The 42,739-nt window shown below is 55.4% G+C and carries 41 protein-coding genes and 2 pseudogenes (1 of these 43 running past the window's edge); 27 read left to right on the top strand and 16 right to left on the bottom strand.

The window, feature by feature from the left end:
• The 3 genes in view from KQ940_RS09615 to KQ940_RS09625 are tightly spaced (each overlapping or abutting the next) and all read left to right on the top strand, a layout consistent with a single transcriptional unit that may run on beyond the window.
• Positions 1-415, top strand: partial view of a sensor histidine kinase gene (locus KQ940_RS09615; RefSeq protein WP_217413313.1) — the 3' portion only. It extends 1,058 nt beyond the left edge of the window; only the last 415 of its 1,473 coding nucleotides appear in the window; its start codon lies off the left edge, out of view; the stop codon is at positions 413-415.
• Positions 408-908 carry a hypothetical protein gene (locus tag KQ940_RS09620; protein ID WP_217413314.1) on the top strand — a complete coding sequence of 167 codons (501 nt, stop codon included), beginning with the start codon at positions 408-410 and terminating at the stop codon, positions 906-908. Before KQ940_RS09615 ends, KQ940_RS09620 begins: the two co-directional genes overlap by 8 nt.
• Positions 905-2,272, top strand: a complete 1,368-nt coding sequence (locus tag KQ940_RS09625; protein ID WP_217413317.1) for a sigma 54-interacting transcriptional regulator — start codon at positions 905-907, stop codon at positions 2,270-2,272. The genes KQ940_RS09620 and KQ940_RS09625 overlap by 4 nt, the downstream gene beginning before the upstream one ends.
• 46 nt (positions 2,273-2,318) lie before the next feature.
• On the opposite strand, the gene KQ940_RS09630 is transcribed toward KQ940_RS09625, so the two are convergent.
• From KQ940_RS09630 to KQ940_RS09655, 6 genes are all read right to left on the bottom strand, one after another.
• Complete coding sequence (locus KQ940_RS09630; RefSeq protein ID WP_217413318.1) at positions 2,319-2,867, bottom strand: PRC-barrel domain-containing protein; 549 nt, start codon at positions 2,865-2,867, stop codon at positions 2,319-2,321.
• A gap of 231 nt (positions 2,868-3,098) precedes the next feature.
• The gene (locus KQ940_RS09635; protein WP_217413319.1) at positions 3,099-3,596 is read right to left on the bottom strand and encodes a retropepsin-like aspartic protease family protein; all 498 of its coding nucleotides are present in this window, start codon (positions 3,594-3,596) and stop codon (positions 3,099-3,101) included.
• Positions 3,597-3,852: 256 nt separating this feature from the next.
• Positions 3,853-4,728, bottom strand: coding sequence for an urea transporter (locus tag KQ940_RS09640; protein ID WP_217413320.1), 876 nt, complete (start codon positions 4,726-4,728; stop codon positions 3,853-3,855).
• A gap of 154 nt (positions 4,729-4,882) precedes the next feature.
• Complete coding sequence (locus tag KQ940_RS09645) at positions 4,883-5,599, bottom strand: DUF5020 family protein (protein WP_217413322.1); 717 nt, start codon at positions 5,597-5,599, stop codon at positions 4,883-4,885.
• 125 nt (positions 5,600-5,724) lie between these two features.
• A complete protein-coding gene (locus KQ940_RS09650; protein WP_343222641.1) occupies positions 5,725-7,071 on the bottom strand; it encodes an 8-oxoguanine deaminase in 1,347 nt (448 codons plus the stop codon).
• Between the two features lie 31 nt (positions 7,072-7,102).
• Complete coding sequence (locus KQ940_RS09655; protein ID WP_217413323.1) at positions 7,103-8,551, bottom strand: nucleobase:cation symporter-2 family protein; 1,449 nt, start codon at positions 8,549-8,551, stop codon at positions 7,103-7,105.
• Positions 8,552-9,160: 609 nt separating this feature from the next.
• Between KQ940_RS09655 and xdhA the strand changes: the two genes are divergently transcribed.
• The 6 genes and pseudogenes from xdhA to KQ940_RS09680 all read left to right on the top strand — a co-directional run bounded on the left by xdhA (position 9,161) and on the right by KQ940_RS09680 (position 17,268).
• Positions 9,161-10,600 (top strand): xanthine dehydrogenase small subunit, encoded by a 1,440-nt coding sequence (xdhA, locus tag KQ940_RS09660; protein ID WP_217413326.1) that lies wholly within the window; start codon positions 9,161-9,163, stop codon positions 10,598-10,600.
• The gene (gene xdhB / locus KQ940_RS09665; protein WP_217413328.1) at positions 10,593-12,986 is read left to right on the top strand and encodes a xanthine dehydrogenase molybdopterin binding subunit; all 2,394 of its coding nucleotides are present in this window, start codon (positions 10,593-10,595) and stop codon (positions 12,984-12,986) included. Before xdhA ends, xdhB begins: the two co-directional genes overlap by 8 nt.
• 51 nt (positions 12,987-13,037) lie before the next feature.
• Positions 13,038-13,865: a xanthine dehydrogenase accessory protein XdhC gene (gene xdhC, locus KQ940_RS09670; protein WP_217413329.1), complete on the top strand. Its 828-nt coding sequence runs from the start codon at positions 13,038-13,040 to the stop codon at positions 13,863-13,865.
• Positions 13,866-13,939: 74 nt separating this feature from the next.
• Complete coding sequence (gene guaD, locus KQ940_RS09675) at positions 13,940-15,262, top strand: guanine deaminase (protein ID WP_217413330.1); 1,323 nt, start codon at positions 13,940-13,942, stop codon at positions 15,260-15,262.
• Between the two features lie 46 nt (positions 15,263-15,308).
• Positions 15,309-15,461: pseudogene (locus KQ940_RS23200) on the top strand (IS256 family transposase); the annotation flags it as partial.
• 112 nt (positions 15,462-15,573) lie between these two features.
• The gene (locus KQ940_RS09680) at positions 15,574-17,268 is read left to right on the top strand and encodes a hypothetical protein (RefSeq protein ID WP_217413331.1); all 1,695 of its coding nucleotides are present in this window, start codon (positions 15,574-15,576) and stop codon (positions 17,266-17,268) included.
• 150 nt (positions 17,269-17,418) lie between these two features.
• On the opposite strand, the gene KQ940_RS09685 is transcribed toward KQ940_RS09680, so the two are convergent.
• Positions 17,419-18,156 carry a GntR family transcriptional regulator gene (locus tag KQ940_RS09685; RefSeq protein ID WP_217413332.1) on the bottom strand — a complete coding sequence of 246 codons (738 nt, stop codon included), beginning with the start codon at positions 18,154-18,156 and terminating at the stop codon, positions 17,419-17,421.
• Between the two features lie 535 nt (positions 18,157-18,691).
• Here KQ940_RS09685 and KQ940_RS09690 point away from each other — a divergent pair.
• The 4 genes from KQ940_RS09690 (at position 18,692) to KQ940_RS09705 (ending at position 22,568) form a co-directional block, all read left to right on the top strand.
• Positions 18,692-20,125: an NCS2 family permease gene (locus KQ940_RS09690; RefSeq protein WP_217413333.1), complete on the top strand. Its 1,434-nt coding sequence runs from the start codon at positions 18,692-18,694 to the stop codon at positions 20,123-20,125.
• 58 nt (positions 20,126-20,183) lie between these two features.
• A complete protein-coding gene (locus KQ940_RS09695) occupies positions 20,184-20,816 on the top strand; it encodes a LysE family translocator (RefSeq protein WP_217413334.1) in 633 nt (210 codons plus the stop codon).
• Between the two features lie 115 nt (positions 20,817-20,931).
• Entirely contained in the window at positions 20,932-22,272 is a 1,341-nt protein-coding gene (locus KQ940_RS09700) for a type II toxin-antitoxin system HipA family toxin (RefSeq protein WP_217413335.1), read from the top strand.
• On the top strand, positions 22,269-22,568 hold the full coding sequence (locus KQ940_RS09705) for a helix-turn-helix transcriptional regulator (protein ID WP_217413336.1): 300 nt from the start codon (positions 22,269-22,271) through the stop codon (positions 22,566-22,568). The genes KQ940_RS09700 and KQ940_RS09705 overlap by 4 nt, the downstream gene beginning before the upstream one ends.
• Before the next feature lie 65 nt (positions 22,569-22,633).
• Here KQ940_RS09705 and KQ940_RS09710 read toward each other — a convergent pair whose 3' ends face one another.
• From KQ940_RS09710 to dctP, 4 genes are all read right to left on the bottom strand, one after another.
• The gene (locus KQ940_RS09710) at positions 22,634-23,392 is read right to left on the bottom strand and encodes a gamma-glutamyl-gamma-aminobutyrate hydrolase family protein (protein WP_217413337.1); all 759 of its coding nucleotides are present in this window, start codon (positions 23,390-23,392) and stop codon (positions 22,634-22,636) included.
• Between the two features lie 74 nt (positions 23,393-23,466).
• Positions 23,467-24,786, bottom strand: a complete 1,320-nt coding sequence (locus KQ940_RS09715; protein ID WP_217413338.1) for a TRAP transporter large permease — start codon at positions 24,784-24,786, stop codon at positions 23,467-23,469.
• The gene (locus KQ940_RS09720; RefSeq protein WP_217413339.1) at positions 24,783-25,352 is read right to left on the bottom strand and encodes a TRAP transporter small permease; all 570 of its coding nucleotides are present in this window, start codon (positions 25,350-25,352) and stop codon (positions 24,783-24,785) included. Before KQ940_RS09720 ends, KQ940_RS09715 begins: the two co-directional genes overlap by 4 nt.
• A gap of 82 nt (positions 25,353-25,434) precedes the next feature.
• Positions 25,435-26,451, bottom strand: coding sequence for a TRAP transporter substrate-binding protein DctP (gene dctP, locus KQ940_RS09725; protein ID WP_217413341.1), 1,017 nt, complete (start codon positions 26,449-26,451; stop codon positions 25,435-25,437).
• Between the two features lie 263 nt (positions 26,452-26,714).
• Here dctP and KQ940_RS09730 point away from each other — a divergent pair, with 263 nt between their 5' ends.
• Positions 26,715-27,524, top strand: coding sequence for a helix-turn-helix domain-containing protein (locus KQ940_RS09730; RefSeq protein ID WP_217413342.1), 810 nt, complete (start codon positions 26,715-26,717; stop codon positions 27,522-27,524).
• A 147-nt stretch (positions 27,525-27,671) separates the two neighbouring features.
• Here KQ940_RS09730 and uraH read toward each other — a convergent pair whose 3' ends face one another.
• The gene (uraH, locus tag KQ940_RS09735) at positions 27,672-28,028 is read right to left on the bottom strand and encodes a hydroxyisourate hydrolase (protein WP_217413343.1); all 357 of its coding nucleotides are present in this window, start codon (positions 28,026-28,028) and stop codon (positions 27,672-27,674) included.
• 348 nt (positions 28,029-28,376) lie between these two features.
• On the opposite strand from uraH, the gene puuE reads away from it, so the two are divergent.
• The 5 genes from puuE (at position 28,377) to KQ940_RS09760 (ending at position 32,702) form a co-directional block, all read left to right on the top strand.
• Positions 28,377-29,300: an allantoinase PuuE gene (gene puuE, locus KQ940_RS09740; protein ID WP_217413344.1), complete on the top strand. Its 924-nt coding sequence runs from the start codon at positions 28,377-28,379 to the stop codon at positions 29,298-29,300.
• Positions 29,297-29,830, top strand: coding sequence for a 2-oxo-4-hydroxy-4-carboxy-5-ureidoimidazoline decarboxylase (uraD, locus tag KQ940_RS09745; RefSeq protein ID WP_217413345.1), 534 nt, complete (start codon positions 29,297-29,299; stop codon positions 29,828-29,830). Before puuE ends, uraD begins: the two co-directional genes overlap by 4 nt.
• Positions 29,831-29,903: 73 nt before the next feature.
• The gene (gene alc / locus KQ940_RS09750) at positions 29,904-30,893 is read left to right on the top strand and encodes an allantoicase (RefSeq protein WP_217413346.1); all 990 of its coding nucleotides are present in this window, start codon (positions 29,904-29,906) and stop codon (positions 30,891-30,893) included.
• A gap of 12 nt (positions 30,894-30,905) precedes the next feature.
• Positions 30,906-31,406 (top strand): ureidoglycolate lyase, encoded by a 501-nt coding sequence (locus KQ940_RS09755; RefSeq protein WP_217413347.1) that lies wholly within the window; start codon positions 30,906-30,908, stop codon positions 31,404-31,406.
• 117 nt (positions 31,407-31,523) lie between these two features.
• Entirely contained in the window at positions 31,524-32,702 is a 1,179-nt protein-coding gene (locus KQ940_RS09760; protein WP_217413348.1) for a urate hydroxylase PuuD, read from the top strand.
• Positions 32,703-32,796: 94 nt separating this feature from the next.
• Here the strand turns inward: KQ940_RS09760 and KQ940_RS09765 are convergent, their stop codons facing one another.
• Complete coding sequence (locus KQ940_RS09765; RefSeq protein WP_217413349.1) at positions 32,797-33,273, bottom strand: Lrp/AsnC family transcriptional regulator; 477 nt, start codon at positions 33,271-33,273, stop codon at positions 32,797-32,799.
• 150 nt (positions 33,274-33,423) lie between these two features.
• On the opposite strand from KQ940_RS09765, the gene KQ940_RS09770 reads away from it, so the two are divergent.
• From KQ940_RS09770 to KQ940_RS09800, 7 genes are all read left to right on the top strand, one after another.
• A complete protein-coding gene (locus KQ940_RS09770) occupies positions 33,424-34,464 on the top strand; it encodes a zinc-dependent alcohol dehydrogenase family protein (RefSeq protein ID WP_217413350.1) in 1,041 nt (346 codons plus the stop codon).
• A 185-nt stretch (positions 34,465-34,649) separates the two neighbouring features.
• Positions 34,650-35,279 carry a TetR/AcrR family transcriptional regulator gene (locus KQ940_RS09775; RefSeq protein ID WP_217413351.1) on the top strand — a complete coding sequence of 210 codons (630 nt, stop codon included), beginning with the start codon at positions 34,650-34,652 and terminating at the stop codon, positions 35,277-35,279.
• 528 nt (positions 35,280-35,807) lie between these two features.
• The gene (locus tag KQ940_RS09780; protein ID WP_217413352.1) at positions 35,808-36,236 is read left to right on the top strand and encodes a hypothetical protein; all 429 of its coding nucleotides are present in this window, start codon (positions 35,808-35,810) and stop codon (positions 36,234-36,236) included.
• Between the two features lie 107 nt (positions 36,237-36,343).
• Positions 36,344-37,663: an AAA family ATPase gene (locus tag KQ940_RS09785; RefSeq protein WP_217413353.1), complete on the top strand. Its 1,320-nt coding sequence runs from the start codon at positions 36,344-36,346 to the stop codon at positions 37,661-37,663.
• On the top strand, positions 37,663-38,604 hold the full coding sequence (locus tag KQ940_RS09790) for a DUF4435 domain-containing protein (protein ID WP_217413354.1): 942 nt from the start codon (positions 37,663-37,665) through the stop codon (positions 38,602-38,604). The genes KQ940_RS09785 and KQ940_RS09790 overlap by 1 nt, the downstream gene beginning before the upstream one ends.
• A gap of 242 nt (positions 38,605-38,846) precedes the next feature.
• A complete protein-coding gene (locus KQ940_RS09795; RefSeq protein WP_217413355.1) occupies positions 38,847-39,362 on the top strand; it encodes a hypothetical protein in 516 nt (171 codons plus the stop codon).
• Between the two features lie 65 nt (positions 39,363-39,427).
• A complete protein-coding gene (locus KQ940_RS09800) occupies positions 39,428-40,345 on the top strand; it encodes a hypothetical protein (protein ID WP_217413356.1) in 918 nt (305 codons plus the stop codon).
• Between the two features lie 110 nt (positions 40,346-40,455).
• Here KQ940_RS09800 and KQ940_RS09805 read toward each other — a convergent pair whose 3' ends face one another.
• Complete coding sequence (locus KQ940_RS09805; protein WP_343222642.1) at positions 40,456-40,902, bottom strand: GlcG/HbpS family heme-binding protein; 447 nt, start codon at positions 40,900-40,902, stop codon at positions 40,456-40,458.
• A 249-nt stretch (positions 40,903-41,151) separates the two neighbouring features.
• Between KQ940_RS09805 and KQ940_RS09810 the strand changes: the two genes are divergently transcribed.
• Entirely contained in the window at positions 41,152-41,883 is a 732-nt protein-coding gene (locus tag KQ940_RS09810; RefSeq protein ID WP_217413357.1) for a hypothetical protein, read from the top strand.
• 94 nt (positions 41,884-41,977) lie between these two features.
• Here the strand turns inward: KQ940_RS09810 and KQ940_RS09815 are convergent, their stop codons facing one another.
• Positions 41,978-42,364, bottom strand: coding sequence for a GlcG/HbpS family heme-binding protein (locus KQ940_RS09815; RefSeq protein ID WP_217413365.1), 387 nt, complete (start codon positions 42,362-42,364; stop codon positions 41,978-41,980).
• Positions 42,365-42,434: 70 nt separating this feature from the next.
• Positions 42,435-42,739 (bottom strand): annotated as a pseudogene (locus tag KQ940_RS09820) (hypothetical protein); the annotation flags it as partial.

Raw genomic sequence — 42,739 nt, forward strand, 5'->3', positions numbered from 1 at the left:
GCACCTGGAGGTCCCACCGCTACGCATCTACGCCGACCGGGGCAGACTCTCAATCGCGCTGGAAAACCTGATCGGCAATGCGATCAAATTCAGTCCGCAAGCCGGCACCATCGAACTGCATGCGGCACGTCAGGGCCAGCGGATCGAGATCCTGGTCTGCGATCAGGGCCCGGGCGTCGCGCCAGAGCATGTCGACCAGCTGTTCCAACCCTTTTTCAAGGGAACCCCGCAGCCCCGCGGGGCTCTCAAGAGCAGTGGACTGGGGCTGGCCATCGCCAAGGCCCACATCGAACTGCAAGGAGGAGAATTGACCCTGCAACCGGAGATCACCAGCGGCGCCTGTTTCCAGATCAGCCTGCCGCTTGCAAAGGAGATTGCAATGGATAGTGCAAAGGAGAGTATCGACCGTGGCTAACCGATATACGCTGCTTCTTGTGCTGCTGTTCGGCCTGGCCGGCTGTACCCAGTCGGACCTAAAGCCTGGTACAGCTGATGCAACTGGAACACCCGGACAGATGCTGTCGTTAACCGAAATGCTCAACTGTGTCGCGGCTAACGATACCCTGAATCCGGCCCAGGTGAAGCGGCGCCAGACGGAACTGGAGCAGACACTGTCCAGCAATCCCATCGCCGGCCGGTTCAGACTTGCCTGTCTGTTCGGCCGCAGCAGCGCCAGCGATGCCGAACTGATACGGGCACGCCAGCTGCTCGAGGCGTTACAGCGTGAACCGACGCTGGAGCCCGAGCAGTTGAAACTGCTGACACTCCTCCAACGCAACCTGTTGCTGACCCAGCGTCTGCGCCAGCAACTGCGGGAAACACGCGAGTATCGCGACAAGATCGAACAGCTCAAGGGGTTGGAGGAGGAGCTGGAACCCTCGACAGTAGAGCAGGAGACGACACCGTGAGCTCACCCAGGCGTACCCTGCTGCTGGTCGACGACGATGCGAGCCTGCTGCAGCTGCTCTCCATCCGCCTGCGTGCGGCCGGTTATCAGGTGGAGACCGCCGCCAGCGCGGAGCAGGCGCTCGCCCGCATCGCCGTTACCCGTCCCGCCGCCATTCTTACCGACCTGCGCATGGGCGGAATGGACGGCATGGAGCTGTTTGAGCAGATCCATCAACAGGACCCCGCGCTACCGGTGATTCTGCTCACCGCCCACGGCACCATCCCCGATGCGGTCAAGGCGACCCAGCGCGGACTGTTCGGTTACCTGACCAAACCGTTTGATGACCAGGAGCTGATGGAGCTGCTGGATCGCGCGTTGAACACCCCAGGCAGAGATGAAACCGCACTGGCCGACAATGCCGATGCGCCCTGGCGGGCCGGGATCATTACCGCTAACCCAACCATGGAGGCGCTGCTGGCCGAAGCTCAGCTGGTGGCCGCCAGCGAAGCCAGCGTGTTGATTCAAGGCCCCTCGGGCACCGGCAAGGAGGTGCTGGCACGCGCGGTTCACCTGGCCAGTCCGCGTCATGACAAGCCTCTGGTAGCGATCAACTGCGCCGCCATTCCCGAGCAGCTGCTGGAGTCGGAGCTTTTCGGCCATGCCAAGGGGGCCTTTACCGGTGCCACCAGCGCCCACAAGGGGCTGTTCCAGACCGGCTCGGGCGGTACCGTATTCCTCGATGAGATCGGCGACATGCCGCTGGCGCTGCAGGCCAAGCTGCTGCGTGTACTGCAGGATCGCGAGATCCGCCCGGTGGGCGCCAGCCAGTCGATTCCGGTCGATGTGCGTATCGTGTCGGCGACCCATCGTAATCTGGAGAACGCGATTGCCGCCGGCGAGTTTCGCGAAGATCTCTATTACCGACTCAATGTGGTGACGCTGACACTGCCGCCGTTACGCCAGCGCCCGGAAGATATCGCGCTGCTGGCACGCCACTTCCTGACCCTGTTGCGCGAAAAACACCCGCATCGTGCCCAGGACTTCACCCCCGAGGCGCTGGAGCGTCTGATCGGATATGACTGGCCCGGCAACGTGCGCCAGCTACTGAATGTGGTCGAGCAGTGTTGCGTGCTCTGCACCACTCCTCTGGTGCCGGCAACGCTGGTGGCGCGGGCCCTGCACGAAAAACCCACCGGCATCCGCACCTATGTCGAAGCCAAGCAGCAGTTCGAGCGGGACTATCTGGTACAGCTGTTGAAGATTACCAATGGACAGGTGGCGGAGGCGGCACGACTGGCGGGACGTAATCGCACCGAGTTCTACCGTTTATTGCAGAGAAACCATTTGACGCCCGGTATGTTCAAGCGAGCGGACGATGCGTGAATAACGCGGGCCGCCAGCGCCAAGCGCTGCGGCCCGACTGAACCTTTTACTGCGGTGCCGCTTCAAATGCGGAAAACTCGCTGACCGGATGATCCATCGGTACGACCGGTACATAACGATCCGCTACATATTCGCGACGCATCTCCAGCTCAGCGCCGGTGATCGCCATCTGCAGCTGATCATCGGCCATACGCAACTCATCCAGCTCTACGGCGTATTTGGAGGCGCCAATACCGAGAAAACCGCCACGCGAGATCACCGCATACACCCGGCCGCTGACCCGGCCACCGACAACCTCATCTATCGCACCCAACACCTCACCATCAACACCGATCACCTCCCGGTCGACCAGCTCTTGCGGGCTCTTGTTGTACATCATGAGGACTTCGGGCGTTGCGAAGGTGGTCTGCGGTGCGCTCTGTTGCGTTTTGGTCGCAGGCATCGGCGCCGGAGAGGCCTCCTCCACCACGACCGTCTCACTCTGGCTACCTTCCGCCTTCAATGACGGTGCTGCATCCTCTGCGGCCCAAACCTGAGTCGAAAACAGCGCGCTCACCGCAGTTGCCAACATAAACTGACGATATTCCATTTTCATGTGAACCTCCCGATTACGATTAGTTAAATCCATCCGGGGAAACCTGTTTCCGGATGGGTAACCAAGTGATCGCAAGTTCCAAGCCAACTCCGTCATCCGGGGCAAAACAATAAAATAACCTGTTGATGTTAAAAGTAAAAAAATCAAACCAAGACCAAGATTGGCGACCTATCCGCTAGCAACGCCCCGCTACCACCCCCGATCCTGTCGTCTACCGGCGACCGGGCCGGTTCAGGGCTCCAGTTCGGCGGCGAGCAGGTCGGTTTGCGGACAGCGGTTCAGCACCAGCTGCGGCGGATCAAACGAAAATGTGAATGTGCCTACCTGCTTCAACGCACTGAGCCCGAGAATCTGCCGGGTTTTGCCGGGAAAGACTGCCGCCTCGATATCGTTCAGCCGACAGTCGCCTATCTTCAGGCTCGACAGTCGATAGACAGGCACGCGGATCTCCGACCCGTCAGCCAGAACGCCAACCAGATCGCGCCGATAGACAGCCTGTTCAGCCGCCTGTAAACCGGCGAGGGTCTCTTCGTTGATGGTCGTGTAACCTGATCCGGTATCAACCATAAAGTCCATGTTCTGCAAACTCCCGAGGGAGGCCTGCACATAGAAGGTAGTGGCACTACCCTCCTGCATCGGTACACGCATCTCAGTGTCGGCCGCAACCGTGGGGAGGCTAAGGGGCAGGGCGCAAAGCCCGCTAAGGGCTGCAGTTATACGAAAATTCATGACAGGCAACTCGTCTGACAACAGGGTTAAGGCAGCGGTGCCGACTCTGCACTGCCGCTCGCTAATACGCCCTCCCCTGGCCTTTGCACCTTAAACCCCGTTCGTTGCACACCCCGAGGTTATCTCTGTGTCCCTAAACATTGAGCCGCGCGCTGTTCAAAAAACAGTCACGACCCTCCTGCTGTTATGAAGTCTAGTTACTGAATACGCCCTTAACATTGTTCATTCGAATAATCGGAGCAACCACGCACAGCCTTCAGTTACTGCGCGGGACCTGGTCTCCAACCACGATATCGAGCCTGCCCAGCAGCAGCGCCAACCAGCTGACGATGACGAACGGTGCAGTCAGTACCGGCACACCGCTTTGCTTCAGCCATCCGGTGACCGGGACACTGAGCAGAATAGCCGCGATAAGGGGCAGAGCACCCAGATTGGGTCTGACCGAGAGCGCGATGGCAACCAGTACCGCGTTATAGGCATAGGCACCGGTAAAGATGACATCTGGCGTTGCGCCCAATAGAAAGGCGCAGCCGCTGCTGAGCACCACGGCAACCGCTCCCCAATAGAGCGCAGGACGGGACTCGAGCGCCAGTCCGGCCAGTATCAGCAGGCACGCGATCGGGTTATCCAGCAACAACACCTGGCCGAATCCGAGCAGCAGGTTGTCCAACCCGGTGTGCGTAACCGCTGCCCCGGGCGCGGGTTCGACTTCGGCAACCGCCGTGACCAGCCAGATCGAGAGAATAAACGGCGCGGTATAGGCGGGGCAGCCAATCCACGCTGAGAACCGAGGTTCCAGGAACAGACGCATCAGCCCCGCACTCAGCAGCGCCGCGATCGGCAGGATGATCATCAGCAGCGCGCTGGCCGAAGGCCAGAACAGTGCGCAGGCCAACCCCACCAGCGCCCCGTTGTACCCGTACAGCCCCTGCTCGAGATGCGCTTTGTCGGCACCCGATACCCAGGCACCGAGACAGGCGGTCAGGCTGCCGGCCACGGCAGCCAGGCACATCGGCAGCGAATTCACCGCGATAGCGGCCAGAAAACATAATCCAGTCAGGCTGTTCGATTGCAGCATGATCTGGCTGAAGCCGATCAAAAAGGACCGGATAAACTGAAGTCCTGCGGTCACGTCTCACGCTCCCACGGCGTCCGGCAGGACACCTGATGACAAAAAACGGCACCATCCAACAGGGGGTGTCGAATGGTGCCGGAATCAAGCAACGCCCCCCGCAGGCTCGAAAGGGGGAAGCCTGCGGGGTGCGGTTTTTTTCAGCGCGCCCCGATTAGAAATGCCACTTCAGCAGCAGGGAGGGGTTGCGCTCATCGACGCCGTCGATACCGAACTTGTTGTTCCAGTGCGCGTACTCGATACCGACATACACCGGCGCCTTGCTACCGAACAGCTTGCCCGCATTCCACTTCAGCTGTGAGGTGAAGTTCATCTCGGCGGCGTGGTCGGACTCTTCGCTGGACCAGTCGAGGAAACCGTCATAGAGGAACTCGGCACTGCCGAGTTCGAACGGCAGGCCCCAGGTCAGGGTCAGCTGACGATCGTCCTCTTTCAGCTCGTTGTTGACGTGATACAGGTTGACGTTGAAGTAGCGGAATCCCGGTACATTCAGGCTGACCCCGACACCGGCCAGGTAGTTATCGAACCCTTCGCCGCTCTCCCAGGTACCGGCCAGCAGCACGTCCTTCACCGGTCCGAACGACAGCTCGCTGTTGGTCAGATAGCCCAGGCTCAGGCGTGGCGACAGCTCCATGTAGTTTTCGGTGTAGCCGTTGGACGATTTCAGACGGTCGAGGAAGAAGAAGTTGTCACCCCAGTTATGACCACTGGCGTGCTCGACGGTGACCACCTGGCGGTCACTGTCCCCCACTTCATAGTCACTGCCGTTCAGGTAACTGAGGCTGAACGAGCTCCAAAGCTGCTCGGCGGATACCGAGGTTGAAAGCAGTGCGCCGGTCAGAATGCAGGCTGCGGTTTTTGTAATTGTCATCGTGTTTATCATCCTTCGTTGTTATTTTGAGGTTTCATGTCGATCAAAACGGCTGATTCGAGATGAGTTCGGCCCTGCCGGCCCGAAAGCCGGCATTGCCAAATGCGTTGATCAGTGGGTTTTACTTAAGCGGCCAGTTTCCGGGCCAGGCTCTTCTGGCGTTCGATCAGCGCCTGAAGGTCGAAGCCCTCGATCGCGCCATCGGTTACCCGCCAGCGCCCGGCGACCATCACCCGGTCCGCCTTGTGGGCACCGCAGAGCACCAGTGCCGCCAGCGGATCGCCGGCACCGGCAAAGCGCAGTTCATCCAGACGGAACAGGGCGATATCCGCCTGCATGCCAACCCTCAGCGCGCCCAGGTCAGTGCGGCCCAGGCAGCGGGCCGAGCCTTCGGTGGCCCAGAACAGCACCTTCTGGTGGGTGATCTCGGCGGCATCGTAGCGCAGCCGGCCGAGCAGAAACGCCTGGCGCACCTCCTGGATCATATTGGAGCCGTCGTTGGAGGCGGAGCCGTCGACCCCCAGCCCTACCGGACTACCTGCACGCTCAAGATCCAGCGTCGGGCAAAGCCCGGAGGCGAGCAGCATGTTGGATGAGGGGCAGTGGCAGATACCGGTACCGGCCGCGCCCAGACGGCGGATCTCCTCCTCATTGAAGTGGATACCGTGGGCCAGCCAGACCCGGTCGCTCAGCCAGCCAACTTTCTCCAGGTAATCCAGCGGTCGCAGGCCGAACATCTTGATGCAGAAGTCGGTCTCGTCATGGGTCTCGGCCAGGTGGGTGTGCAGCCGCACATTGTGCTTTTCAGCCAGACGTGCGCTGGCCTGCATCAGGCTCTCACTGACCGAGAAGGGTGAACAGGGTGCCAGCGCCACCCGGCTCATGGCGCCCTCTTCCGCCTGGTGATAGCGCTGAATCAGGCGCTCGCTGTCGGCCATGATGGCGTCTTCATCCTGCACCGTACTCTGCGGCGGCAGGCCGCCATCCTCCTCGCCCAGACTCATGGAGCCACGCGTCAGGTGCACGCGCATCCCCATCTTCTGTGCCTGCGCCATCTGGATATCGATGGCGTTCTCCAGCCCCTGCGGAAACAGGTAGTGGTGATCGCTTGCCGTGGTGCAGCCCGACAGCAGCAGCTCGGCCAGCGCCACCTGGGTCGATACCTCGACCATCTCCTCCCCCAGCCGCGCCCACACCGGATACAGGCTTTTCAGCCAGCTGAACAGGGATTTGTTCAGCGCCGCCGGAAAGGCGCGGGTCAGGGTCTGATAGAAGTGGTGATGGCTGTTGATCAACCCGGGCAGCAGCACATGCTCGCGAGCATCGAACACCTGGTCGACCGGTGCGGCCGGGGTCTCGCCGGCGGCCAGCACCTCGGCAATCCGCGTACCTTCGACCACCAGGCCTCCGGCGCAGGTGCTGTCCAGGGTCGCCAGAGGCGATTTAATCCAGATACGTTGAGCGCTGTTCACTCTGCTACTCCAATTGATCGGTATTGATTACTTATTTTGCCACGCTGGAGACGGTTGCCGCGGTCATGGCGAGGTTTTCATCTGACGCCTCTCCGCTCTCGGCCGGCTCCTGCTCATACGCCTCGGCGGTATGGGGCGCGGCATCCAGATGATGCGGCAGCAACAGGTTCAGGAAGATCGCGGACAGGGCACCAATGGTCAGCGGTGAGCCGATGATGTTCTTGATATCATCCGGCATGGCAGACAGTACCTCGGGCACACCTGCAACACCCAACCCCATGCCGATCGAGATCGCGGTGATCAGCATGTTGCGGCGGTTAAGTCCGGCTTCGGCGATGATCTTGACCCCGGCCATCGCCACGGTACCGAACATGATCAGCGTAGCACCACCCAGCACCGGCTTCGGCATCTGCTGCAGCACGCCGCCGATAATCGGGAACAGTCCCAGCAGCGCCAGGATCGCGGCGATAAACAGCGCCACATGTCGGCTCGCCACACCGGTCAGCTGGATCACACCGTTGTTCTGGCTGAAGGTGGTCATCGGTAGGCTGTTCAGGGAAGAGGCGATCGCAGAGTTCACACCGTCGGCCAGCACGCCGGCCTTGATTCTGCGAATGTAGATGGGGCCATCCACCGGCTGCTTCGACACCATGCTGTTCGCGGTCAGGTCGCCTGTGGTTTCCAGCGCGGTGATGACATAGATGATCGCAATCGGCAGGAACGCGGCGAAATCAAAACTGAAGCCGTATTTGAACGGCACCGGAATCGCGATCAGCGACAGTTCACTCAAACCGCTGAAGTCCACCTTGCCGATCGACCAGGCGGCGACAAAGCCCAGGGTCAGGCCGATGATCACCGCACTCAGCCGCAGCATATGCACCTGGAAGCGGTTGAAGATCACGATGGTAATCAGCACCAGTCCTGCCAGTGCCAGGTTGACCGGCGCGCCCATATCCGGCGCCCCGAAACCACCGGCGATATCGGTCATGGCAACCTGGATCAGGGAAAGACCGATCAGGGTAATGATCGTACCGGTCACCACCGGCGTAATGATATGTCGCAGCTTCTCGATAAACCGGCTCAGGAAGATCTCGACAAATGCGGCCAGGAAGCAGACCCCGAAGATGGTTGAAAGGATCTCCTCCGGCCCGCCGCCGTTGCCCTTGACGATAAAACCAGCGGCCAGAATCGAGCTCAGGAACGCGAAACTGGTGCCCTGTACACAGAGCAAACCGGAACCGACCGGGCCAATACGCCGCGCCTGTATAAAGGTACCGATACCGGAGACGATCAGCGCCATGCTCACCAGGTAGGGCACTTCACTGCCCAGCCCCAATACGCCACCGACGATCAGCGTCGGTGTGATGATACCGATAAAGCTCGCCAGCACGTGCTGGAGCGCAGCGAAAACCGATACCGAAAACCTAGGTTTATCATCCAGTCCATAGACCAGATCGATCGAAGAGCTGTGCTTTGCCATTGTGAAAATACCCTAGTTATTTTTGTTGGTCTCTCCCCGCTCCTCTCCCGAGCGAGGTCGTCACAAGCTGTCCGGCAGATGTCTAGCCTGCGCAGGGTTAAAGCTAATTTATCGACCACTTATTGTCCACAAAATAACAAACATCCTGTATTCACTATATGAAATACTATGCACACCTTCGAACAAATATAGATAAAACAAAATAAATTCAATTTGTTAACCCTATATCCCTGAACAGCCACAGCCCAGATATCGACACGATTCGAGGGGATACGGAACCTCAAAGTGAACAGAAAGCAGGGGCAGGAACGAGGAAACCGGAAAACAATAAATGTATACAAAACATTATGAAAAAAAGTACACAAGACCAATTTGACCAATTGAACAGGATTTATATCTATATCCGCGGGATCGGTCGATGAAATTCACTAAAAATCTGCACGCTTAAGTGTTTTCTACCGGAAAATGGGGGATTGACACCTGACCCACAGGTCAAATTATAAGTTGACTTGAAAGTCAGCTTTTACTTTAATCAATCCATACTCAACGAGCACGAGCCCGCGACAAACACGGCTCCGTAATAAACATAAGCAAAGAAGGAGGCCCTCCTTGATCAGGTTCTTACTCAACAGAGAGCTGCGGGTCGAAGACCATCTGGACCCCAACATGACGGTGCTGAACTATCTGCGCACCCAGGCCCGCAAGACCGGTACCAAGGAGGGCTGCGCCTCTGGAGACTGCGGCGCCTGTACCGTGGTACTGGGTGAGCTGGATGGCGACCGCATCCGCTACCGCAGCGTCAACTCATGCCTGACCTTCGTCTCCGCACTGAACGGCAAGCAACTGATCACCGTTGAGGACCTGAAACAGGGCGACCGTCTGCACCCCGCCCAGCAGGCGATGGTGGACTGTCACGGCAGCCAGTGCGGCTTCTGCACACCGGGCATCGTGATGTCGATGTTTGCGCTAGGCAAGAATGTCGGCAAGCCGGAGAAGGAGCAGATTCACGAAGCGCTGGCCGGCAACCTGTGCCGCTGCACCGGCTACCGCCCCATCGTCGAAGCGGCGGAAAAGATGTACGACGATCTCACCCCTGACAGCTTCGATCGCGAGCAGGCCGAAACTCTCGCCCGCCTGCGCGAGATACAGCCCCGGGCCCAGGTCGAACTGAGCAACGGCAAAAGAAAAGCTTACAATCCGACCACGCTGGCCGAACTGGCCGCACTGAAAGAGCAGCATCCCGACGCCCGCCTGGTCGCCGGTGGTACCGACCTGGCGCTGGAGGTGACCCAGCTGCGCAAGGAGATCGGCACCCTGATCTATGTCGGCGATATCGCCGAGATGAAGCAGATTCAGGTGTTCGATGATCGCATCGAGCTCGGTGCCGCCGCATCGCTGACCGACTGCTACCAGGCTTTAAGCAACGACTATCCCGATTTCGGCGCCCTGCTCCACAGGTTCGCCTCCCTGCAGATCCGCAACCAGGGCACCCTGGGCGGCAATATCGGCAATGCCTCGCCGATTGGCGACTCTCCCCCAGCCCTGATCGCCCTCGGCGCGCAGTTGGTTCTGCGCCAAGGTGAACAGAGCCGCAGCCTTGATCTGCAGGATTACTTTATTGACTACAAGGTCACCGCCCAGCAGCCGGGCGAGTTCATCGAAAAGGTGATCGTGCCAAGAGCCGCCAACAACGGCGAGTTCCGCAGCTACAAGATCTCCAAGCGGATCGATGATGACATCTCCGCCGTACTCGGCTGCTTCAACCTGGTGATCCGCGATGGCCGGGTCCAGTCCGCCCGCGTCGCCTTCGGCGGTATGGCCGCGATTCCGAAGCGCGCCAGCCAGTGCGAACAGGCACTGGCCGGGGCCGAGTGGAACCACGACACCATCGAAAAGGCGAAGGCGGCGCTGGCACAGGATTTCAGCCCGATCTCCGATTTCCGCGCCTCCCGCGAGTACCGCCAGCTGACGGCAGTGAACCTGCTGACCCGGTACTTTGTCGAGCTTGAATCCCCAGAAGTTGAAACACGGGTGACCGCATATGTCTAACCATCATCAGAACAAGAAAAGCTACGCCGAGATGCTGGAACTGGTTAAACAGGACCTGACCACCGGCGTCGGCCGCAGCGTCAAACATGAAAGCGCGGCGAAGCAGGTAAGCGGTGAAGCGATCTATGTCGACGACCGCCTCGAGTTCCCAAACCAGTTGCACGTCTATGCCCGCATGTCGGATAAAGCCCATGCCCGCATCACCAGGCTGGATGTGAGCCCCTGCTACAACTTCCCGGGCGTGGCGATCGCCATCACCGCCAAGGATGTACCGGGCCAGCTGGATATCGGTGCCGTCCTTCCGGGCGACCCGCTGCTGGCCGACGGTCTGGTCGAGTACTACGGTCAGCCGGTACTGGCGGTTGCCGCCAATGACCTGGACACCGCGCGCCAGGCAGCGATGGACGCCATCGTCGAGTACGAAGAGCTGGAGCCGGTACTCTCCGTCGAACAGGCGCTGGAGCAGGAACACTTCGTCAGCGAGCCGCACACCCACAAGCGCGGTGATTCCGCCGCGGCGCTGGCGTCTGCCAAGTACAGGATTTCGGGCCGCGCCCATATTGGCGGTCAGGAGCACTTCTACCTCGAGACCCAAATCTCTTCGGTTGTGCCCACCGAAGATGGCGGCATGATCGTATTCACCTCCAGCCAGAACCCCACCGAGGTGCAGAAGCTGGTGGCCGAAGTGCTCGGCGTCTCCTTCAACAAGATACAGATCGATATGCGCCGCATGGGCGGCGGTTTCGGCGGCAAGGAGACCCAGGCCGCAGGCCCGGCCTGTATTGCCGCCGTGGTCGCACACCACACCCGTCGTCCGGCCAAGATGCGCCTGCCGCGTATGGAAGACATGATGATGACCGGCAAGCGTCACCCCTTCTTCAACCAGTACGAGGTCGGCTTTGACGACGAAGGCCGGATCACCGGTTGCGAGATGAAGCTGGCCGGCAACTGCGGCTACTCGCCGGACCTGTCCAACTCCATCGTCGACCGCGCCATGTTCCACAGCGACAACGGCTACTACCTGGGCGATGCCACTATCACTGGCTACCGCTGCAAGACCAACCTGGCCTCCAACACCGCCTACCGCGGTTTCGGCGGTCCCCAGGGGCTGATCATGCCGGAGATCATTCTGGACGATATCGCCCGCCGTCTGGGCAAGGACCCGCTGGAGGTGCGCAAGCTCAACCTCTACGGCGGCGAAGGCCGGGATACCACCCACTACTTCCAGAAGGTAGAGGACAATGCGCTGCCGGAGATGATCGATGACCTGGAGCGGAGCAGCGACTACCAGGCCCGCCGCCAGGCGATCCGCGAGTACAACGCCAAGAGTCCGATCCTGAAGAAGGGTCTGGCACTGACCCCGGTAAAGTTCGGTATCTCCTTTACCGCCACCTTCCTGAACCAGGCCGGTGCGCTGATCCATATCTACACCGATGGCAGCATCCACCTGAACCACGGCGGTACCGAGATGGGACAGGGCCTGAACACCAAGGTTGCCCAAGTGGTGGCCGAGGAGTTCCAGGTCGACTTCGATACCATCCAGATCACCGCCACCAATACCGACAAGGTGCCGAACACCTCGCCGACGGCGGCCTCCTCCGGTGCCGACCTGAACGGCAAGGCGGCGCAGAACGCGGCCCGCACCATCAAGCAGCGCCTGGTCGAGTTCTCCGCCCGTCACTTCAACGTGACCGAAGAGGATGTCACCTTCCGCAACAACCACGTGGTGATCCGCGATCAGGTGATGCCGTTCGCCGAGTTTATCCAGCTGGCGTACTTCAACCAGATCTCGCTGTCGAGCACCGGCTTCTACCGTACGCCGAAGATCTATTACGACCGCGACACCGCCCGTGGCCGCCCGTTCTACTACTACGCCTACGGCTGCGCCTGCAGCGAGGTGGTGGTCGACACCCTGACCGGCGAGTACAAGATCCTGCGCGCCGACATCCTGCACGACGTCGGCGCCTCGCTGAACCCGGCGATCGATATCGGTCAGGTCGAGGGGGCCTTCGTCCAGGGTGCCGGCTGGCTGACCTCGGAGGAGCTGGTCTGGAACGACAAGGGACGGCTGATGACCTCGGGCCCGGCCAGCTACAAGATCCCGGCGGTTACCGATATGCCGATCGATTTCCGGGTACGACTGGTGGAGAACCGCAAGAATGCTGAGGACACCGTGTACCACTCCAAGGCCGTCGGCGAACCCCCGTTCATGCTCGGTATCTCCGTGTTCTGCGCCATCAAGGACGCCATTGCCAGTGTCGCCGACTACCGGGTCAGCCCGGCCATCGATGCACCGGCCACCCCCGAGCGGGTGCTCTGGGCGATCCGCGATATGGAGCAGCAGCGCCAGCAGACCCACAGCGAAGCGGTCGCTGAAACCGTATAACCCGGCACCCACGACAACAAAAACCGCTAATACGAGCAGGGGAGCAGAACGATGAACAGCGAGTGGATCAAGGCCCTGAACCGGCTTGAAGCCGACGCCACCCCGGCGGTGTTGATCACCGTCGTGGATGAACGCGGCTCCACCCCCCGCAATGCCGGCGCCAAGATGGTGGTCAGCGAGGCAGAGCGCTTCGACACCATCGGCGGCGGCCACCTGGAGCACAAGTCGATCAAGATTGCCCGTGCCATGCTCGAGGAGAAGCAGACCCAGCCGCGCCTGGAGCGCTTCTCCCTCGGCGCCAGCCTGGGGCAGTGCTGCGGCGGCGCCACCACGCTGCTGTTCGAGCCGCTCAACACCGGCATCGTGCAGATCGCCCTGTTCGGTGCCGGCCATGTGGCCCGTGCCCTGGTGCCGATCCTGGCCACCCTGCCCTGCCGCATCCGCTGGATCGACTCCCGCGAGGATGAGTTTCCCGCTCACATCCCCGACGGGGTCGAGAAGGTGGTCAACGAGTTCCCGGTGGACGAGATCGCGACGCAAGCGGCGGACAGCTACTTCATCGTGATGACCCATAATCACCAGCTCGATCAGGAGCTGACCGAAGCGATACTTAAACGTAACGACTTCAACTATTTCGGACTGATCGGCTCACAGACCAAGCGTAAGAAGTTCGAGCACAGACTGAAGGCCAAGGGCTTTGACGAAGCGCTGTTGGAACGGATGACCTGCCCGATGGGCATACCGGAAGTAAAGGGTAAACTGCCCGCCGAGATCGCGGTCTCCGTGGCCGGCGAGGTGATCGCCCGGTATAACGCCGCGTTCGGCAACAAAGCCAACGCCCCAATGGACACACCTGCGGTGGATCGGCTGGCGATCTGACGCCCGGCCGATCCACCGCCCCAGTTACTCAATATTGCTACTCAATACCGCTACGTAATACCGGAATAACCGACATGACACACACCACCGCGCCCTCAACCGCAATCGCCTACCGCGCCGCCATCCTCGACAGCCTGGGCGACCCGGCAGAGCTGGGGATCGAGAACAGCTATCGCTACTTTGAAGACGGCATGATGGTGGTTGAGGAGGGACGCATCACCGCCCTCGGCCACGCCTCGGAGATCATCAAGGGGCTGAGCGCGGGCACCGAGATCCGCCATTACCAGGACGCCCTGATCACCCCGGGCTTTATCGACACCCATATCCACTATCCGCAGACCGGCATGATCGCCTCCTATGGCGATCAGCTGCTCGACTGGCTGGAAAACTACACCTTCCCCGCCGAGCAAAAATTCGCCGACCCGGCCCACGCCGAACAGGTCTCGGAGATCTTCCTCAACGAGCTGCTGAGCAACGGCACCACCACCGCGCTGGTGTTCGGTACCGTGCATCCGCAGTCGGTGGATGCCTTCTTCAGCAGCGCTGAAAAGCGCAACTTGCGGATGATCGCCGGCAAGGTGCTGATGGATCGCAACGCCCCGGAAGCGCTGACCGACACCCCGGAGAGCGGCTACCGCGACAGCAAGGCGCTGATCGAGCGCTGGCACGGCAAGGGCCGCCTGCACTACGCCGTCACCCCGCGCTTCGCGCCCACCAGTAGCCCGGAGCAGCTGGCCACGGCGGGACAGCTGCTGCGCGAGTACGACGGCCTGTACATGCACACCCACCTGTCGGAGAACCGCAACGAGATCGAATGGGTCAAGGCGCTGTTTCCGGAGCAGAACGGTTACCTGGATGTGTACGACCACCACCACCTGCTCGGTCAGCGCTCCGTGTTTGCCCACGGCGTGCACCTGTGCGACGAGGAGTGCCGACGCCTGGCCGAAACCGACTCTGCCATCGCCTTCTGCCCCACCTCCAACCTGTTCCTCGGCAGCGGCCTGTTCAACCTGCCGCAGGCGGAACAGCACAAGATCAAGGTCGGCCTCGGCACCGATGTCGGCGCAGGCACCAGCTTCTCGATGCTGCAGACGATCAACGAGGCGTACAAGGTGATGCAGCTGCAGGGTAAGAAACTGCACCCGTTCAAGTCGTTCTATCTGGCCACCCTGGGCGGTGCCCGCGCTCTGCAACTGGAGCAGCAGATCGGCACCCTTGAACCGGGCAGCGAAGCGGACTTCGTGGTGCTGGATTACAACGCCACCCCGCTGATGAGCTACCGCATGCAGCAGGCCAAGGATCTGGAGGAGCGTCTGTTCGTGCTGATGACCCTGGGCGATGACCGGTCGATCAAACAGACCTATGCCATGGGCGAGGCGGTGTACAGCCGCGATTGATCTATCGCAAGATCTCGGTTCCGCCAAGCTTGCAGACATCCTGATCGCCCGCCGATCGTGCCCGACCGATAAATCAGTGATGGAAGTACTCCATTAGGCCTTGAAGCAGATCTCCAAGAAATGAACTATGCCGATACGGGACTGGAAACAGGCGATGAGCCTGTTCATGATCCCGTTCGGCGACCGGATGTCGCGGTGATAAACAGCCACCTACACAGAAAAATCTACAGTCTCGAATGTGAGATGTATGGTAGTGTAGTGAAAATTAATCATAAAGCCGAACTGATTTAGTCAATAATTAAGGGAAAAATATGACTGGCTTCAGAATTTTCTTACACTGTTTTGTGGCGCTGCTGATAATTCAGACAAATACAGCCATAGGTGCGAATAGCGAGCAGGAAGTAACAGACAAAAAAGTACTTTCGATATTTAACAAGTTAGATAAAAACCTCAGCAAGCTTGAAGGATTTGTTGATACAGCCATTCCTGCCGTACCTCTTAAAAGCGCTCAGAGTAAGCAGTCAAAATCCATATTCAAAGGAGTTGAAAGTGACCTTAAAAAACTTTCCAAGTCCTACCCGGATATTGACGCATCGAATTATAGAAACCGATTTACCTCTCTAAAGTCCTTTCTTGAAAACAAGGAAAATGAGCCTACCAGCCCGGCGGCAAAAGATATCGAGAATATGATGATGCATGTTCTGTATCTTGAGATGGATCCTGACAAACGCAGTGAAAGTGCGTCTCGAAATTTCTACACTGAAACCTTTAAAGCTTCTACCAAGTTAGCTGAAGCCCAGGAAAAAGACCCTGATTATGACTTTTCCGTATTAATAGAAAGATTCGCTCCCCATGCTCAAAAATTTGTCGAAGATAGTGGTCGTTTGTTACCACATCTATCTGGTTACGCGGAGTACATGAGAGCAGATGAACTGCAAAGTAAGGCTGACGCCTATGTGCTCGCTGGAGCGGCATTAAGCTATAAAGCCGAATTGGACAAGATGGTTGTGGAGATAGATAAAAATCTTGCTCTATCAAAAGAAAAAGGGCCGAAATACTTTAAACCTTCGAAGGCTGAAGCACAGCTTGATTTTACCAAACAGGTTTTAGTTGCAGCAGCGCGTAACGAGCTTAAAGAATTTGATAAGATTGACACTCAATGTCAGACGGAAAATATTGGAAAAGTTGTCTTTGCAAACAAAAAGCTTGAAGACAACTGCGAGAGTAGCAGCTTCATCGAAAGCTATGAAGTCGGACAGCCTCTCTACTTGCGCGCAGCATTCGAAGATATCGCCAGTAACGCTTACGTCAAAATGCGAAATCACGAGCGCACACCGGGCGTTCATGGTGGAATTGAACAGAAGATTGTATTTTCTTTGGATGGAAAAGAAGTATTTACCTTTATTCCTTTTTTAGTCTCTGAAGAAATGGATCGTCCGGCAACATCTTCGGTATTAATGGATACTACTCGATTAGACCATAAAGAGTTTTTTAGACATTTTGACAAAGTTTTGCTGGAAATGGCTAGCACTGGAAAAGACAAGGCAAATTTCGGGATTGAGGTATATGCATACAATAGTACCAAGCAACCCGGTGTCCCCAATGATGGCCCTCTATTGGCCAAGGGGGAAATTTTAATTGATGCGAGTAGCGATGCTGCGAAAAAATTCATGAGAGAAGGGAAGTTGGCGATCAGCTCACCTGGTGAACTGGATGATTCTCTACATGACATGGCAGTGGCTGCATTAGAAAGAAACAAAGTAGAATATGATTTATTCCACATTACCAGTGACCAAATGACGATAGTTAAAAACGTATTAGATATTCCTTTGAAGCGAGTAGTAAGGGGTATTATTGTTAGTAAATCCGATGATAATCGTTGTACAGCATATCCCCAGTGGTTTGCTCAAGTTTTCGATGGAACTGGTTATACAAAAGGGGTTTCCTTAGACAAAAGAGAACATTCGAAAGGGGTCTCATGCTCTTCGGTTGAGCAATACCTTTAAGAAATTCAAACGGGGGCAAAAAGGTTTTCCTGTGAAGACCTTTTTGCCTTCCACCAGATCCGTAACTCGCTGAAGCACGTGGCCAACAAGAACCTGAAAGCCTCTATGGCCGACCTAAAGGGCGTTTACCGTCCAGTTTAACAGGGCCACTCAGCTCAGTTTACGACTGCGGACATTGGAGAAGATCGCCTTCAGGTCGTTGTCCGCGGCCTCTTCGTCCAGACTCAGCTTGTGCTCGATATGATCCAGGTGATGCATCATCAGCGCCACCGCCTTGTCCTTGTCCCGCTGTGCGATGGCGTCGATCAGCTCGAAGTGCTCGTCATAGGAGCAGTGTGACTTGGTCTCACCCTTCTCAAACTGGGCGATGATCAGTGAACAGAGCGACACCAGGCTGCGCTGGAAACTGAGTAACGGCGGATTCTTCGCCATCTCCGCCAGGCGCAGATGAAACTCGCCGGACAGGCGGATACCGGCACCGAGATCGCCACGATCGAAGCAGGCCCGCTCGTCACGTACCAACTGTTTCAGCTGCTCGATCTGGTCCGTTTCGGCGTTGTCGCACACCAGCTCGGTGACCGCTTTCTCCACCACCCGGCGGGCAAAGACGATCTGCCGCGCTTCATCGATGGTAGGGCTGGCCACCACGGCACCGCGGTTCGGCCGCAACACGACAACCTGTTCATAGCCGAGCCGGGACAGCGCACGCCGGATGATGGTACGGCTGACACCGAAGATCTCGCCCAGTGACTCCTCGTTCAGCTTGGTTCCGGGCGGTAGCCGCTGCTCCAGAATGGCGTCGAAGATATGCTCATAGACGATGTCATCCTGGGTTTTCTTCTCACCCTTTTTCGGATCGCTTTTCTTGATTTCGGTTAACCGACTCATAAGGCCTCATTAGCTGTGCTCTGGCGTGGTGACGACACCGGATAAGGATATTCACGCTATCAGGGCGGATAGATAAATCGTACACAATGACCTAATTTTTGTACACATTAATCCCTAACCAAGCACTTGCGTATGCTCCACCGACTGCGGGCATCCCCTCTTTCGCCTGGTCCGCCAATCAAGCCAGCTGCCATCGCTCGCCCGCGTTACGCATCAATCGCATTCATCGACTTTGCGTTTCGCTGTATGAAAAAACCTGACTCCCGGGTTGATTTTTATGTATACAATTCTATTATGGCTTTAAGCACAATCTTCATAGGGACAGTGCCCAGGGGAAGCCATGAACAGGTCGGTGTAATCCCATCCTGACTTGCTCACAGCTTCTCTGGTTTCCAAGGAATGAAACACAACATCCCCCGGCAGTCGAACGCGTTTGACGGCCAGCCATAAAAATAAATAGGGGCGACAGCGCCCCCATTGAGGAGATAAAGTTGTGGAAAGCATACAGCAACAAGAAGTAGCGCTGGACACGGCCATGTCAGACCAAGCTCCGTCAGATCGACGCGCATCAGGCCAACGCCGTTTTATCGACCGTTTCTTCAAACTGCAGGAACACAGGACCAACGTGCGGACCGAGGTGATCGCGGGCCTGACCACGTTCATCACCATGTCCTACATCATGTTCCTGAACCCGATCATCATGTCCAAAACCGGCATGCCGTTCGATGGCCTGTTCCTGGCCACCTGTATAGGTGCCGCGATTGCGACGATCTTTATGGGTATCTATGCCAACTGGCCGATCGGACTGGCGCCGGGCATGGGGCTCAACGCCTTCTTTACCTTCACGGTTGTCCTGGAGATGGACTACAGCTGGCAGGTCGCGCTGGGGGCCGTGTTCCTGTCCGGGGTACTGTTCGTCGCCATGAGCGTGACCCGGCTGCGTGAATGGATGCTCAACAGCATACCGCTCAGCCTGCGTCTGGCGATGACCGCCGGTGTCGGCCTGTTCCTCGGCTTTATCGGCCTGCGTTTTACCGGCATCGTCGTCCCTAACGCGGACAACGTGGTCGCCCTGGCCGATCTGACCCACTTCGGTTTCGGTCAGTTTGGCCCCGAAGCGCCGGCGCTGGGCCTGCTGAGCTTCCTGCTGATCAGTATCCTCAGCTACCGCCGCGTATTCGGCTCGGTAATTCTGGGCATCGGTATCACCACCGCTGTCGCCTTCCTGATGGCAGCGGTACTTCCCTATGACTTCTTCACCGTCAGCGTTGATTGGGCGCCCGCCTCCGGCTTCGTGTCCTGGCCCGAGGGTGGACTGGTTGCAGTGCCCAACTTTGCCGACCTGTCACCAGTGTTCATGCAGCTGGATATCGCCGGGGCCTTTGAAGTCGCGCTGATCCCCGTGATCATCACCTTCCTGTTCGTCAATATCTTCGACACCGCCGGCACCCTGATGGGCGTTGCCCAGCGCGCCAACCTGCAGGATGAGAACGGCAATATCGAAGGTCTGGACAAGTCACTCAAGGCGGACTCCATCTCCTCCGTGATCGGCACCGCCTTCGGTTGCCCGCCGGTGACCTCATATGTGGAATCCGCAGCCGGCGTATCGGCAGGTGGACGTACCGGCCTGACCGCCGTGGTGATCGGTGTGATGTTCCTGTTCGGCCTGTTCCTGCTGCCGCTGGCGCAGATGCTGCCCGGGTTTGCGGTGGACGGCGCGCTGATCTACGTCGCCATGCTGATGATGGGCTCGCTGGCCAAGATCGACTGGGAGGACATGACCGAGTTTACCCCGGCCATCCTGACCACTATCATGATGCCGCTGACCTTCTCCATCGCCAACGGCATTGCGGTCGGCTTTGTCTCCTACACCGCATTGAAGCTGTGTACCGGCAAGGCATCCTCGATCAGTGCCGGTGTCTGGGCCCTGACGGCGATCTTCGTGGCCAAGTTTATCTTCCTGCCCTAACAACGGCAGAAGCTGAATCGACAGACCGAGCCCCCTTATATACAAGGGGGCTCTTTGCGTGAGTGATACCACCATGACATTTGAAAGCTGGTCCCTGTTCTGCCTGGCCTCCCTGCTGGTGATCCTGATCCCCGGCCCGCTGTCGCTGCTGATGGTGGCCAACAGCCTGAACCACGGCATCCGGCGCAGCCTGCCCGCTTTCTTTGGCGGCACCCTCGCCTCGCTGAGCCTGCTGCTGGCCTCCGCCACCGGCCTGGGCGCGCTGCTGTCGGCCTCGGAAACCCTGTTCTCGCTGATCCGCTATGCCGGTGCGCTCTACCTGATCTGGCTGGGCTACAAGGCCTGGCGCGAGGCGGGACAGCATCAGACGGCAAGCGATGCACAGCCGATCAAGCCTGTCGCCTCGCGGATGTTCCTGCGCGCCTTTACCCTGGGGATCAGCAATCCGAAGGACATCCTGTTCTTCGTCGCCTTCCTGCCGCAGTTCATCGCACCGGACACCGCCCTGCTGCCGCAGTTGCTGGTGATGTGCCTGAGCTGGTGCCTGCTCGACCTGATCTGCAAACTGGCCTACGGCAGCGGCGCCCGTCTGCTGACCCCGGTGCTGAAAAACGGCCGTAACCTGCAGCACTTCAACCGCGCCAGCGCCGGCCTGTTCGTCGGCATTGGTGGTGCGGTGCTGATCAAATGATCCTTATGGGAATATATTTGCTCATTATGGGAGATAACTCCTTTTTTTGAGCAAAAATATTCTCAAAAAGAACGTTGCCGTGCTAATTTTGTGAAAAATATTTCACAAAATTGATATGTACCTAACCGTCGAGATATTCCACAGTGGGCAGTGGTTTCCAGCTGCCAGTCTTGAGCTGATCGATCCGAAACTCGGACGCCTGAGCCCCGTGCGTCTGGTCTACCAGCAGAACTATGCGTTGGATTGGATGTTCAGCGACGACGAACATGCCTGCAGCCTGAACCTGCCGGTCGAGCTGATGATGACGCATGACAGCAGACACTGGTTCGGTTTTCTCGACGATATAGCCCCCTCCGGCGCCGGACGGCGTTACTGGATAGATCATTTGGGACTGGGTAATCTGCCCCAAGCGGAACAGGACACGCTGCTACTGCAAAAAGGCAGTATCGCACCGGTCGGCAATCTGAGAATCAGAGAAGCCTTGCCACAGAAGCCCGAGCGACTGACCCAACATCGATTTTCGCCACAGGATGTGATCGAGCGGCAGATCGACTTTCTCGAGTATGCACAGGAGATGGGGGCGGTCAGTGGTGGTGCCACTGGCGCAGCAGGCGAAGCGCCAAAGCTGTTGATCCGTTGTTCAGATAAGGATGAGGTGTGGATCGATACCTGGCAGGATGAGGTCGACAATCTGGATCAGCACTATCTGGTCAAATTTCCCCGCGGAAAAGCTTCGGATAGGGATGCAGATATTCTAAGGGCCGAGTTCCATTTCTATCATGAGCTCACCGCACTCGGCATCGACACGATCGATACGTCAAAGATGCAACTGCATGAGGGGAGCCGCTACCCCTCCCTTTGGCTACCTCGTTTCGATGTCCGTTACGAGACCGGCCGGGTCGAGCATTTTGGTCTCGAATCCGTCTTCTCTTTGCTCGATAAAGCGCCGGGCAGCAATCTCAACCATTTCGATGTGCTGAGGTCCTTGGTCTCGAAGCTGAACAAGCAGTATCGGGTGACTGAACTGGGATCGACATTCGATCAGCAGCGCTTTGTTGCTCAGTGGCTGGAGCGCGATTTGTTGAACCTTATCTTTGGCAACTCGGACAATCACGGCCGCAATACGGCGCTCATAAAACGGCCAGAGGGGATATGGTTGGCACCGGTGTACGACTTTGCGCCGATGAAAGTGGACCCTGAAGAGGTGCTGCGTACCATGAAGTGGGGAAGCCCGTACGAACAAGCGGGCGATCTGGACTGGCAGGCAATTGTTGATCAGCTGTCGGATCTCGCTGACTCCAACCTTCTCATGCAGGTCTTGCGGGTCTTGGCCGCCAAGCTGGTGGGCTTGAAAGACAGACTGTTGGCGCGCGGTGTCTCCGAATCGTTGTTGGCGATACCGGCATTAGGAATGAACAGCATCGACAAACGTCTTCAGCTATGGGGGTTGCTATGAAGCCGCTGACCGGCCAGGAGCGAGAGGCGCTGCTGCGCAAGCTGCTGTTGCAGCTTTACAGTGGCGAGATCAGCGAAGGCGCTATGCTGCGACAATTGCGCAAGGAGGTACTGGGGCTGACGCAGGAGCGCTATGCTGCACTGGTCGGTATCAGCCGGCGCACCCTGTCAGAGATTGAACGTGACAAGGCGCAGCTGACTCTCAGTGTATACTCCGCCGTTTTCAAGCCGCTTGGACTGAAACCTGGTCTACTGCCCCGCAGCGATACCTTGCTGCAGTCCATGTTGAAAGAATGATCATGGAGCGCCCTCATATCACTGTCGGCGCCCCCGTCGCCCCCCCAGGCCCGATATTGGCTACCTTACGTCACAGCCGGATGCTCCCCGATAGCGACTCTCTTTTCATAATCAGCCGCCGCCTCGATCAGGCCTCGGAAGACCCGACTCTCACCTTCATTGATCTGGTACTCCGGATGCCACTGGAAGCCGAGGCAGAAGCTCTGGCCGGGGATTTCGATCGCTTCGATGACCCGGTCGGATGAGACTGCACTGACCAGAATCTCCGGTGGGATATCCTTCACCGACTGGTGGTGGACGCTGTTGACCTCGGCGCTGCCAGCACCAAAGAGTTGAGCAATTCGGGTACCTGGCGTAAAGCTGACGCTGTGGCTGGCGACATCGTGGGGTTCCGGCTGCATATGCTCCAGCGGCGTTTTAACGCCGGTCGGGATATCCTGAATCAGCTTGGCGCCATTGGCGACCGCGATCAGTTGCATGCCGCCGCAGATGCCGATCATCGGTATATCCCGCTGCAACGCCCCGAGCACCAAGCGGCGTTCGAACTCGGTTCGCCCCTCCTTGGTCACCAGCCCGCCCTTGATATCCGTCTCGCCGTAAAGCTCGGGCCTGATATCGTACATGCCACCGCTGATCACCAATCCGTCGACCAGATCGAGATACGCATCAACCTGATCGATAGCGTGGGGCAGACACACCGGCGTACCACCGGCATTTTGGATCGCCGTGCAGTAGTTTTCCCGCAACGCATACCAAGGCTCTCTGGCATAAGTGGGCTGATACTCGATATCCAGCGTAATACCAATATAAATTGAGCGATTCATGCCTAGTTCCTATAAGCAAAAATATTGAATGAACACGCCATTAGCGGCGTATTAACTTCGTGTTAGAGCAGTGATTAATTAGATACCGGCTGATAATCCAAGACGATTTCCGGCAACAGCAGCGACAGGTCGGGAACGAAAGTCGTGGCGATCAGCACCGGGAAATAACCGAAGAAAATAAAGGCCAGCGAATAGCCGATCATCCGGGGCAACGACGAATCACCGATCAAACCCGCAAAATAGAGAATCGGGGCGGTCGGCGGCGTAATAAGCCCCATACCGAGATTGACACCGACTATCGCGCCGAAGTGGACCGGATCGACGCCCAGGCTCTGGGCGACGGGCAGCAGCATCGGCGATGCCAGCAGCACACCGCTGATATCATCCAGGAACATCCCCACCAGCAGCAGGAACAGATTGATCAGCATCAGCAGCACCAGCTTGTTGTCGCTGATGCCGAGCATGAACTCCAGCACCACCTGGGGGACGTTTTCCAGCGTCCAGATACGGGCCAGCATCGACGAGAAGAACACCAGTATCATCAGTACCGCCGCGATCTGGCCGGTCTTCCAGGCCACATCGGAAAACGAGCGGAACGACAGTCCGCGGTAGATGAACAGGGCCACCGGGATCGAATAGACCACGGCGATGGCGGCCGCTTCCGTCGGTGTGGTGATGCCGCCGTAGATGCAGCCCAGGATAATCACCGGCATGGCCAGGCCGAATGCTGCCCGCTTGGTCTTGTACCAGGCATCCAACCGACTTTCCCGAAACGTTCGCGCCGGCGGTTCGATAACCGGCATCTTGCGGGTCAGCAGATAGTTGATCACCGACAGGCAGCTGATCAGCAGCAGCGCCGGGATGATCGGCGCCAGAAACATGGCGGTAATCGAGGTATTGGTGACCCAGCCGTACAGGATCATCGATGAACTCGGCGGTATCAGCAGTGCCAGCACCGAGGATGCCGCGACCAACGCTGTGGCGTAGCCCCGGTCGTAACCGCGCTCCACCATCTTCGGAATCATGATCGAACCGATGGCGGCCACGGCCGCGGTCGACATACCGGATATGGCGCCGAAGATCGCGGTGGAGAACACCACCACCACGCCCAAGCCGCCTTTCACCCGTGCCACCAGGCTTTCCGCCAGGTCGATCAGGCGGTGCGCTATCCCGCCGCTGGTCATCAGGCCGCCGGCGAAGATATACAGAGGGATCGCCAACAGGATCAGCGACGACAGTTTGCTGAATCCCGACGACACCAGGAAGTTGCTGTTGGGGAAATCTCCCATAAAAAACATGAACAGGGCCGCCGCGGCGAAGCACAACGGGGCCGGGACGCCCATGAACAGCAACCCGATCAAGATAATGGCGTCAATAATTACTTCGAAGCTCATAAGGGTGCCGTCTCTTGCGTTGTGTTATTTGTCTGTTGGTCGTCCAGCTCGGCCAATGACCTGTAGGGCTGCCTTTTGACAAAGCAGATCAGCCGCCTGAGAAACTCCACTGTCGAATAGAGCTGCATCAATACAAGGCCGAACACCATCGCGAAGTGGACGTAATAGAGAGGAAAACGAAGCTCCGGTGATTTAGGCGCGCGCAGCAGGCTCCACTGGAAATAATCGACACATATCCAGAGCACACAGGCTACGAGAACCAGGGAGATCAGGCTGACCAGGATATGGTAAAGATCTTTTTTGCGTGGCGATTCCAGCATTAGATCGATCACACCGGCGCAAATGTGATTACCCCGGTAGGTGCCATAACCCGCACCGGTAAAATAGAGCCATACGGCAAGATATACGGCGATCTCCTCCACGCCGAAGAGCGGTAGATCAAACAGGTAGCGGATAACCACCTGAACGAAAACCAGGGCGGAAAAGGCCACCATTGCCACCCCCATAAGGATTTTCTGCGACAGCAACAGGCCGTGGTGCAGTCTGGTCCAGATACCTGCGTTCATGCATTCACCTGTGTCTGGTAGTTTTGCGTTGGAAAGGCAGGATGCGGCGGTTCCGACAGGGCGGAACCGCTGGCAGGGGCCGTTACTGAATGCCCAGTGCGACCTTCAGACGCGCCAGGTTTTCCGCACCGATTTCGCCCTCGATTTGGGGCCAGACATCACTGCGGACAGCCGCGGCGGTACGTTCAAGCTCCTCCTTGCTGAGTTCGACAACCTCGATGCCCTTATCACGCATCTGCTGCAGAAACTTCTGGTGCTCCTGCTCGGCGACTTTGAAACGCTCGGCCGAGAGTTCGGCGGCGGCTTTCTTCAGAGCGTTGCGCTGTTCCGGCGGCAGATTATCGAACCGGGGCTTGTTGACGGCGATGAACGACACTTCGAAGTGATCGTTGTTCTGCACCCACATCTTGGCGATATCGGCGAAGTTGTTCATCGTCAGCTCAGGCGTGGCGCCGATCGCACCGTCGACCACACCGGTCTGCATCGCCGTGTACAGATCTGACCAGGGGATCGGGGCGGTCTTGTAGCCCAGCCGATCCAGTAGCGCCTGATGAGTGGTGCCACCCGGCCATACCCGGATCTTCAGGCCCTGCTCGGCATTGGGGTCACGTGGATGCGGTGCCGGCTTGGTATAAACGATGCCGCCCATGCCGGAAACGAATGCGCCAAGGATCTGGATATCCTGCTCGGCCAGCGCCTGGTTGATGATGTCAAAGACCACCCCGCCTTCGGAGAACGCTTTCCGGCCGGACTCAAAATCAAGCGCCGCATAAGGGAACCACTGCAGCGCGAGTACCTCGTTAAAGGTGTTCGACAGCGGCTGGATGGCCAGGTCGATAGTGCCCTCCATCACCTGCTCATGTACCTCGACCCAGTCGCCCAACTGACTGGCGGGAAAGACCTTAACCTCGAGTTGACCGTCGCTGTAGCGTCCCACCCGGGCGGCGAACTCGTTGGCAAACTCCACCACCGTGGATTGCGGCGGCTCGATGGCGGACAGGCGCAGCGTTTCGCCGGCAACGGCCGGCAAAGCGGTGGAGAGAATAGACGCGGCAAGCGCCAGCGCGCTTAGGGGCTTAAAACGGTTTAACAGATTCATGGCGTGCTTCCTGATTTTTCTTGTTTTGGATCAGCGGTGTTCCGCTACACGACGAATGTAGAGAGTCGCGAAGGGCTCGCCAATTTTGCATATGGCACACCGAGACGCCGTAAGTGCGTCAGGCCTGACGCACGCGGTGCATCCCGACAATGGGCCCACGAGCGCAGCGGGCCGGATCGATTGGCTTGCCCCGACAAGCCCGCTAAGCTTGTGCTTTCCAGCGATAGCCAGACGCCCCGTCGCGAGAGTAGGAAGTCATTACGATGGATTTCGTTCAGAACCTGAAATTGCTGTGCAGTTTTTACAATTCCACGGCCGAAGTGTGCCGCAAGATGGGGGTCAACCGAACGCAGTTCAACAAGTACCTCAGCGGCCAGATTCAGCCATCCAAAGCCAATTTGAAGATCATCTGTGATTTCTTCGGCGTCGAAGAGTTTGAAATACTGATGCCCCATGAGAAGTTCAGGCAGGAGGTAATGCCTGACCATACGCTGGCCCAGCAGCATCCCGCTCTGCCCACCTATTTCAGCAAGATGATGGAGCTTTACGACCAGTCCAGAATCGGCCTGGGACGCTATGTGGGCTGGTACTACGAATATTATTACTCGCTCGGATTCCCAGGGCGGATCTTCTGCTCGCTGATCGAGATCACACCCCGGCAGGACGGCATTGGCTTTTCCCGCTACGAGCGACTGATCCCGGTGGCAGCGAAGGGACGGAAGGTGACCCACTGCCACTACCGGGGCATTGCGATCAACCTATGTGATCGCATCTTCCTGATGGATTACGAAACCCTGACCATCAACGAGATCACCCAAACGGTACTGTTCCCCTCCTACAAGAGCCAACTGACCCGCCTGTTCGGCGTCAAAATCGGCGTATCCTCGAAAAGCCACCGCGAACCCGCCTGTACCCGGGTGATGTACCAGTTCCTGGGTGAAAGTATCGACTTCAGGAAGCATTTCCGGCACTGCGGTCTTTACCAGCCGGATGAAGTGGACGCCGATATCAGGGAAGCTATCGATAACCGGCAGGAACGTGACAATCCGCTGTTTATCGCAATCGGGGAATAGTGTTTATCGGCAACGCGAATGCTGCGTTGCGGAAACGCTTCCAAGTTAAAACCGCCTTTCCCGTAAAGGCTCGGTGAAACTAAAAAGCCGCCGGAACTACCCGACGGCTTTTCCAATTGAACGCATCTGCCTAATCGACCGGGCCGATCAGCTACCCCGATAGGTCGAATAGCTGTACGGCGAGATCAGCAGCGGCACATGGTAGTGCTCTGCCTCGTCAGCGATGCCGAAGCGCAGCACCACGTTATCCAGAAACGCCGGTTCCGGCAGTTCGACACCGCGACGGCGGTAGTAATCGCCGACGCTGAATTCCAGCTCATACACGCCCTTCTGAAAATCCTCACCCTCCAGCACCGGCTGGTCGCAGCGTCCGTCGTCGTTGGTCAGTGTGCGCTTGATCAGCTCACGGCTCTGATCGCTGCCGATACGGTAGAGCGCAACCGGTATATCCTGGCCGGGACAGCCATGAGCGGAATCCAGCACATGCGTAGTCAAGTAACCCATAGATCACTATTCCTCTGTTTCTTCTTCTGTTCAGCCAGGACTGCCCAAGCACCCTCCAGCCAGTTCGCCTCACTATAGAACAACCAACACAAAAAGAACAACAATAACTAATTATTGTATACACTTTTAGATATCACCTTGTGAAAACAGCGATGCACAGCGTTTCTACAGTGTTATAGTGGAGAAAACCGGCATCCTCGCCTATCTATTCAGGTAGTTTTTTGACCCAGCAGACAGCTGTACGCTTGCAAAAACCAAAATTCATTGTATACAATCATTGCATACCAGTTTCGATTCCAACTACACTACTGGAATCACGCCACCTCTACGAATAAAAGGAGTCGAGCCGTGAGTAACGACTATCCACGCGACCTGATCGGATACGGCCAGAACCCGCCGCACCCCCAGTGGCCGGGCCAGGCCCGTATTGCTGTCTCTTTTGTCCTGAACTACGAAGAGGGCGGCGAGCGCTGCATCCTCCACGGCGATAAAGAGTCGGAAGCCTTTCTTTCCGAGATGCCCGGCGCCCAAGCGCTGCAGGGTGTGCGCCACATGAGCATGGAGTCCTGCTATGAGTACGGCAGCCGCGCCGGTGTCTGGCGCCTGCTGCGCCTGTTCAAGAAGCATGATATCCCGCTGACTATCTTTGCCGTCGCCATGGCGGTTGAGCGTCACCCCGAAGTCGCCAGGGCGATGGTCGAAGCCGGCCACGAGATCTGCAGCCACGGCTACCGCTGGATCGACTATCAGTACACTGACGAGTCGGAAGAGCGCGATCATCTGATCCGCGCCATCGAGATCATCGAGCGCGTGACCGGCGAGCGCCCGCTGGGCTGGTACACCGGCCGCACCGGCCCCAACACCCGTAATCTGGTGATGGAGGAAGGCGGCTTCATGTACGACTCCGACGCCTATGACGACGACCTGCCCTACTGGGTCGACAACAGCGGCAAGGGCCACCTGGTGATCCCCTACACCCTCGATGTCAACGACATGCGTTTTGCCACCGCGCAGGGCTTCAACAGCGGCGAGCAGTTCTACCAGTACCTGAAGGACAGCTTCGACACCCTGTATGCCGAAGGCGCGGAAGCACCGAAGATGATGTCGATCGGTCTGCACTGCCGTCTGGTCGGTCGTCCGGGCCGTATCGCCGCGCTGGAGCGTTTCCTCGAGTACGCCCGCAGCCACGAGCAGGTCTGGTTCTGCCGCCGCATCGAGATCGCCAAGCACTGGCACGAACACCACCCCTACAACCCGGAGAGCGGTATATGAGCGACGCGAAGTTTCAGAGCTGCACCCCCAGCCAGATGAGCCGAGAGCAGTTTGTCAGCCAGTTCGGCGATATCTACGAGCACTCCGCCTGGGTCGCCGAGCAGGCCTATGACCAGGCGTTCGCTGAGGGCGCGGCCGAAGAGATCGACCGGATCGACACGCTGCAGCAGCGCATGGCCGGCATCCTGCTGCGTGCCGACCAGCAGGCGCAGCTCGACCTGATCAACGCGCACCCGGATTTGGCCGGCAAAGCCGCCATCGCCGGTGAGCTGACCGCCTCCTCCACCGCAGAGCAGGCGGGTGCCGGTATCAGTGAGTGCACCGCCGAAGAGTTTGCCCGCTTTACCGAGCTGAACAACGCCTACAAAGCCAAGTTCGGTTTCCCGTTCATCATGGCGGTCAAGGGCAGCAACCGGCACCAGATCCTGGCCTCATTCGAAGAGCGCATTCATAACACGCCAGAGCAGGAGTTCGACCGCGCACTGCAGGAGATCAACAAGATCGCCCGCTTCCGTTTGGAAGTGATGTAGTGCTTGCAGCAGTTCTGTCTGGATACCCCATAAACCGTATTGGCGAATTAAGCGCCAGGTAAGGTAGAAAATAATGAGCAACCCAACATTCCTGAAATATATCAACCTGGCCGATGCCCGCCTCGGCACCCAGTCGATCTTCGTCACCGACGACTGGTTCGCCGCCGTGGACCGCATGCTGCAGCCCGAAGCGCCGGTGTGGAAAGAGGGCGTATTCGACGACAACGGCAAGTGGATGGACGGCTGGGAGTCACGCCGCAAGCGTTTCGAAGGCTATGACTACACCATCATCCGCCTCGGTGTGCCCGGCGTGATCAAGGGCGTCGATATCGACACCTCCTTCTTCACCGGTAACTTCCCGCCGTCGGCCTCGCTGGAGGTCTGCTACAGCCCGGACGGCGACCCGGCCGACAACGCCGAGTGGACCGAACTGCTCGGCGCCGTCAGCCTGAAGGGCGACAGCCACCACCTGCACGCCATCGACGATGACCGTCCCTGGACCCACATCCGCTTCAACATCTACCCGGACGGCGGTGTCGCGCGCCTGCGCGTGTACGGCGTCCCCTACCTGGACTGGTCCAAGGTCGGCAGCGAACAGGAGATCGACCTGGCCGCATCGCTCAACGGCGGTCGCGCCCTCGCCTGCAGCGACGAGCACTTCGGCAAGAAGGGCAACATTCTGAACCCGGGCCGTGCCGTCAACATGGGCGATGGCTGGGAAACCGCCCGTCGCCGTACCCCCGGCAACGACTGGGTGATCGTCGCCCTGGGCCATCCGGGTGAGGTCAGCCGCATCGTCGTCGACACCCTGCACTTCAAGGGCAACTACCCGGACAGCTGCTCGATCCAGGCGGCCTACGTCAAGGGCGGCACCGACGAGCAGATCGAGACCCAGAGCCTGTTCTGGAAAGAGCTGCTGCCGGCGCAGAAGCTGGAGATGCACCAGGAGCATGAGTTCACCGAGCAGATCAACAGCATCGGCCCGATTACTCACGTGCGTCTCAACATCTTCCCGGACGGCGGCGTCAGCCGACTGCGTCTGTTCGGCAAGGTTACCGACTGAGCGGAGCCCGACATGTTGATCATTCGACCGGAACCCCTGACCGCCGAGGCGTTTGCCCCCTTCGGCGATGTGATCGAGACCCGCGATCGTGATTTCTTCATGATCAACAACGGCTCGACCCAGCGCTTTCACCGCCTCGCTAGCGTGATGCTCGGCAAGGCAGGAGACCGCGGCATCATCAGCATCTTCAGGGCCAAGCATACGCCGATGCCGCTGCGGGTGCGGATGCTGGAGCGCCACCCGCTGGGCAGCCAGGCGTTTATTCCGCTGAAGCAGAATCCGTTCCTGGTGCTGGTCGCGCCGGCGGGTGACGAGCCGGATCCAGCCTCGATCCGGGCGTTCATCACCGACGGCAGCCAGGGGGTCAACTACCACAGCGGCGTCTGGCACCACCCGGTGCTCACCTGCGTGGAGGAGGATGACCTCCTGGTCGTCGACCGTGAGGGCGAAGGCAACAACTGCGACGAATACTTTTTCGATAACGAAACCGAGATCCTGCTGCAGACCCCGTAAGGCTTAGGCGTGACACCACGCCCGCAAATCTAAGGCGCGTCGTAGGACTACATCCATAAAAATAAGTGTTGGCCTCAGGCAAGATCGCCAAGGCCAACCCAATATGAGGAGTAGACAATGGATCCCCATATCACTGAATGGCTCAACCTGGCCGTGCGCTGGGTACACATGATTACCGGTATCGCCTGGATTGGCGCATCGTTCTATTTTGTCTGGCTGGAAAACCACCTGGACCGCCGCAATCCACGCGAGGGCCTGTCCGGTGACCTCTGGGCCATTCATGGCGGTGGTATCTACCATCTGGAGAAGTACAAGCTGGCGCCGCCGAAGATGCCGGAGACGCTGCACTGGTTCAAGTGGGAGGCCTACGCCACCTTCCTGTCCGGCTTCGTGCTGCTGGCGGTGGTCTACTACCTCAACGCCCAGCTCTACCTGATCGCACCGGGTTCTGACCTCAGCTCTGCTGCCGCCATCGCCATCGGCGTGGGCAGCCTGGTGGTCGGCTGGCTGGTCTACACCGGTCTATGCGACTCGCCGCTGGGCAAGACCCCTGCGCTTTTGGGCGTGGTACTGTTCGCCCTGCTGGTGCTCGCCGCCTGGGGCCTGTCGCAGGTGTTCAGCGGTCGCGGTGCGTTTATCCACGTCGGCGCCATCATCGGTACCATCATGGTCGGTAACGTGTTCCGCGTGATCATGCCCGCCCAGCGTGCGCTGGTGAAAGCGATCGAAGAGGGCCGCGAACCGGATCCGGTCCTGCCGGCGAAGGGTCTGCTGCGCTCACGCCACAACAACTACTTCACGCTGCCGGTGCTGTTCATCATGATCAGCAACCACTTCCCCAGCACCTACGGCTATGAATACAACTGGGCCGTGCTGGCGGGTCTCGCGGCACTGAGCGTACTGGTACGCCACTACTTCAACACCCGCCACGAGAGCCAGAAATTTGCCTGGACCCTGCCCGCAGCGGCACTGGGCATGGTCACCCTGGCCTTCGTCGTCGCCCCGCAAAAGGCGGTACAGAGCGAGCATCAGCAGGTGAGTTTTGCGCAGGTAAACCAGGTGATCAGCGAACGCTGCACCGTGTGTCACTCCTCCAGCCCGAGCTATGCCGGTTTCAGCACCGCGCCGGCGGGTGTGATGTTTGACGATCCGCAACAGATCAAGACCCAGGCACCGAAGATTCTGGCCCAGGCGATCACCACCCAGAGCATGCCGCTGGGCAACATCACCCAGATGACCCAGGCCGAACGAGACCTGGTCGGACTGTGGATCGCCAACGGCGCCAGTATCGACTGACCCCTTCCCTGAATTAGCCCTGCCGTTCCCGCAGGGCTTTTTTTTCCGTTCATCCTGGATCAGCGGCCGAGTGCTTTGCGTTGAGGGATAGCGATCATCCACCCTCCGCCAATACCGGCAAGCGGGTCGACGACTTGATCTCCCGCAGCGACAGATTGGAGCGGATCGCCGAGACGCCGGGCAGCTTTCGCAGAACCTGTTCGACGAACCGGCTGTAGTCATCCAGATCTCGTGCAACCACCTGCAGCAGGAAGTCGGCTTCCCCCGTGGTGTTGTGGCAGGCCAGGACATTGTCGGAGTGACGGATAATATCTTCGAAGGCTCTGGTGGTGTGTTCGTCATGCTCGACGCAGCTCAGCTGCACAAACGCCATCACGCCGAACCCCAGCTTTCGACGGTCCAGGTTGGCCTGATAGCTTTCGATGTAGCCCTCCTCCTCCAGTCGCTTGAGCCGCCGCCAGCAGGGCGTTTCGCTCAATGACAGCTCGGTCGCCAGCTTGGCGTTTGTCAGGCGTCCATCCCGTTGCAGACGCGCCAAAATACCAACATCCACCCTATCCAGTTTACCCATTGGCATACTCTTTCCAATATTCAAATCTATATGAAAGATTATTTCTGATTTCGGCCTGCCGCAACCGGAAAAAGGCAAGGTAATTTCGCCCCCGGCCGGTACCATGGTGCTCAACATCGGTTCTTCGCCAATCCCGGAGGTCACACCACCATGAAAGCCGTCGTTTACGAAAGCTTTGCCACCCTCCCCACCCTAATGAACCTGCCTGATCCGTCGCCGGAGGTGCACGGCGTGATCGTCAAAGTGATGGCCACAGGTGTATGTCGCAGCGATTGGCACGGCTGGATGGGGCATGATCCGGATATACAGCTGCCCCACGTTCCCGGCCATGAGTTTGCCGGCATCGTGTCATCCGTCGGCCGCGATGTGCGCCGGTTCAAGGTCGGCAATCGGGTCACAGTCCCCTTCGTCAGTGGCTGCGGTAGCTGCCCGGAGTGCCACTCCGGCAACCATCAGGTGTGCGGTAGCCAAACCCAACCGGGCTTCACCCATTGGGGGTCGTTTGCCGAGTACGTTGCAGTGCATCAAGCAGACGTGAACCTGGTCGCACTGCCCGAAGAGCTGGACTACGCCACCGCCGCCAGCCTTGGCTGTCGCTTCGCGACCTCATTCCGTGCAGTGGTCGACCAGGGCCAGGCGTCGGCCGGTCAGTGGCTGGCCGTCCACGGTTGCGGCGGCGTCGGGCTGTCCGCGGTGATGATTGCGAGTGCAATCGGCGCCAACGTGATTGCGATCGACATCTCCGATGAAAAACTGGAACTGGCGCGGGCGCTGGGCGCGGTCGCGACGATCAATGCCGGGACGGTGCCGAACGTCGCCGAAGCAGTAGCGGAGATCACCCGGGGCGGTGTTCATGTCTCGCTGGATGCCCTGGGGCATCCGACCACCTGCGTCAACTCCATCAGGAGCCTCAGAAAACGGGGCAAACATATTCAAGTCGGGTTGCTGCTTGCCGATCATGCCAACCCCGCCATACCGATGGATAGAGTGATCGGCCAGGAGCTGGAGATCATCGGCAGCCACGGCATGCAGGCGTACCGTTACGACGCGATGCTGGCGATGATGCAGTCGGGTAAACTGCAGCCGCAAAAGCTGCTGGGGCGCACGATTACCCTTGAGCAATCCATCGAAGCGCTGACCACGATGGACCGGTCGAACCAGGTTGGCGTGACGGTCGTCACCGAGTTCTAACCCCCCTCCCGATAACGGCGGCAGTCTCCCTGTCGCCGTCACTTGCCCGACTCGCCAGCCTGTTCCACTCTATTCACGCCGGCCCTGGCTGTTATTCCATAACGCCAACTTGAGGCGGGATTTCCTCGGGTGGTACCATTGCCACATCTTAACTCCGCGGTCAAAAACAGGAGTCTGCGAAATCGATGTCCAGAATCAGGGAGCACAACCGGGAGCTGATTATCCAGGCTGCCAGTGAAATCTTTGCCGACCAGGGCTATGCCGCCACCAAGATCATCGAGATCGCCAACCGCGCCGGCCTGCCCAAGCCCAACGTCTACTACTACTTCAAGAGCAAAGAGAACCTGTACCGTAGCGTCATCGAGAGCGTGATCGACCCCCTGCTACAGGCCGCACAACCCTTCTACGAGGATGACGACCCGGCCACCGTGCTGGAGCAGTACATCATCGCCAAGATCAAGGTGTCCCAGCAGCACCCCCACGCCTCCAAGGTGTTCGCCAGCGAGATCATGCACGGCGCCCCCCACCTGCCGGAGGATATCGCCGACAAGATGATGGAGCAGACCATCCAGAGCAGTAACAAGATTCAGTCCTGGGTCGATCGCGGCCTGATGGACAGGGTCGATCCCCACCACCTGCTGTTCACCATCTGGGCCGCCACCCAGACCTACGCCGACTTCGACTGGCAGATCTCCCGCGTCACCGGCAAGGACAAGCTGTCACAGAGCGATTACGACACCGCCGCGCAGCAGCTGACTCAGCTGATACTGAAGGGCTGTGGAGTGCAGACTTCGAAAGCGGCGAAAGCCGGTTAACTACAGAAAAGATCCACCTCAATCAGCCTTTTGAATCTTGTGCCTTTGGCCAAAGCGTAGCAAACTGTCTTAAACGTCAGACAGGCAGTAGACGTAGCGCTAGCTCGCACAGGATCCAAAGGGACTGATTGATGGATGTATTCACCTCAATTCGGCCGTTAGCGGCTAATTCAAGTCTTTCCGATAGATCTTTTAATTGGCGGCTGGCTGATTACGTGGCGTCATGCCTGTATCAGCCCCCTTTTCAGCGGGATTGTGGTGGAAAAAATACACTTTTAGGATACGCTTTTAATTCTGACCACAAAATTATTATTGAGAATCAATCGATTACGAATATATTATAATTATTACTAGGTACTACAGGGGTTTACCCTCTGATATTTATTAACCCGGCGGCAGCTCTTGTCGGCCGCAGGCTCAGCATTCACAAGGCCTGTAGCGATGATCATACGACCTGAATTATCGCCGGTTTAATATTATGAGACCGAAAGGACAAATTAACAGGCTGTTATACAAAATAATTGAATTATGGCAGATAAATATAATAAATACAGAGAACTTATTTCTCGAATCGACTTAGCTATTGAAGGCGGCTTTTATCTTGAAGCCACATGGATTGCATATTCAATATTAGAAGATAGATTAGTGTCGGCACTTAAAGAGTCAGGTGGGGGACCACCAATAAGAATGCTTGGTCCTAAAATCGGAGAAATAAAATACAGGCATACAAACTCACTTAAAATGCGACAGGCATTCTTTGGCGACATGATTCAACGCTTAAGTAATTGGAAAGATAAACGAAACGATCTTATGCATGCTTTAGCTGACGAGAGATTGGATGTTCCTTCGATAGATGCGGAATCAAAATCTGTAGCTTTAGAAGGTCGAGGGTTAGCAAGAGAATTTAGTGCTGCATGCAAGAGGTTCAAGAAATTAAATGCTAAAGCAAGCATATAACAGTCTCATACACACGATTAATTTTCTCTGCTGCGCGCCACATATTACCGGTGATATGAGGTGTTAGCTCCCATTAATTCGCTGATACTTTTATAATGGATTCAAAAATGATAAAAGAATTTTTTATAACCAATTTGTTTGAGGAAAGGAATGTAAGAATTCCCTTTGAATCTGAATACAAAATACTTGTTGCTGAGAATGGTTATGGTAAGACCACTATACTAAATTCATTTTACGCCTTAGTCTCTGGTGATGTGTCAAAACTAAGAAAAGTGGTTTTTGAAACTATAGGTCTGGTATTCTCTGATGGCACAAAGATATCCTTTAAAAAATCAGATTTCGACGCTGATCTAGAGTATATAAAAGGACATGGTTTTTTTGAGCACCTTGAAAACCGTCTAGGCGAAGATTTTATTCTTCAGCTAATTGATGACGTTAGAAAGTACCCATTGCATCAGATTGATCGATCCCCCCTATTTCGTCATGCCTTGCGAGATCTTGATATCCCGTCGTCTATTCTTCGGGATTATTTGAAAGAGGTAAGGGGAAATGTACCCAATAGGAGAGTAAACTCATCTACCCAGGAGAAACTTGATAAAATCAAAGCAAAGTTTCCATTGAATACACTGTATCTTCCTACATATAGGCGTGTTGAAGAAGATATTCGCGCTTTCAGTGGAACCATGGAAAATTCTCGTTTCAGCCATGCGTCGATTAATTTCGGTATGGGCGATGTACGTAAAAGTATTGAAAAAATCACCTCTGAGATTTTAATTTCGTCCGTAGAATGGTTCTCTAAAATCAATGGCCAAATGCTCTCTCAGCTTGTTGGAGGGTTCTCTGTAACACCAGAAATGAAGAGTTCTATTTCTAGCCCAAGAGCAGTTGAGATTGTTTTGGAAAGGATAGGGAAAAACATATCCCCCAGCCATAAAGAGCAAATTTTGGAATTGGTTAAAAGCGGTGATATTCAAACCGGACATGATCCACTTATATACTTTGTTAGTAATCTTTTGAAAGTATATGAACAACAACAAGAAAATGATGAGTCAATTCAACAATTTACCAAGGTCAGTAACAGATACCTGAATGATAAGGAGGTTGTATACGACGAAAGCAATGTAACGATTAAAATAATTAGAAAGAAGAATGGAAATGAAGTAGATATTGAGAGCCTTTCTTCCGGGGAAAAACAAATAATTTCTCTTTTTGCCTTGCTCTACCTCCAAAAGAAACATGATATAGCGATATTTTTTGATGAGCCGGAGCTTTCATTATCTATTGAATGGCAAAAAACATTACTCCCTGACATCGTTTCCTCTGGCAAATGTAAATTTTTATTTTCTACCACTCACTCTCCTTTCATATTTGAAAATAATTTGGAAGAAAATACCGTCGATCTAGGCGTATATATTGAGGAGCTGTAATGTCGAGAGTAGCGGCGTTGAAAAAGTCAAGAGATTCACTTTCGGTAAAGTTTTTAGAGTTTACAAGAGTTGTATCAAAAGGTAAGGTTGCAGCATTTTTCGAAGGTGAAGACGAGAAGTATTATTCAATTAGGATAAATACCATTCGCCCTGATATTTCATGGACTGGTGTAAATTGTAATGGAAAATTCAATGTCGTTAATATGAGAAGTCGGATAAGAAAACATACTACCTACAGAAAATATTCATGTTTATTTTTTGTTGATTCCGATTTTGACGATAATAAAGAACTTTATGGACTCACGGATATATACCTAACTCCATGTTATTCAGTAGAGAACTTATATATTTCTGACTCCGCGTTCAAACGCGTCCTTTCTGCGGAGTTTGGTTTAAATGATACCTGTGAAGAACATGAGTGTTTTGAATTATGCATATCTAGATATTGCGAAATAAAATCTCAGTATCTTGATATGATTGAAGGCTTTAACCTTCTAATCAAAGAGGTAAGATTAATAGAGCAATCTGGTGACTCAGCAGGCAAGCTGAACGTTAACAACGTTAATATCGAAGACTTGGTTGAAATAAATCTTTCCGAAGTCAAAAAAGTTTATACGGAGTCATCACCTCGTTCAATCTTTCCTGAGTTGCAAGAAAATTTAGAAATTTCATTTGATAGCTCAATAGAGTATTTTAAAGGTAAAAGTGGTGAGCTTTGGTATAGAGGTAAGCAAAATCTTGATTTCTATAGGATATTTCTTAGTAAACTTAAAAGTGACAGATGCCGAAAGATTGGAAGAGAGTTTTTTTCAAACAGAGGGAATGTCAAACTTCATTTAACTAAAGCAAATTCTATTTCTGAGTTGAGTCAATATGCAGAGACTCCGGAATGTTTACGAAAATTTTTAGAGTTATTCGAGGTTGATAGTCAAGTAGCATAGAAGTTTTTGCTAACAATTGACTTGAGTAGCTAATCGAAAAATATCCGCCTCTTTTACTGCAACTCGACGAATGAAAAAATCAAATAATTTAATAATTGTGGTCAGAGTGATGTTTCAGAATTTTGAGAAGCGACTTTTTGGTCGCCAGCGCTACCATGGGCTTATAGAAAAGCGTTTAAAATCGTTCGCTTTTCTCTCTGAAACCTCAAAAGCCACGCTTTCTTCGGTCCTTTAACGCAGTTATGAGCAAGAAGGAGCTTATTATTAAAATTACATTTCAAATTGCGTCATATGCAATGTTGCTAGGAATAAGCAGTATCTATGGGTTTCTTGAGAGGCCTGCTGAAATGGGGTTGGCGGTCTTGGCTGGGGCATTAGGCTTGGCATTTTCAAATATCGATAAAATTTCTAGATTTAAAGGTGCAGGGTTCGAAGCTGAAATGAACATGGTTCAAACGATGATTGAAAGCCAAACAGAGCCAACTTCTGATCAGAAAGAGGAAGCCAAACAAAAAGATGATTTGACGAATGTAGAAAGCGAAATTTTACAGAAGCTTCAAAAACCTGGTTATACTTGGCGTTACGCGAAAACAGTTGCAGGTGAAATTTCAAAAGATATATCTTCCACAGAAAAATCTTTAGCTTCACTAATGTCTAGGGGCTTTGTAAAGAATGGCAAAGGCTCAAATGGAGAAATATGGGCGATAACAACACTTGGTAAAAGTGTACAAGAACAACATGAGCTTAAGAGCGCATAACCTAGTGTCTACTTTTTTGGGCAAGACCAGTGCTATAGGGAAATGTCAAGCAGGAGAGTAATTGGATGAATGAATTGGCTGTTATCCGAAATGAAGAAGATGCATGGGCCCTGTTAGAGTTCTTTATTCACAATAAAGATGCTGATTCAGCTCTAGAGATTGAATTCAATGGATGGCCAAAGTTCCATGTAGGCATAAAAGGTGAACGCTATTCCGGAACACTTCCAGGCCCGCTGCTAACCCAGCTCGGCAAAATACAAGCTTTGTCCAATACCTATTACGGGAGGATAGTTCATGGAGGCGATGCAAGAAATATCAAGAAACATGAGAAAGCGGAGCTTGAGCTACTTTTTGAAGTACGAGAGGGAAGCACTGAGATTAAAGCCGACCTAACCTCATTTCTTACTAAATTATCGGAAGCTCTCTCTAATAACAAAACATCTAGAAATGCAGCTATCGTGATTATTGTCCTAGCGCTAAGCGTTTCAGGTTCAGTCGTAATTCCTGAAATAAGCGAAGATTTAACAAATCAAGAAAAATATAGAATCGAATTGCAGGAAAGAGCATTGGAAATAGCGGCAGAGGAGTCTGACTCAGCAGCAGATTTCGCAAAAACATACAAAGAAATAATATCAGCTGCATCAGATGCAACATCGATAAGAATCGGAGGAAACGAACTAACCGAAGAGCAAATTCAAGCAATAAGTGGCTCAGTACGCTCAGGAGAAAATGTGGTATTAGAAAACGAATTTCATATTGAGGCTTTACGACAATATGAAAACCACTTTACGCTTACTACTCGCAGCGAGGATGGCTATACGATCCGTGCACGTGTATCGAAAGCATTCCTAAAAAAACATCCATTCCTATTGAGCGAAATATCAACTTCACTTACTTCGGATACTCGTGTTCTTCTGGTGATTAGCGTTAAGAGGTATGAAGACGGATATGGTACAGGTATTATCACTGGCGCCGACACATAACGTGTGACTGTAGTGGTTAGAAAAATTTCCCCGCGTTTTTTACTGCAACGCAACAGGCGAGAATAAGCCTCCGTTAATAGAGACTTATTCTTTCCCGAACTTTTTAGGCTCTAAAGCCCCCCCGCATCCGCAACCAGCCCAGCCGCCTCAATCCCAAACACAGCACACTGCTCATCAACATCCGACAGATCGCCACTGATACCCACGGCACCGACGATCTCGTTATCGCTGTTACGGATCAGTACGCCACCCGGCACGGACACGATCTTGCCCTGCGCCAGGGTATTCAGTGCGGAGATAAACGCCGGGCGGTTCTGTGCGTCCTCGCCCAGGGCGCGGGAGGATTTGCCCATAGCGACGGCGCCCCAGGCTTTGCTGATGGCGACATCGGGGCGGATCATGCCAGCGCCGTCCTGGCGTTGCAGCGAGACCAGCGTGCCGCCGGCGTCCAGTATCGCCACGGTCAGCGGCTCTGTCTTTAGTTCAAGGCTTTTTCCAAATGCAGCCGGGTGATGGTGACCGATAATTTTGGTCAGTGTATAGTTTATTATAAGCACAATAATACGACTAAAATAATTCCAGGATTATAACATTGATAAGAAAATATAGAGATCGTAATAAAAAAGTAAGACAAAGAGTAAACAAACCTCAACAAAAAATAGAAAATTTAAAAACCAGCATAAAAGGAAGGTTACTTTCTATTAGCTTTGTTGGTTTGTTGCTAACCGTTTTCGGAGTATTATACCCCCCGATATCTGACTATATTTCAGGTAAATTTGGAGGGCAGTTATCTTTAGGAGTTCTAAATGAAAGATTCCCGGACCACGAGCCAGTTTATATATTTTTTTTCCACACCAAATAGTGAACGAAACTCTAGATATATGGTCCCAGTTCAGCTAACCATATTTAATGAATTTAATAACTTTGAAGAGAATGCATCATTATCACTAAAGTATTCAAAAGTTAATGGCAGAAGCATATTGGATGAGAAGTATATAAAATATACTGGCATTAGATCTAAGCATGAAGTTAAGCACGAATTAAATATATCTGATAAATTTGATTATTCTTTGTATAAAGTAGACTATTTGACTAAAAATGGAGATCTTAGAATTACGGATGGAGCATTTACATCTAGAATAGATTATGGCGATAAATTTCCTGTTTTTTTTGAGTTAGGTCAGGGACTTGATGTGGAGGCAACTGTTTACAGCAAAAGAGATATTGAGCGCAAATGGAGTCTTAAGTATCGTGCTGTCAATGTTCGTAGTAGTGATGATCTTGAATGGTGGGTCAAAGACTATTATGGAAAGAGTATAGCTCTTGATCTAAGGCAGGAGTTGTCATTTTTTCGATATTTAAGAGGTATTATTTTTGGAAGTAAAATAACAATCTATGGCTTCGAACCAAAGCTAATACAGGTTCCTGAAAATAACCTATACATTCCTAAAGAGGATTTAAGCCGCTACAAGATTTTTAGGTTTGATCCTTACATTGCTAGATTGCTTTTTAACTTTAGCTTGGTAAACAAAATATAGAAGGTGACTTTGGCTGCTTAACTTTCATCGAACGACAAATAAGCCTCCACTGGTGGAGGCTTATTTATTATTCGAACTTTATATTCTCCAGGACCTATAGGCCTCCAGCATCCGCAACCAACCCAGCCGACTCAATCCCAAACACGGCACACTTTTCATCAACATCCGACAGATCACCACTGATACCCACCGCACCGACTATCTCGTTGTCGCTGTTACGGATCAGCACACCACCCGCCACGGGCACGATCTTGCCCTGCGCCAGGGTGTTCAGCGCGGAGATAAACGCCGGGCGGTTCTGTGCGTCCTGGCCCAGGGCGCGGGAGGATTTGCCCACGGCGACGGCGCCCCATGCTTTGCCGATGGCGACGTCCGGTCGGATCATGCTGGCACCGTCCTGGCGCTGCAGCGAAATCAGCGTGCCGCCGGGTTTCGCCTGCTGGCGAGTTAAGGTACTTGTGCGGACAAGTACCTTAACAATCCGAAGCCGCCCCTACGGTTTGGTGGGCTGCGATGCTCGGCTGCACCGAAGGGGATGGGGCACTCAGCAATCACTGATCCAGTCCCCAAAACTTGCCGATAAAGTAGCTTGCGCAAATATCAGCATCGAGAATATGTCCGCCCGGAACACCGCACCGGTCTTCACCGGTTCCCGGATCGACAGGCGCACCATGGCCCATACCGGTGATGAGGTAGGTCTCGATTAATGCGTTGCCCTGATCATCCTGATAGACCTTATGTGGATAGCCCTTCACGGTATTTTCAACGTCGGGCGTGGTATTGTCAGTGCCGGTTGCTAAAGTCCCCAAAATCGCAACTTGAGATGTCCCCTCCACCGAGGCATCAATAAACCGAC

The organism is Marinobacterium ramblicola, from assembly GCF_019084545.1.
Classification (GTDB): domain Bacteria; phylum Pseudomonadota; class Gammaproteobacteria; order Pseudomonadales; family Balneatricaceae; genus Marinobacterium_D; species Marinobacterium_D ramblicola.

What these genes read in the sequence shown, in the direction of transcription:
- KQ940_RS09795 (WP_217413355.1), top strand. Translation starts at nt 38,847, where the DNA reads ATGAGCAAGAAGGAGCTTATTATTAAAATTACATTTCAAATTGCGTCA.
- dctP (WP_217413341.1), bottom strand. Translation starts at nt 26,451, where the DNA reads ATGAATCTGTTAAACCGTTTTAAGCCCCTAAGCGCGCTGGCGCTTGCC.
- KQ940_RS09765 (WP_217413349.1), bottom strand. Translation starts at nt 33,273, where the DNA reads ATGGGTAAACTGGATAGGGTGGATGTTGGTATTTTGGCGCGTCTGCAA.
- xdhC (WP_217413329.1), top strand. Translation starts at nt 13,038, where the DNA reads ATGAACAGCGAGTGGATCAAGGCCCTGAACCGGCTTGAAGCCGACGCC.
- KQ940_RS09775 (WP_217413351.1), top strand. Translation starts at nt 34,650, where the DNA reads ATGTCCAGAATCAGGGAGCACAACCGGGAGCTGATTATCCAGGCTGCC.
- KQ940_RS09810 (WP_217413357.1), top strand. Translation starts at nt 41,152, where the DNA reads ATGAAAGATTCCCGGACCACGAGCCAGTTTATATATTTTTTTTCCACA.
- xdhB (WP_217413328.1), top strand. Translation starts at nt 10,593, where the DNA reads ATGTCTAACCATCATCAGAACAAGAAAAGCTACGCCGAGATGCTGGAA.
- KQ940_RS09755 (WP_217413347.1), top strand. Translation starts at nt 30,906, where the DNA reads ATGTTGATCATTCGACCGGAACCCCTGACCGCCGAGGCGTTTGCCCCC.
- KQ940_RS09800 (WP_217413356.1), top strand. Translation starts at nt 39,428, where the DNA reads ATGAATGAATTGGCTGTTATCCGAAATGAAGAAGATGCATGGGCCCTG.
- KQ940_RS09655 (WP_217413323.1), bottom strand. Translation starts at nt 8,551, where the DNA reads ATGGCAAAGCACAGCTCTTCGATCGATCTGGTCTATGGACTGGATGAT.
- KQ940_RS09685 (WP_217413332.1), bottom strand. Translation starts at nt 18,156, where the DNA reads ATGAGTCGGTTAACCGAAATCAAGAAAAGCGATCCGAAAAAGGGTGAG.
- KQ940_RS09630 (WP_217413318.1), bottom strand. Translation starts at nt 2,867, where the DNA reads ATGAAAATGGAATATCGTCAGTTTATGTTGGCAACTGCGGTGAGCGCG.
- KQ940_RS09715 (WP_217413338.1), bottom strand. Translation starts at nt 24,786, where the DNA reads ATGAGCTTCGAAGTAATTATTGACGCCATTATCTTGATCGGGTTGCTG.
- KQ940_RS09645 (WP_217413322.1), bottom strand. Translation starts at nt 5,599, where the DNA reads ATGACAATTACAAAAACCGCAGCCTGCATTCTGACCGGCGCACTGCTT.
- KQ940_RS09680 (WP_217413331.1), top strand. Translation starts at nt 15,574, where the DNA reads ATGACTGGCTTCAGAATTTTCTTACACTGTTTTGTGGCGCTGCTGATA.
- KQ940_RS09705 (WP_217413336.1), top strand. Translation starts at nt 22,269, where the DNA reads ATGAAGCCGCTGACCGGCCAGGAGCGAGAGGCGCTGCTGCGCAAGCTG.
- KQ940_RS09785 (WP_217413353.1), top strand. Translation starts at nt 36,344, where the DNA reads ATGATAAAAGAATTTTTTATAACCAATTTGTTTGAGGAAAGGAATGTA.
- KQ940_RS09790 (WP_217413354.1), top strand. Translation starts at nt 37,663, where the DNA reads ATGTCGAGAGTAGCGGCGTTGAAAAAGTCAAGAGATTCACTTTCGGTA.
- KQ940_RS09690 (WP_217413333.1), top strand. Translation starts at nt 18,692, where the DNA reads ATGTCAGACCAAGCTCCGTCAGATCGACGCGCATCAGGCCAACGCCGT.
- guaD (WP_217413330.1), top strand. Translation starts at nt 13,940, where the DNA reads ATGACACACACCACCGCGCCCTCAACCGCAATCGCCTACCGCGCCGCC.
- uraD (WP_217413345.1), top strand. Translation starts at nt 29,297, where the DNA reads ATGAGCGACGCGAAGTTTCAGAGCTGCACCCCCAGCCAGATGAGCCGA.
- KQ940_RS09730 (WP_217413342.1), top strand. Translation starts at nt 26,715, where the DNA reads ATGGATTTCGTTCAGAACCTGAAATTGCTGTGCAGTTTTTACAATTCC.
- uraH (WP_217413343.1), bottom strand. Translation starts at nt 28,028, where the DNA reads ATGGGTTACTTGACTACGCATGTGCTGGATTCCGCTCATGGCTGTCCC.
- KQ940_RS09760 (WP_217413348.1), top strand. Translation starts at nt 31,524, where the DNA reads ATGGATCCCCATATCACTGAATGGCTCAACCTGGCCGTGCGCTGGGTA.
- KQ940_RS09770 (WP_217413350.1), top strand. Translation starts at nt 33,424, where the DNA reads ATGAAAGCCGTCGTTTACGAAAGCTTTGCCACCCTCCCCACCCTAATG.
- KQ940_RS09720 (WP_217413339.1), bottom strand. Translation starts at nt 25,352, where the DNA reads ATGAACGCAGGTATCTGGACCAGACTGCACCACGGCCTGTTGCTGTCG.
- alc (WP_217413346.1), top strand. Translation starts at nt 29,904, where the DNA reads ATGAGCAACCCAACATTCCTGAAATATATCAACCTGGCCGATGCCCGC.
- KQ940_RS09710 (WP_217413337.1), bottom strand. Translation starts at nt 23,392, where the DNA reads ATGAATCGCTCAATTTATATTGGTATTACGCTGGATATCGAGTATCAG.
- KQ940_RS09635 (WP_217413319.1), bottom strand. Translation starts at nt 3,596, where the DNA reads ATGAATTTTCGTATAACTGCAGCCCTTAGCGGGCTTTGCGCCCTGCCC.
- KQ940_RS09780 (WP_217413352.1), top strand. Translation starts at nt 35,808, where the DNA reads ATGGCAGATAAATATAATAAATACAGAGAACTTATTTCTCGAATCGAC.
- KQ940_RS09700 (WP_217413335.1), top strand. Translation starts at nt 20,932, where the DNA reads ATGTACCTAACCGTCGAGATATTCCACAGTGGGCAGTGGTTTCCAGCT.